Here is a 55,885-nt window from a genome sequence, read left to right on the forward strand (position 1 = left end):
CAGGGGGCTTTTTGGTGTGCCGGCAATCCTGAGCGGACGTCAGCCGGCGAGGTCCGGAGACGACAAGTGGTGTGCGCCCGCCACATGGGGTGCACACCACTTTCGTCGCCTACGGCACGTGGGGCCGCTGGTGAGAAGCCGTACGCGAGAAGCCGTAAGGCCAGGCCCTCAGATCACCGGCCCTCAGACCACCGGCCCTTGTCCGTCACCGGCTCTTGTCCGTCACCGGCCCTCGTCCCGACGGGCGGCCTCCTCCTCGGCCTCCTTCGCCTGGACCTCCGGGTCCAGGCCGGACTGGCCGCTGCCGTCCACGGACGTCAGCCGGTTCGACTCGGGCACCTCCGTCGCGGCGGGCGGTTCGACCAGCCAGTCCGGGTTGGCCTGCTTGTCCCACCACTTCCACGCGGCGATGGCGCCGCCCGCGAGGATGCCCAGCACGGCCAGCGTCTTCACGACGCGGCCGGTCCTGGCCCGCCGCTCGTGCTTGCGGACCAGCCGCTGGATCTCCTGCGGCGAGACCTGACCGCGCAGCGCGGCCAGTGCGGCGGCACCGCGCGCGGTGGCCTCGTCCCGTACGGGTCCGGCCGCGGCCACCGCCTGCTCGATCCTCGGCCGGGAGTAGTCGGCGGCCTGCCGGGCAGCCTTGCGGGTACGGACGGCGGCTTCATGAGCGGCGAGGTCGACCTTCGGCGGCACATGGGTAAGGGCCTGCTCCAGGCGCGGTGCGAGATGCGCGTCGTACTGGAGACGGGCCTGGGCGCGGGCCTGCTCGGTGGCCTGCGTCACCATCGGCGCCAGCCGTACGCGTGCCTCGTGCGCATACAGTGCGGCCCTGTCCTTGGCGGTGTCGGCGTAGGGCGCCACCACTTCCGCGGCGTGCAGCACGCTGTCCTTCGCCGAGCCGGTCGCGGCGCGCACGCTGTCGATGCGGGTCACGGGATCCTCCTCCTCGGTGGCGTACGGTATTTCGACTTTCCACCCTTTTACGGATCATGCCTGCCGGAGCGCTCCGCGGCATGTGCGGTCGGGCATATGGGTGCCGAATTGCTTGATCAATCCCAATAACGGACCAATGTGGTTCAACGGTGGCTTGTCGTCGACAATGCCACGGTTCGTCGCCTCGCGCCCCCGCCACGTACCCACTCAGCCACTTTTCTGCACGAGAAGCGCCCGGTTGCCTGCCGGTGAACGAGTGGCGGGCGACGGATCCCGCAGACCGTGCGAGGATCGGGGGGTCACAGGAAGACAACGGAAGGCAGATCGTGGCTGAGCAGCTTTACGCCACCCTGAAGACCAACAACGGCGACATCGAGGTCCGGCTCCTCCCGAACCACGCGCCGAAGACGGTCAAGAACTTCGTCGAACTCGCCAAGGGCGAGCGTGAGTGGACGAACCCCGAAACCGGCGAGAAGTCCACGGCCAAGCTCTACGACGGCACGGTCTTCCACCGGGTCATCAGCGGCTTCATGATCCAGGGCGGCGACCCGCTGGGCAACGGCACCGGCGGTCCCGGTTACCAGTTCGAGGACGAGTTCCACCCGGACCTCTCCTTCGACAAGCCCTACCTGCTGGCCATGGCCAACGCCGGCCCGGGCACGAACGGCTCGCAGTTCTTCATCACCGTCGCCCCCACGACGTGGCTGAACCGCAAGCACACGATCTTCGGCGAGGTCAACGACGGCGCCAGCCAGAAGGTCATCGACGCCATCGCGACCGCGCAGACGAACCCGCGCACCGACCGCCCCGTGAACGACGTCGTCATCGAGTCGGTCGTCGTGGAGACCCGCGAGGGCTGAGTCCGACACCTCCCGCAGGGAACCAAACGCCCCGCTCGTCCGTAAGGATGAGCGGGGCGGTGTATTAGGCGTGCATCGCGTACGACGACCTAGGGGACCTCATGGACCAGCAGGCCGGCAGCTCGCAGGACGCGCAGAGCCTGCCCGGCTGCTACCGCCACCCGGACCGCGAGACCGGCATCCGCTGCACCCGCTGCGAGCGGCCCATCTGCCCGGAGTGCATGGTCAGCGCCTCGGTCGGCTTCCAGTGCCCCGACTGCGTCCGCGGCGGCTCCGGCACCGGGCACGCCCCCTCCGCCGCCCAGCCCCGCACCATCGCGGGCGGCACCATCGCCGCCGATCCCCGGCTGCTGACCAAGATCCTCATCGGGATCAACCTCGCGGTCTTCATCGCCGTTCAGACCAGCGATCGGCTGTTGAGCGACCTCGTCCTGGTCGGCACCTGGCCGCCGGCCCCCTTCAGCCCCACCCAGGGCGTCGCCGAGGGCGAGTGGTGGCGCCTGGTGACCTCGATGTTCACGCACGAGGCCATCTGGCACATCGCGTTCAACATGCTCAGCCTCTGGTGGCTCGGCGGCCCCCTCGAAGCGGCCCTGGGCCGGGTCCGCTACCTCGCGCTCTACTTCTGCTCCGGCCTCGCCGGCAGTGCTCTCACCTATCTGCTGGCCGGCCCCAGCAGCGCCTCGCTCGGCGCCTCCGGTGCCATCTTCGGCCTCTTCGGAGCCACGGCCGTGCTGATGCGCCGGCTCCAGTACGACATGCGGCCGATCATCGCCCTGCTGGTGATCAACCTCATCTTCACCTTCGGCTGGGGCAACATCGCCTGGCAGGCCCACATCGGCGGCCTCGTGGCCGGCGTCGTCATCGGCTACGCCATGGTCCATGCCCCACGTGATCGCCGGGCCCTGGTGCAGTACGGCACATGTGCGCTGGTCCTGGCCGTGGTGGTGCTGATGACCGTGCTGAGGACGCTCCAGCTCAGCTGAGCCCGGACGTTATCCACGTGAGCGGCCCTGTTGTCCACAGCGTGTGGCGGATCTTGTGCGTACGGTGCGGGAACGGTGACGCCCCCTGTCTTTGACCCGTGTTTCCGCAGGTCAGACAGGGGGCGTACAGGTGTTCGGAGTGGGTTCGGGTGACCGGTGTGGCAGTCATACCGGCGTCAACCCCCGATGGGTTATCCACAGATCGTCGTCTTTTCCCCAGTCGGCTTGTGGAAATTGCTGCAAGGCTGTGGATAACTCAGCGGATAGCCCTGGGCAGAGCTGCGTTCACCGCGAGGTGGCCGACGGTTCGGGCGCTACTTCCACTGGGTGGAGACGCCGAAACCCGCGGCGATGAAGCCGAAGCCCACCACGATGTTCCAGTTGCCCAGCGCCTCGATGGGCAGCGAACCGTCCGTCACGTAGAAGACGACGATCCATGCCAGGCCGAGGATGAACATGGCCAGCATCACGGGGGCGACCCATGAGCGGCTGTTCAGCTTGATGGCGGCCGCCTGCTTCGACGGCGGCGGCGTGTAGTCGGCCTTCTTGCGGATACGTGACTTCGGCACGAGGGTCTCTCCTGTCGATGCGCTGCGTGGCCGCGCAGGGAACTGGTCGGTCTCGGGGAGGCGTACAAGGGGACTCTGCTGGCTCCTCCGGGCGTCCGTTAGCGTAGTGCTTCCGCGGCGCCGAAGGAGATAAGGGTACGTTGAGCAATTCTGCCGACTCTCCCCCCACGGGATCCAGCCCTGCCCGCGGCCGTTTCCGGCCGGTGCGGGTGCTCACCGCGGCGGTCTTCGCTCTCGCCGGGCTGATTTTCTTCACCAGTTTCAACACGGCCAAGGGCACCGATATCCGCACGGACGCTTCCCTGCTGAAGCTTTCGGACCTGATCCATGAGCGAAGCCGCGAGAACGGCGAGCTCGACGACGCGAACGCGTCCCTGCGTGACGACGTGGAGGCGCTCGCCGAGCGTGACGACGGCAGCACAGAGGCGGAGGACGCCAAGCTGGCCGCGCTGGAGCACAGCGCAGGCACCCAGAAGCTGACGGGCGAGGCCATCTCGGTCACTCTCAACGACGCCCCGCCGGACGCCACGGCCAAGCTTCCGGGATATCCCGAGCCGCAGCCCGACTACCTGGTGATCCACCAGCAGGACCTCCAGGCCGTGGTGAACGCGCTGTGGCAGAGCGGTGCCAAGGGCATCAAGGTCATGGACCAGCGGCTGATCTCCACCAGCGCGGTGCGCTGCGTGGGCAACACCCTGATCCTCCAGGGCCGGGTCTACTCACCGCCGTACAAGATCACTGCGGTCGGTGACCCGGAGAAGATGCAGCAGGCGCTCGCCGCCTCGAAGGCGATCCAGAACTACATGGTCTACGTGAATGTCTACGGCCTCGGCTGGAAAGTCACCGAGGACGGGGCGGTGACTCTGCCCGGCTACTCGGGCACAGTGGATCTGCAGTACGCCAAGCCCGTGGAGTGACCTTCCCTGGAGCTGCCGGTGCGCGTCGTCGTGAGGACCGTCAGCGAGCTCTGTATCACCGTCGGCACCGTGGTCGTCCTTTTCGTCGTCTATGTGCTCTTCTGGACGGGCGTGAAGGCCGACAACGTCATGGACGACCAGATCGACCAGCTGCAGGAGCAGTGGGCGCAGAGTGCGGTGCGCCCGCCGGACACGGCTCCCGGCGGCGGCGCGGCGAGTCCGGGGGCGACCGCGAGCCCGCCGGAGCCGGCGCCGTACACGGCGGACAAGCCTTTCGCGATCATGTACATTCCGCGGCTTGGTTTCACGTGGAACAAGCCGGTGCTCGAAGGCACCGCCACCAAGACCCTGAAAAAGGGCCTCGGCCACTACGCGAACACCGCCCAGCTCGGTGAGAAGGGCAACTTCTCGGTCGCCGGTCACCGGCGCACGTACGGCGATCCCTTCAAGGACTTCCCCAGGCTGCGGGCCGGTGACGCGGTGGTGCTGACCGACGGAACGACCTGGTTCACGTATCGGATCGACAAAGGCCCCTACAAAACCCTGCCCTCCGACGTTGAGGTGATTGACCCTGTGCCCCGTAAGTCGGGGTACACGCGTGAAGGCCGCTACCTGACGCTGACCACGTGCGATCCCGAGTGGGGGCACAGTCATCGGCTGATCGTGTGGGCCCACCTGGACTCCACCCAGCCTGTGGAGGCCGGGAAACCGGAAGCGTTGCGCCGTTAGTCTGTTGGCTGTACGGCGTGAGTCTGAGTGCCGTGGTGCGACGGAAGGGACGGCATGTACGGCTGGATCTGGCGGCATCTGCCGGGGAACGCGTGGGTGAAGGCGCTGCTCTCGCTCGCGCTGGCCATGGCCGTCGTCTACGTGTTGTTCAACTACGTCTTCCCGTGGGCCGAGCCGCTCCTGCCCTTCAACGATGTGACGGTGGACAACCAGTGAGCGCGCGCATTCTCGTCGTGGACAACTACGACAGCTTCGTCTTCAACCTGGTGCAGTACCTCTATCAGCTGGGCGCCGAGTGCGAGGTGCTGCGCAACGACGAGGTGTCGACGGCGCACGCCCAGGACGGCTTCGACGGCGTACTGCTCTCGCCGGGCCCCGGAACGCCCGAGGAAGCAGGCGTCTGCGTCGAGATGGTGCGGCACTGCGCCGCCACCGGGGTGCCGGTCTTCGGCGTCTGTCTCGGCATGCAGTCGATGCAGGTGGCCTACGGCGGTGTCGTGGACCGTGCGCCGGAGCTGCTGCACGGCAAGACCTCACTGGTCGAGCACGAGGGCAAGGGCGTCTTCGCCGGCCTGCCCTCGCCCTTCACGGCGACCCGCTACCACTCCCTGGCGGCGGAACCCGCGACGGTCCCGGCCGACCTCAAGGTCACGGCACGCACGCACGACGGCATCATCATGGGCCTGCGCCACCGCGAACTCCCGGTCGAGGGCGTCCAGTTCCACCCCGAGTCGGTGCTGACCGAGCACGGGCACCGGATGCTGGCCAACTGGCTGGTGGAGTGCGGTTACGAAGGCGCGGTGGCGAGGTCGGCGGGGCTCGCCCCGGTGGTGGGCAGGGCCACGGCGTGACCGCCCTGCGCCCTGAGCGCGAGTCCGGCGCCGCCTACGGGGAGTCCGTCGCGGACTCCTACCGCGACGCCGGCGACCAGGGGAACTCGTACGGGCAGCAGCCGTACGAGGGCTCCGGTGCGCTCGGGGAGTGGTACGGCGGGGAGAGCTACGTCACCCCGGCGCAGGCCGCCGAGGCGCAGGGCGCCGCCGGGTACGGCGGTGAGGGTTACGGAACCGGCGGCTACGGCAGCGAGGGCTACGCCGCTCAGGGCTACGGCGGCGAGACGGCGCGCGTGGCACAAGAACCGTACGCGGAGCGGTACGTGCCGCCACCGGACGACGAGACCGTGGCTCTGCGGGTTCCCGACCCGCCACCCTCCCGCGAGCCCATATCACCCTCTCCCGCCTCATCAGCCGCTTCTGCCTCTGTAACCCCGACGGGTGGCCGTGCGGCCCGTAGAAAGGCCGCCAAGCGGCGTCACGGGCGGCATGGCGGAACACACCAGGTGTCGGACGCGGCCGAGACGGACTCGGAGAGCTCCGGCGCTCCGCTCTCCCGCATGGAGGCCCGCCGGCAGGCCCGGGCGCGCAAGCCCGGTCCCGCCACGGTCGCCAGCCGCGCGATCGGTGAGGTGTTCATCACGACCGGCGTACTGATGCTGCTGTTCGTGAGCTACCAGCTGTGGTGGACCAACATCCGGGCGCACGCCCAGGCGGACAAGGAGGCCAGCAGCCTCCAGGAGGACTGGGCCAGCGGCAAACGCAACCCGGGGACCTTCGAACCGGGGCAGGGCTTCGCCCTCCTGCACATCCCGAAGCTGGATGTCGTCGTGCCGATCGCGGAGGGCATCAGCAACAAGAAGGTGCTCGACCGGGGCATGGTCGGCCACTACGGCGAGGGCAAGCTGAAGACGGCGATGCCGGACGCCAAGACCGGCAACTTCGGCCTGGCCGGGCATCGCAACACGCACGGCGAACCGTTCCGCTACATCAACCGGCTCGCCCAGGGCGACGAGATCGTGGTGGAGACACAGGACAAGTACTTCGTGTACAAGATGGCGTCGATCCTGCCGGTGACGTCGCCGAGCAATGTGAGTGTGCTGGAGCCGGTTCCGCCGGGGTCGGGCTTCACCGAGCCGGGCCGCTACATCACACTCACCACGTGCACGCCGGAGTTCACCAGTAAGTACCGGTTGATCGTCTGGGGCAAGATGGTCGAGGAACGGCCGCGCAGCAAGGGCAAGCCGGATGCGCTCGTCAGTTAAGGGCAGTTGACTCCTTCCCCTCCTTCAGGAGGGGAATTCCTGCGGCTCGCGCCGTGGGAATTCCTGCTTCGTCGCCGACTGCCCGCCCGGAGTGCTCCGTTGAGGTCTTACACCGGCTCCACAGGCCGACACCGCCAGCCCGGCGGCCAAGAGGTTCTTCGCTGCGTTCGCGTCCCGGTCGTGGGTCGTGCCACAGCTGTCGCACGTCCAGGTGCGGACGTTGAGCGGCATCTTGTCCTGCACGCTGCCGCAGGTGGAGCAGAGCTTGGACGAAGGGAACCAGCGGTCGACTGCGATCACTTCGCGGCCGTACCAGTGGGCTTTGTACTCCAGCAGGCTCCTGAACTCGCTCCACGCCGCATCGGAGATGGCGCGGGCGAGGTGGCCGTTCTTCAGCAGGTTCCGAACGATGAGGTCCTCGATCACGATCGTTTGGTTTTCACGAACGAGCCGAGTGGTGATCTGATGCAAGTGGTCACGCCTACGATCGGCGATCCGGGCGTGGACCTTGGCGGCCTTCCGGCGTGCTTTCTCCCGGTTGTTGCTGCCTTTGTTCTTGCGAGCATGCTGCCGCTGGGCTTTGGCCAGGCGGTTGCGGTCACGCCGCTCATGCCGGGGATTGGCGATCTTCTCTCCGGTCGACAGGGTCAGCAGGTGGTCGAGCCCGGCATCCACACCGATCGCCGTGCCGGTGGCCGGGAGCGGTTTGACGGACGGATCCTCGCACAGCAGGGACACGTACCAGCGGCCCGCGGCGTCCTGGGACACGGTCACCGTGGACGGCGACGCGCCTTCCGGGAGGGGACGGGACCATACGATGTCCAGCGGTTCCGTCATCTTGGCCAGGGTCAGCTCTCCGTTCCGGAACCGGAACGCGCTGGAGGTGTACTCCGCCGATTTGCGGGACCTCTTCCTCGACTTGAACCGCGGGTACTTGGCCCGCTTGGCGAAGAAGTGGGTGAACGCGGCCTGCAAGTGCCTCAGGCACTGCTGGAGCGGGACGGAGGAGACATCGTTGAGGAATGCGAGTTCCTCAGTGTGCTTCCACGCCGTCAGCATCGCCGACGTCGCGTTGTAGTTGACCCGTTCCTGCCGCAGCGCCCACGCCTCAGTACGTGCCGAGAGCGCCAGATTGTAGACCTTCCGCACGCACCCGAACGTACGCGACAGCTCGGCTGCCTGCGCATCTGTCGGGTAGAAGCGGTACTTGAACGCCCGCTTCACATGAGTGGGCATGGCTCACAAACTATCATGTCAACTTGTGAACGCCTGACGGAATGTCAGTGGTGGACACCGAATCGTCCTGGCGGCGTCTCGGCTCTCCCCGCCCTGTTCTGCAGGAGTACGTTTCCTTCCCGGTCTGAAGGCCGGGGCATCCACGGAGGACCCCGATGAACGTGGCAGCGACTACCGAAGGCGCACCAGAGGAAACCAACGCGCCCCCGGCTCGCCGTCGGGGCATGGGCCGGATCGCGATGGCGGTCAGCGTCTTCGGGGAACTCCTCATCACGGCGGGCCTGGTGCTGGGCCTGTTCGTCGTCTACTCCCTGTGGTGGACGAACGTCATCGCCGACCGGGCGGCGGACAAACAGGCCGACAAGGTCCGTGACATCTGGGCCCACCAGGACGAGGACTCCGGCCGTCCCGCCGAGTTCGACGCCAAGAACGGCATCGGCTTCCTGCACGTGCCCGCGATGACCAAGGGCGAGATCCTGGTCGAGAAGGGCACGACGTCGAAGATCCTCAACGACGGCGTCGCCGGCTACTACACCGACCCCGTCAAGGCGACCCTGCCGACCTCGGACAAGAAGGGGAACTTCTCCCTCGCGGCGCACCGGGACGGCCACGGCGCGAAGTTCCACAACATCCACAAGCTCGAGAAGGGCGACCCGATCGTCTTCGAGACGAAGGACGAGTGGTACGTCTACAAGGTCTACGCCGTCCTTCCGGAGACCTCGAAGTACAACGTGAAGGTCCTTTCCGGGGTCCCGGAGGAATCGGGGAAGAGGAAGGCGGGGCACTACATCACGCTGACGACGTGCACGCCGGTGTACACGAGCCGGTACCGGTATGTGGTGTGGGGGGAACTGGAGCGGGTGGAGAAGGTGGACGAGGAGCGGACGTTGCCGGCGGAGCTGCGCGGCTGATCTCTCCACCTTTACCTCGACCTCGGGCCCAGCGGTGTAAGGGCATGAACACCATTAGTAGTGATCTCTGTCTCGGTCACCAAATCTGGTGGCTCTGTCCCTTTGGCGTGTACATACTAAGCACGATCGTATTTATGTTCGACCGACCGAGATGGGGGATCATTGAGTAGAGCGACCAAGGCGGGCCGTAAGAGAGGCGCCTTGCTGACAGCGATAGCCATGCTGGCGGTGGCCTTCGGGCAGATGCTGGTGACGGCACCGACGGCGAGTGCTTCCTCCTACTGCCCCGCCAGTGACTACGTGGACTCCGCGCAGCCTGCGGCCCGGAACATCGATCTCCCCAGGAAGACCGATGTGACCATCCAGCCGACACTCTGCCTCTACGACGAGACCGGCTTCTACCAGAGTGTGATGGTGCTCCGGTGGTGGGTCACCGGCGGCGGCGCCCACTGCTGCGGCACGAAGTTCAACAACTTCAACATCACGACGTGGGTCCAGAAGAACGACGTCAACAAGTGCAGCGAGACGGGCTACCCGGGAATCAACGGAAGCCGCTCCGGCAGCCTGACCATCACCTGCACGTGGCGCTCGGCCAACACCTCGGGGATGAGTTCGGACGGCAGGATCGTCTATGACGTGGCCGACGACGGGAAAGGCGCGGTGACCTGGCAACTCAACGGAACGGGCCCCAGCACTTGACGAAGGCCGCACTCCAGGGGCTGATCTCAGGAACCTGAGCTCGGCGGCTCAAGACGGGCAGTGAATGTCCCCGGTCACTCTTGGAGTGACCGGGGACATTCACGTGAGATCGAAGCGTCAGTCGTTTGTGCGGGCTGATGTCCCCGTCGCGCCACCGAAGATCTGGCCGTCGCTGTCGCCGCCGCCGTTGTTCCCACCGTTGTTGCCGAAGCCCACGGTGGTCAGCGTGACCTGGGTGTTCGCCGGGTCGTCGACCTGCTTGTTGCCCTTGGGGTCCTGGTCCGTGACGAAGGCAGTGTCGCTCTGGTCACTGCCGTTGGCGAACTGGATGTTGTTGAAGCCGGCCGCCGCCAGAGTCTGCTTGGCTTGGCCCACCGTCTGACCCACGACGCTCGGCACCGGGGTCTTCTGCTGGGCCTGCTTGCCGATCTGGATGGTCACCGTGTCGCCCTTGTCGGCCTGGGTGCCCGCTGCCGGAGAGGTCGAGATGACCTTGCCGACCTGGTTCGGGTCCTGGGTCTCCACCTCGGCGCAGGTGCCGGTCAGGTCGTTGGCCTCCATCTGGGCCTTCGCCTCGTCACACGTCTTGCCGAGGACGTCCGGAACAGTGGACTGCTCCTTCTCCTTGGCGACGGTGAGGGTGATGGTGCTGCCCTTCTCCTGCTCCGTGCCGCCCTCGGGGTCCTGGCTGATGACGACGCCGGGATTGCGGTCGGACTCCTCGGTCTTGCGCTGGACGTCGAAGCCCTTGTCCTCGAGGTCGGACTTGGCCTTCTCGTAGGGCAGGCCCTCCACGTCCGGCACCGACACCTTCGGCGCACCGGTCGACACCACGATGTTGACTGTGGAGCCCTTCTTGACCTTCTTGGATGCCTGCGGATCCTGCTCGCAGATCTTGCCCGCGGGCTGGTTCTCGCACTCCTTCTTTACGACCGTGCCCATCTTGAGTTCGCTGTTGTCGAGCAACCCCCTGGCACTCTCCTCGGTCTCGCCAACGAGACTCGGGACGGGCGCAGTCGAGTTGCTCGGGCTCTCCCCGTCGAACATCCACTTGCCGATGAGGGCCGCGCCGACGAGAACCAGCACGGCCGCGACCGCCAGCAGTATCGTCGAGGTGTTGGACTTCTTCTGGCGGCGCCGGTCCGGGCGGTCGTCGTAGCCGTAGCCACCGTCGTCCGGGTTCATCGGCGGCAGCATCGACGTGGCGCCCGCGTCCGCGGAGCGCAGGGCCGTGGTCGGCTGGTCGTCCGGGTAGCCGCCGTAGCCCACGGAACCCATGGCCGCGGTGGCGGCGACGGGCTGGCCGTCGAGGCACGCCTCGATGTCGGCACGCATCTCGTCGGCCGACTGGTAGCGGTAGTCGGGGTCCTTCGTCAGGGCCTTCAACACGATCGCGTCCATCTCGGGCGTGATCTCGGGGTCGAAGACCGACGGGGCCTGGGCCTCTTCCCGTACGTGCTGGTACGCCACGGCCACCGGGGAGTCGCCCACAAAGGGGGGCCGCACCGTCAGGAGCTCGTACAGCAGACAGCCGGTGGAGTACAGGTCCGACCGCGCGTCGACCTGCTCGCCCTTCGCCTGCTCCGGCGAGAGGTACTGAGCGGTGCCGATCACGGCCGCGGTCTGCGTCATCGTCATGCCGGAGTCGCCCATGGCGCGGGCGATGCCGAAGTCCATCACCTTGACCTGGCCGTTGCGCGTCAGCATGACGTTCGCCGGCTTGATGTCTCGGTGGACGATGCCGCTGCGGTGGGCGTACTCCAGACCCTGGAGGATGCCGATCGTCATCTCCATGGCGCGCTCCGGCAGGAGCTTGCGGCCGGAGTGAAGCAGCTCACGGAGCGTCGAGCCGTCCACGTACTCCATGACGATGTACGGGATCGACACGTTGTCGATGTAGTCCTCACCCGTGTCGTAGACCGCCACGATCGCGGGATGGTTGAGCGAGGCGGCCGACTGGGCCTCCCGGCGGAAGCGGGCCTGGAAGGACGGGTCGCGCGCGAGGTCCGCGCGCAGCGTCTTCACCGCCACGGTGCGGCCGAGCCGGGTGTCATGCGCGAGGTAGACCTCCGCCATGCCACCACGGCCGAGCACCTGGCCCAGCTCGTACCGGCCGCCGAGGCGACGCGGCTCTTCCATAAGCTACCTACCAGCCCTCTCCGTCGGTCCCGACCTCACCCTTGTGGGTGGGGCGGTGTGCCGTCCGGGCATACCGTACCCGGCTCATCTTGTGTGACCTGGCCAAGCCCGTAACCCGATACAGGACCGGTATCGCAACGTGCACCGATGTGAAGGGGACGTGAGCAGGTTCACTTCTTGCTCTTGATGACCGCCTCCATCACGCTCTTGGCGATGGGCGCGGCGAGGCCGCCACCGGAGATGTCGTCGCGGACCGCGTTCTGGTCCTCCACGACGACGGCCACGGCCACCGGGGCGCTGCCGTCGTCGAGCTTGGCGTAGGAGATGAACCACGCGTAGGGGTTCTCGCTGTTGTCCACACCGTGCTGGGCGGTACCGGTCTTGCCGCCCACCTTCGCGCCGCTGATCTGAGCGTTCTTGCCGGTGCCGTCCTCGACGACCGTCTCCATCATCGACTGGAGCTTCTGAGCGTTCTCCGCCGACAGCGGCTTGCTCATCTCCTCCGGGTCGGTCCTCTCGATGGCGTCGAGGTTGTTGGTCTGGAGCTCGTCGACCATGTACGGCTTCATCAGCGTGCCGTTGTTGGCGATGGCCGAGGCGACCATGGCCATCTGGAGCGGCGTCGCGGCGGTGTTGAACTGGCCGATGGAGGACAGGGCCGTCTGCGAGGGGTTCATGTCGTCGGAGAAGACCGACGCGCTGGTGCGGGTCGGGGTGAACTGCTCCTCGGTGAAGCCGAACTTCTTGGCCGTCTCCAGCATCTTGTCGTTGCCGAGGTCGGAGCCGACCTTGCCGAAGACGGTGTTGCAGGAGTACTGCAGGGCGACGCGCAGGGTCGCGTTCTTGCAGGGGATGTTGCCCTCGTTCGGCAGCTTGGTGGTGGTGCCCTCCATGACCCACGGGTCCGGCGAGTCCGTCTTCGCGTCGGCGTCCGTGTACAGCCCGTGCTCCAGAGCCGCGGCCGCGGTGACGACCTTGAAGGTCGAGCCGGGCGGGTAGACCTCACGCAGCGCCCGGTTGAGCATCGGGTCGTCGGGGTTGTTCTTCTTCTGGAGCGCCGTCCACGCCTTGGAGTCGGTCGACGTGGAGTTGCCGGCGAAGGACGAGGGGTCGTACGACGGGAAGGACGCCAGCGCCAGGATCTTGCCGGTGGACGGCTCCAGGGCCACGACCGCGCCCTTGCCGCGGTCCTTCAGACCTTCGTACGCGGCTTTCTGCGCGGCGGCGTTGAGGGTGGTGACCACATTGCCGCCCTCCCTCTCCTTGCCCGTGAGCATGTCGAGGGTGTTGCGGAAGAACAGCCGGTCGTCGTTGCCGGTGAGGATGCCGTCCTCGATGGACTCCAGCTGGTTGGCGCCGAAGGCCTGCGAGGCGTAGCCGGTGACGGGGGCCCACATGGGGCCGTTGGTGTAGGTGCGCTTGAACTTGAAGTCGGTGCCCGAGGTCTCCTTCGAGCCGGTGATGGCCTTGCCGTCGACGATGATGTTGCCGCGCGGGGTGCCGTAGCGCTCGATGGTGACGCGGCGGTTGGCCTTGTCCGTCCTCAGCTCGTCGGCCTGGACGTACTGGATCCAGTTGTCGCGGATGAGCAGAGCCAGGACGAGGAGTCCGCAGAAGATCGCGATCCGGCGTAGGGGCTTGTTCACGGACGGACCACCTGGGTCATCTCGGCGTCGGGGTTGGGCGCGGGGGCGGGCGCGGGTCGGCGTGCGGTGTCGCTGATGCGCAGCAGGATCCCGATCAGCGCCCAGTTGGCGATGACGGAGGAACCGCCGTACGCGACGAAGGGCAGCGTCATACCGGTCAGCGGGATGAGGCCCATGACACCGCCGGCCACGACGAAGACCTGGAGGGCGAAGGCGCCGGACAGGCCGACGGCGAGCAGCTTGCCGAACGGGTCGCGGGCCGCCAGGGCCGTACGCACACCGCGCTCGACGATCAGCCCGTAGAGCAGCAGGATCGCCATGACGCCTGCCAGGCCCAGCTCCTCGCCGAAGGTGGCGAGGATGAAGTCGGAGTTGGCGGCGAAGCCGATGAGGTCGGAGTTGCCCTGGCCGAGACCGGTGCCGAGGGTGCCGCCGGAGCCGAAGGCCCACAGGGCCTGCATGGCCTGCTCGGAGTGGAGGATGCCGTCCTGGACGCCGGCGCGGCTGAGCTGGAACTCGCGCGCCGGGTCGAGCCAGGCCTGCACACGCGTCTGGATGTGCGGCTCGAAGCTCGCCACACCGACGGCACCGACCGCGGACATCAGCAGACCGAAGACGATCCAGCTGGTCCGCTCGGTGGCGACGTACAGCATGATGACGAACATCCCGAAGAACAGCAGGGACGTTCCGAGGTCGGTCTCGAAGACCAGGATGAGGATCGAGATGACCCAGACGACGAGGATCGGACCGAGGTCGCGGCCGCGCGGCAGGTAAAGGCCCATGAAACGGCGGCTGGCCAGGGCCAAGGCGTCTCTTTTGACCATGAGGTAGCCGGCGAAGAACACCGCGAGGACGATCTTCGCGAACTCACCGGGCTGGACCGTGCCCAGGCCGGGGATGTTGATCCAGATCTTGGCGCCGTAGATGTTCGCGCCGAGCCCGGGCACGAGCGGCAGGATCAGCAGGAACAGCGCGCCGGCCATCGAGATGTACGTGTAGCGCTGCAGGACGCGGTGGTCCTTGAGGAAGATCAGCACGGCCACGAGCAGGGCGACGCCGAGCGCCGAGTACAACAGCTGTCGCGGTGCGGCGTCGGCGTAGTTGCTCAGTCGCTTCGACTGGTCCAGGCGCCAGATCGCGACCAGGCCGAGCCCGTTCAGCAGGGTGGCCAGCGGCAGCATCAGCGGGTCCGCGTACGGCGCGAACTTGCGTACGGCGAGGTGGCCGATGCCTGCCAGGAGGCCGAGCCCGAGGCCGTAGCCGAGCAGGCCGGCCGGGACCTCGTCGTTCATCGCCAGGCCCACGTTGGCATAGGCGAAGACCGGGATGACGACCGCGAACGCCAGCAACACCAACTCGGTGTTGCGCCTGCTCGGCGCGCCGATCGCGCCGATCGTGGACGTGTGATGCGTCGGCGAGTGCTGAGTTGAATTAGTACCGCTCATGGATGTGACGGGGCCTCTCGCGGCTTGCCTACTGCGTACCGCAGTTCGAAACGACCTTCTGCTCTTCCTCCGAGAGTGTGGGGCCGGGGCTTGGCGTCGCAGTCGGTGTCGGGGAGGTGGAGGGGGACGAGGACGGGGGCTTGCCCGACGCCGACGGATTCGGCGTCGATGTCGCCTTGGACGTAAGAGAGGTACGGGTGGTTCCCGTGGTACCTCCGGCCTCGCCCTCACCGGTCTTGGCGTTCTGCTCGCTCTGGGCAGCCTGCTGCTCGGCACGCTTCTTGCACGCGGTGGCCTGGAGCTGGAGTTCGTCGATCTTCGCCTGGGCGTCCTTCAGACCGCCCTCGGCGATGGTCGCCTCGACGAGCTTCTGCTGGTAGGGCGGCAGGTACTTGAGTTCGATCTCGGGGTGGTCCTTCTCCACCTTCGAGAGCGAGACCCAGGCCAGGTCCTGGCTGATCCCGCGGTACAGGGCGACGTGTTCCTCGTTCGTGCCGACGTAGTACTGCGTCTGCGTCCAGCGCCAGCCGCCGTACAGCCCGCCGCCGATGACGGCGAGCGCGAGGACCGAGTAGAAGGATCTCTTCAGCCACTTGCGGCCCTTGCGGGGCTTGACGAAGTCGTCGTCGGTGTAGTCCCCGAAGCCGCCCGCCGGGGCGTACCCGGTGGTGTCGCCGGAGCCGGGCGGGCCGAACTCGCCGCCCCCGCCGCCCTGTCCGGGCACCTGGCGGCCGAGCCCGGAGGCGCGTCCCGCCGGCGTCTGCATGATGCCGTTGTCGTGCAGGTGGTGCGGCTGGTTCTCGGCGACCGCGCCGACCACGACCGGGGTGTCGGACAGCTGCCCGGCGAGGGTGTCGCCGGTGTCCAGGTCGAGGACGTCCGCGACGATCACCGTGATGTTGTCGGGGCCGCCACCGCGCAGCGCGAGCTGGATGAGCTCCTGCACGGTCTCCTGCGGGCCCTGGTAGCTGGCGAGGGTGTCCTCCAGGGTCTGGTGGGACACGACGCCGGACAGGCCGTCGGAGCAGATCAAGTACCGGTCGCCGGCGCGGACTTCACGGATCGACAGGTCGGGCTCGACATGGTCGCCGCTGCCCAGCGCGCGCATCAGCAGCGAGCGCTGCGGATGTGTGGTCGCCTCCTCCTCGGTGATGCGGCCCTCGTCGACGAGCCGCTGCACCCAGGTGTGGTCCTGCGTGATCTGGGTGAGGACGCCGTCGCGCAGCAGGTAGGCGCGCGAGTCGCCGACGTGCACGAGGCCGAGGCGCTGCCCGGTCCACAGCAGGGCGGTGAGCGTGGTGCCCATGCCCTCCAGCTGGGGGTCCTCCTCGACCATCGAGCGCAGCTGGTCGTTGGCGCGCTGCACGGCCGTGCCGAGCGAGGTGAGGATGTCGGAGCCGGGGACGTCGTCGTCGAGGGCGACGATGGTGGAGATCGCCTCGGAGGAGGCGACCTCGCCCGCGGCCGCGCCGCCCATGCCGTCGGCGATGGCGAGCAGGCGGGGCCCGGCGTATCCGGAGTCCTCGTTGCCCTCCCGGATCATGCCTTTGTGCGATCCGGCGGCGAAGCGCAGTGACAGACTCATGCGCACCTCGCCCGTCGGCTCCGGGTACATCCGCACGGTGCCCACCCTCCGGTCGGGAGCGCGCCGGGGCCCTTGGTGTGGGCCACCGCTGCGTGCTCGCTCCGCTCGCTCATTGTCGTACTACTTCCGCAGCTCGATGACGGTCTTGCCGATGCGGATCGGCGCGCCCAGCGGAATCGGTGTCGGGGTCGTGAGCCGCGTTCGGTCGAGGTACGTGCCGTTGGTGGAGCCCAGGTCCTCGACGATCCACTGGCCGTCGCGGTCCGGGTAGATCCTGGCATGCCTGCTGGAGGCGTAGTCGTCGTCCAGCACGATCGTGCTGTCGTGCGCCCGGCCCAGGGTGATGGTCTGGCCCTGGAGCGCGACGGTGGTGCCGGTCAGGGTGCCCTCGGACACGACCAGCTTCGAGGGAGCGTTACGGCGCTGCCGGCCGCCGCTCTGCTGGCCGCGCTGCTGCGGGGGTGCCGCTGCCTGCCGGGCAGCCTGCTGCTGCCGTCCGGCCTCTCGCCTGGACCCGCGCTGGGTGACACGCGTACCGAACAGGTCGCTGCGGATGACCTGCACGGCCACGATCACGAACAGCCACAGTACGGCCAGGAAACCCAGCCGCATGACCGTGAGGGTCAGCTCTGACATTGCCCCCGCTTCACCCTTCGGCTTGCCGGTAAATGATGGTGGTGCTGCCCACGACGATCCGCGAGCCGTCGCGGAGCGTAGCGCGGGTGGTGTGCTGCCCGTCCACCACGATGCCGTTGGTGGACCCGAGATCCTGGATCGTCGAGGGCGTTCCGGTCCGGATCTCGCAGTGCCGGCGCGAGACGCCGGGGTCGTCGATCCGCACGTCGGCGTCGGTGCTGCGGCCCAGCACGAGCGTGGCGCGGGAGATCTGATGGCGGGTGCCGTTGATCTCGATCCAGTAGCGGGTGCGGCCGCCTGCCGCGGGTGCGGCGGGAGGACGCTGGCCGCCCGCGGGCTGCGGGTAGCCGTAGCCGCCGGGGCGTCCGCCGGGCGGCGGCGACGGCGGCATGGGCGGGGCGCCGGCGGGCGCGGCGGGCTGCGGGTAGCCGTAGCCGCCCTGGGCGCCGCCGGGCCGCCCGGCCGGGGCGGCGGCCTGCGGGCCCTGCTGATCGGTGGAGCCGGCGAGCGTTCGGCTGCGCACGCGGTACAGGCCGGTGTCGAGATCGTCGGCCTTCTCCAGGTGGACCTTGATCGGGCCCATGAAGGTGTAGCGCTGCTGCTTGGCGTAGTCGCGGACCATGCCGGCGAGCTCGTCGCCGAGCTGGCCCGAGTAGGGGCTCAGCCGCTCGAAGTCCGGCGTGCTCAGCTCCACGATGAAGTCATTGGGTACGACGGTCCGGTCGCGGTTCCAGATCGTCGCGTTGTTGTCGCACTCGCGCTGGAGCGCGCCGGCGATCTCCACGGGCTGGACCTCGGACTTGAACACCTTGGCGAAGGTGCCGTTGACCAGACCTTCGAGACGCTGCTCGAACTTCTTCAGGACTCCCATGGGGCACCTCCTCCGTAGCCTGCTTCGTCCTGCATCCCGCCGGGCGGGCACTGCCTTACCTGGTACTGCTTACTGATCGTATCCACGCGCCGGTCAATCGGCTGGTTCCCCCTGTCGGCCCGGTCGACGGGTGTCGACGCCCTCGAAGTTCCCTGCGGAGCTCCCCTTCGAACTCCTCGAAGGCACAGTCTTGCCATGGATCGTAGAGGCGGCCGCAGACCAGTGTCCCGCACCTGACTGTGGACCCCGACCGGCTTCTGGGGAGATGCCCAGGACCGGTACGAGGTTGATACGTGAACAGGTACTCCCTGATACGGAGCGCGGGGCCCGCCGGATCGGTCGGAGTGCGGGGGCGGTCGCCGACTGCGCTGGTGGGCGCCCGCACGGGCCCGGCGCGGTCCTGGCACGGGCCTGGCACGGGCCTGGCCGGGCGGCTGCCTGCGGATAAGGGATGTGAACCGACCCTGGCCGCCGTGCTAATGTTCTGGGTGTCGGAAGGCGCCGGACCGCAAGGAAAAGCCCCGAGGACACACTCAATGCGCGGGTGGCGGAATAGGCAGACGCGCTGGATTCAGGTTCCAGTGCCCGCAAGGGCGTGGGGGTTCAACTCCCCCCTCGCGCACTCTCGAAGAGGCGGCATCGTAAACACGATGCCGCCTCTTCTGTTGTGTTCGCCACGTTGTGCTGTCCACCACCCTCGCGACAGGGCGTCTTGGCGCCGTGACCTGTGATGAAGCTCTCAGGTCACGGCACGGGCCGAGTGCCGGGCCGGTGGCTCAGCCCGCCGCGACGACCGTGGCGAGCGTCACGGCCGCGGGCAGGGCCTGGACGAAGAGGATGCGGCGGTTGGCGGTGGCCGCGCCGTAGACGCCGGCGACGACGATGCAGGACAGGAAGAAGATCTGGACCTGGCGACCGGTCGGGTCGTCGGCGATCAGCCCCCAGACCAGGCCCGCGGCCAGGAAGCCGTTGTAGAGGCCCTGGTTCGCGGCCAGCGGTGCGGTGGCGCGGGCCAGCTCGGCATCGAAGCCGGAGAGGCTGCGGCCCGGGCCGCGCTGCCACAGGAACATCTCCAGCACCAGGATGTAGGCGTGCAGCAGCGCCATGAGCGCGACGAGGACGACTGAGATCGCATGCATGCGGTGATTGTGCCGGGGGGTTCGGGCGTGGGCGGGGGCGGGGCCGAAAGGGGCCGGGACCTGTGCGGGGCGGCGGTGGCTCCGGGGTAGGCCCGGCGCCGTAGGGGAACGGGGGAGGCGTCGACGCCGATCGGCCGCTACGCGTGCGTGGAGCCCCGCTGTGGCGTTGCGGGGCTCCACGCGTGTGTGCGGCAGTCCGAGCTGCTGGTGCGGCCGTCCGAGCGGCCGATGCGCTCGGGTGGGCCGGCCGGTCGGCGTCAGACCGCGAGCTTCTGGGCCGGCTGCTCGGCTTTGTTACGCCGCGAGCTTCTGTGCCAGCTGCTTGGCCTTCGTGGCGGCCTCGTCGAGGGCGCGCTCACGGGAGGCCTCGAAGAGGGGGACCAGCTCGGCCATCGCGGGGTTGGCCGGGGCCATCGTCAGCTCCGGGACGATGAAGTCGAGGTCGGCGCCGAGGAAGTCGGCCAGGATCGCCGACAGGTAGTTCTGCACGTACTCGTAGCCCTCGCGCGGGGTGCCCGGACCGTACGCGCCGCCGCGGCTGGCGACGACGGTGACCGGAGTGCCCTTGATCGACTGGGCGTCGCCCGCGGTGCGGCCCATCAGCACCACGTTGTCCAGGTAGGCCTTCAGGGTCGACGGGATCGTCAGGTTGTACATCGGGGCGCCGATCAGCACGGCGTCCGCGCTCTCCAGCTCCTCGATCAGCTTCACGCGCTCGGCGAAGGCGGCTGCCTGCTCCGGGGTGTGCGTCGCCGGATCGGAGAAGCCGGCGGTGTGGGAGTGGGCGTCGATGTGCGGCACCGGCTGCGCGGCGAGGTCGCGGTGGATCACCGTGCCCTCGGGGTGCTGCTCCTGCCAGATGCGCCGGAAGGCGTCGGTGACGGCGCGGGAGGAGGAGGCGTCGGTCGAGAAGACCGAGGAGTCGATGTGCAGGAGCGTGGCCATGGGGGTCTCCAGGGAGGACGGGAGCGGGCAGGGGCCATCCGTGTACCGGGACGCACCTGTCCGCAGGAACTAAAAGTTCGTACTCGACTATGGATAACACAGTCGCTTACTTTTTTTCATCCCCGTACTGCAAGGCAGTACCCTGAAGGGCATGGCGGGTGAGCAGAGTCACGACGTGGCGCAGTGCAAGCGGGTCGACGAGGGGATCAACCGCGTCTTCCAGCTGCTCGGAAAGCGCTGGACCGGCCCGATCGTGTCCGTCCTGACCGCGGGCCCCGCCTACTTCGTCGCCCTGCGCCGGGCGATCCCCGGCATCAGCGAGCGCATGCTCTCCGACCGGCTCACCGAGCTCGCCGCGGCGGGGCTGGTGGTGCGTGAGGTCTACGAGGGGCCGCCGTTGCGGGTGGTGTACCGGCTGACGGAGTCGGGGGCGGCACTGGAGCCCGCGCTGGCCGAGCTGGGCGGGTGGGCGAAGAAGTACCTGGGGGACGGGGAGCGGCCGGGGGGCTGCTGAAGGTCGTTGCCGGGGCGGGCGGGCCGGGCGCTGCCCTGACTGCGCACAGTCGGCGCCGCCGAGCGGGTTTTCCACATCCGCGGAGTTGTCCACAGGGTCTGACGCGCTCCGGCCACCGGTTGTAACGTCGGCACGAGTTGATGTTCGTGTGTGAGCGGGGGAGGCGGTCGGTATGACCGAGGTCGGTGCCGAGGCTGTGGCGGCGGAGGCGGCGGAGGCGGCTGTGGCGGCGTCGGAGTCCGGGGAGCGCACGGCATCGGCGGCGCGACGGCTGCCGCGCGTGCAGGGGTTCGCCGAGTGGCCCGGCGGTGGATCGCCGAAGGAGGAGGGCAAGGCGCTGCGCAAGCGGGTACCGCGCGCCGAGCACGCGGTGTTCGACCTGGACGCCTCCCGCCCCGGCGCCGTGGCCGCCGTCGAGGAGTCCAACCTCGGCCGGCTCACCGAGCTCACCCCGATAAGGGTCGGCAGGATGGCGGCGACGCCCTTCGCGTTCCTGCGCGGCTCGGCCGGGCTCATGGCCTACGACCTCGCCCGCACGCCCATGACCCGGATCCGCGCCCAGATCTGCGGCGACGCGCACGCGGCGAATTTCGGCCTGTACGCCGACGCACGCGGCGGCCTGGTCATCGATCTGAACGACTTCGACGAGACGCTGTACGGCCCCTGGGAATGGGACCTCAAGCGGCTCGCCACCTCGCTCGTGCTCGCGGGCCGGGAGGCGGGCGCCGACGAGGACAAGTGCCGCAAGGCCGCGCACGACACCGTCGGTTCCTACCGGCGCACCATGCGGCTGCTGGCCAAGCTCCCGGTGCTGGACGCGTGGAACGCGATCGCGGACGAGGAACTGGTCTCCCACACCGACGCCCATGACCTGCTCGGCACGCTGGAGCGGGTCGCGGAGAAGGCGCGGGCCAACACCAGCGGGCGCTTCGCCGCGAAGTCGACGGCGCCTACCGAGGACGGTGGTCGCGCCTTCGTCGACGCTCCGCCGGTGCTGCGCCGGGTGCCGGACGAGGAGGCGGCCGTGGTGGCCGCGTCGCTGGAGAGCTACGTCACGACTCTCTCCGAGGACCGCCACCCCCTGCTGTCCCGGCACGCGGTGCACGACGTGGCGTTCCGCGTGGTCGGCACCGGCAGCGTGGGCACCCGCTCCTACGTGGTCCTGCTGCTGGACCACCGTGGCGAGCCGCTGGTCCTCCAGGTGAAGGAGGCCCGCCCCTCCGCCCTCGTCCCGCATCTGGTGACGGCCGGCTTCGAGGCGCCCGGCGCGGACCACGAGGGGCGGCGCGTGGTCCTCGGCCAGAAGCGCATGCAGGTCGTCAGCGACATCCTGCTCGGCTGGACGACGGTCGACGGACTCCCCTTCCAGGTCCGCCAGTTCCGCAACCGAAAGGGCAGCGTCGACCCGGCCGCGCTGGCCGCCGACCAGATAGACGACTACGCCCGCATGACCGGCGCCCTCCTGGCCCGCGCCCACTCGCACAGCGCCGACCCCCGTCTGATCGCGGGCTACTGCGGGAAGAACGAGGAACTGGACGCAGCCATCGCCGAGTTCGCCGTCACCTACGCCGACCGCACGGAGGCGGACCACGCCGAACTCGTGACGGCGGTGCGGGACGGGCGTATCGCGGCGGAGATGGGCGTGTGACGGACGCCTTGCGACGCGGGACCGACGCCGTCCGGCGTATGTCCGGGGCAGCCGGCGTATGTCCGGGGCAGCAGGAGTTCCGGTCGGGGTGTGGTCGATCCATGGTGACGGCACCGCGACGCCGCACGGGCTCGCCGCGCTCGCGGAGGACGTCGCCCGGCTCGCGACCGAGGCTTCCCGGCGTACGGCGTGCGCCACGTGCCTATGACGGAGACAGCCCGGCCCGTGACGGAGGCACCCCGGCCCGTGACGGACGCCTCCCGGCCCGTGACGGAGGCAGACCGGCCCATGACGGAGGCAGACCGGCCCGTGACGGACGCCTTCCCCGGAGGCAACGGCCGGCCGACGGGTCCGTGCCGCCGGCCCGGCGTCCGTGGTGATGCCGGTGTTCGAAGGGCCGGGCCCGGTGTGGCCTACGCTGGGCGGGTGATGACGCCGGAAGCTGAGCAGTCCCAGGCCGAGCCCGCTGGTGAGGGGGCGCCGTACGGTGCCGAGGTGCCCGTCGGCGGAGCCGAGCCGGGTGGTGAGGCGCGGGTGACGGCCGCCGAGGCGGCGGAAACAGCCGGGGAATCGGCCGGAGAAGCCGCAGAGACGGCAGAAACCCCCACTCAGCCGGCCGCAGAAGCCGTGGAGTCGGCCGGAGAAGCCGTGGAGTCGGCTGAGGAAGCCGTGCGGGCGGTGGAGGAACCGGCCGAGCGGCCCGAGGCGCGGCTGGAGCGGGCCGTGCGGGCCGCCGAGCAGGCGCTGATCGAGTACGAGATCGCGGTGGAGACCTTCCGGGTCGAGGTCGACAACTTCTCCCGGCTGCACCACCAGAAGCTCGGCCCGATGTACACCCGCCTCGACGAGCTGGACGCCCGGATCGCCGAGGCCGTCGCCGCCCGTACCGGTGACCCCGAGGACATCCGCAAGGCCGACGAGGCCCGTGCCCGGGTGATGCCGATGCCCGGCGTCGAGGAGTTGTTCCACGGCTGGATGGACGGCGACGGGCTGTTCCCGGAGGCCGCGGCGATGCTCACGGATCAGCCGGTACAGCCCCCGCAGCGGGTGCGCCCGAGCGACGAGGCCCGCAAGCTCTACCGCGAGCTGGCCCGCAAGGCCCACCCCGACCTCGCGCAGGAGGAGACCGAGCGGGCCAGGCGCGAGGAGTTCATCACCCGGGTCAACGCCGCCTACGCCCGTGGCGACGAGACGCTGCTGCGGGAGCTGGCCGTGGAGTGGGCCGCGGGGCCCGCGCCCGCGGAGCAGGGCCCGACTCCCAGCGAGGAGCTCTACGCCCGCCTCGAATGGCTGGCCCAGCGCAAGGAGATGCTGACGCTGGTCGCGAAGGACCTGGAGGAGAGCGCGATCGGCGCGATGCTCCGGCTCGCCCCGGACGACCCGGACCGTCTTCTCGACGAGATCGCCGATCAGCTGCTGGCCCAGGTCGCGGCACGGGAAGCGGAGCTGGCGGCATTGCTCGGCTAGCCACCGACCGACCGGCACCCGTCAGGTAGCGTCGGAGTCATGAATTTCGGATCTGCCGTGCCCACCGTCGAGGTCACCGATCTCAAGGACGACGACTTCCTTCTGGACGTCCGTGAGGACGACGAATGGCAGGCGGGCCATGCCGATGGCGCACTGCACATTCCCATCAGCGAGTTCGTGGCCCGCTACGGCGAGCTGACCGAGGCCGCCCCGCAGGACGGCCGCGTCAACGTGATCTGCCGCTCCGGCGGCCGCTCGGCGCAGGTAGCGATGTACCTGGTCCAGCAGGGCATCGACGCCGTGAACGTCGACGGCGGCATGCAGGTGTGGGCGGCGGCCGGACGCCCCGTCGTGAACGACGAGGGCCGGCCCGGGTTCGTGCTGTAGGAGAGCTGACTTCCGCGGCGCAGGGCGCCCGGTGCCCGTCCGTCAGCCCAGCGGATGCGCCGCCAGCAGGTCCCCCAGCGCTTCCTCGTGTGCCGCTGCCGGGCCGAGTGCCAGTTCCAGGTGCTTGGCCCAGGCGTGGTACCGGTGCAGCGGGTAGTCGACGTCGGCGCCGAAGCCGCCGTGCAGATGCTGCGCGGTCTGCACGATCCGGCGTACGCCCTCCGAGGCCCAGATCTTGGCGACGGCCACGTCCCCGGAGGCGGGCAGTGCCCCCGGTGCCCCCGAGGTGATCCGCCAAGCGGCCTGCCACAGGGTGGCCTCCATCGCGCGCAGGTCGATGAAGCGGTCGGCGGACTGCACCGCGACGGCCTGGAACGTGGCGATGGGATGCCCGAACTGCTCCCGCTTGCTCGCGTACTCGGACGTCATCCCCAGCACCCGCTCCCCCAGCCCGAGCGCCAGCGCACACGTCCCCGTGGCCAGCAGCTCGCGCAGCCACTCCCACGCGCCCTCGGTGTCGATGACGTCCCGCGCCGTCAGCCGCACCGACTCCAGCCGCAGCTCCCCCAGCCGCTCCCCGCTGGTCGAGAACTGTTCGGCGAGCGAGACCCCCTCCGCATCGCGTGGCACCAGCGCGAGGACGGTCAGATCCGCGTCCGTACGGGCCGGCACGGCGGCGAGATCGGCGTCGTACGCCCAGGCCACCGCGGTCTGCACCCCGTCCAGCACCCACCCGGAGCCGTCCCGTCGGGCGGTCGTGGCGAGCTCGGCCGGGTCGTGGCCGGTGCGGCCGTGCGCGGCGACCGTCAGCACGAGCTCGCCGCGCCCGGCGCGGGTCAGCAGGTCGGCCTTCAGTTCCGGGCCGCCGTACGCCTGGACGGCGGCCGCCGCGGCGCTGCTCTCCAGCAGGGGCACCCGGGCCAGCACCTTCGCCGATTCGCGCAGCACCTGGCACAGCGCGACGGCGTCGAGGCCCGCGCCGCCGTACTCCTCGGTGAGGAGCAGGCTCAGCAGGTCCGCGTCGGCGAGCCGGTCCCACAGGGGGCGGTCGAAGGTGTCGGCGACGGCGCCCGGGGTGAGCGCGGGAGAGGGCACCGCGTCCGGCGCGACCCCGGCGAACACTCCGCGCGCCGCCTCGGCCGCCGCCTGCTGCTCCTCGGTGAAGGTGAAGTCCACGGTCCCTGCCCTTCCACACCCACGGCGATCTGACGGTGCGTCAAGATAGAACAGGTTCTAGAAGAAGGGAATGGTCCTGTCGGCGCCCCCGTAAGGTGTGGGCAACGACGGCCCGGCAGGGGCTGTGCCCGGCGGGTCGGCCTGAGTACCGTTCCCGTGCGAGCGCTGAGGCAGGACGGACCGGAATCGGGAATCGGGGCAGGATGGACGCGTACGACGCAGGCTCGGCCGCCCGGCACGGGCCGGACCGGGAGCCGCCCCCCGTGCCGCAGCCCGCCTCGCCCGCCGAGCCGTCGCTCGCCGTCCCGCCGCCCGCGTCCGAACCCGAGGCCCGCACCGGTGTGGCCGCCCTCTCGTTGCGGTACCAGATCGTCGCCGCGCTCGCCGTCGCGGTGGTCGCGATCGTCGTCTGTGTCCACACGGGGATGGTCTTTCTGCACGTCGCGCCGCCGAACACGGTCACCAAGAAGCACGGTCGGGCGATCGACGACTGGATATATCCGGAGTTCGAGCAGAACTGGAAGCTGTTCGCCCCCAACCCGCTTCAGCAGAACATCGCGGTGCAGGTCAGGGCCGAAGTCGGCACGGCAGGCGACGGCACGCGCACGACCGGCTGGTACGACCTGTCCGCTCAGGACGGCGAGGCCATCGACGGCAATCTGCTGCCCAGCCACACCCAGCAGAACGAGCTGCGCCGGGCCTGGGACTTCTTCGTCGCCACGCACGACACCGAGAACCGGCCGGTGGGTCTGCGGGGCGCTCTGTCCGAGACGTATCTGCGGCGCATAGTGGAGCTGCGGCTCGACCGCGCGGACGCGGCCGGCGAGCGCGGTGTCGTCGAGCGCGTCCAGGTCCGCTCGCGCACCACCAATGTGCCCCCGCCGAAGTGGAGCGAGGAGCAGATCTCGGACAAGCCGAGCTACCGGGTGCTGCCCTGGTGGTCGGTGCCGAAGGACCGGGCCGCCGCCGACGCCGCCGGGACCGGCACGGGAGGCACGCGGTGAACCGCTTCGCCCTCGTGGTCTCCTCCGCCATCGCCCGCGTGACGGAGTCCGCCCTCGGCCCGTATCAGACGGCCGTGATCCGCATCGGATTCAGCGCGACCTGGCTGCTGTTCCTGCTGCGGGAGTTCCCGCACCGGCAGGAGCTGTACGGCCCCGAAGGGCCCTGGGACTTCGACCTCGCCCAGCAGCTGATCGGGACGAACGGCTCCTTCACCGCGCTGATGTGGTTCGGCGGCGGTTTCTGGTTCGAGACGCTGTACGTCTTCGCCGTCCTGACCGCCGTGCTGCTGCTGGCCGGCTGGCGCACCCGGGCGATGTCCGTGCTGTTCATGGTGGGCGTGCTCTCGCTCCAGAACCGGTCCATCTTCATGGGCGACGGCGGCGACAACGTCCTGCATCTGATGTGCGTCTACCTCGTCTTCACACGCTGCGGTCAGGTCTGGTCGCTGGACGAGCGCCGGGCACGGCGCGCGCGGGAGGCACACGCGCGCGGTGAGCGCGTGGCGCCGGACCGGGTGGGTCCGGCCCTGTGGAGCGTGTTCGGGCTGGTGCTGGTGGCGGTGACCGCGGCGGGCCGGCTCGACGGCGACCTGACCGTGCCGTTGATCCTGTGGATCAGCTGGTCGGCCGCGGCCGTGTGGTGGATCGTGGGCCGCCGGGCGCGGACCGCCGAGCCCCGCATCCTGCTGGACGTCATCGGCAACGTCGTGCACAACGGTGCCCTGCTGGTAATCATGGCCGAGGCATGTCTGATCTACGCCACCGCCGGCTGGTACAAGATCCAGGGTTCGCGCTGGCAGGACGGCACCGCCGTCTACTACCCGCTGCACCTCGACTACTTCTCGCCCTGGCCCGCGCTCGCCGACGTGCTGTCGTCCAGCGGCACCATGGTCATGCTGATCACCTACGGCACGGTCCTCGTGCAGGTCGCCTTCCCGTTCACGCTGTTCAACCGGCGGGTCAAGAACGTCCTGCTCGCGGCGATGATCACCGAGCACGCCGTGATCGCGGTCGTGCTCGGCCTGCCGTTCTTCTCCCTGGCGATGATCGCGGCGGACGCGGTCTTCCTGCCGACGTCGTTCCTGCGCCGGCTCGGCGGCCTGGCCGCACGAGCGCGTGGCCGGCTGACCGGCCCGGCGCGGCGCGGCGACGACCCGGTGAAGCCCCCCGCCCCGCGCAGCCCCCCGGAGAACCCCGCGCACGCGCACGTAGGCTCTTCGGCATGACCCTGACCTCCTGGAACCGGCTCGCCGAGACCTCCGTCCTGCTCGACGGCTTCCATGCCCTCAAGCACGCCGTGCGCTTCGGTGCCGAGGTCCCGGTCGCGGTCGTCGTGGACCGGGAGGCCACGCTGGCGCTCGCCGACGAACTGGCGCCGGACGTACGGGACGCGCTGGACGCGCTCCTGACCGAGGTCCCGGAGTCGACGTACACGTCCCTGGTGCCGCGCCCGCACCCCACGGCGGTGGCCGCCCTGGCGGTACGACCGTCACGCGCCGCCCATCTCGACCAGCTGGCGCACACCCCGCGCACCGCCCCGGTCGTGGTCCTCGACAACCCCCGCAACCTCGGCAACGCGGGCGCCGTGATCCGTCTGGCCGCCGGTTTCGGCGCGACCGGCGTGGTCACCACCGGCACCCTCGACCCCTGGCACCCCACGGTCGTACGCGGCGGCGCGGGCCTGCACTTCGCGACGGTCGTGGAGCGGCTGACGGTGCCCGAGCTGCCCCCCGGCCCGCTGTTCGCCCTCGACCCCGAGGGCGACGACATCCGGGGCGTGAAGCTCCCGGACGACGCCGTCCTCGCCTTCGGATCGGAGCGCAGCGGCCTGTCGGCCGAACTGCGGGCGCGCACCGACCACCTGCTCTCCCTGCCGATGCGCCCCCAGGTCTCCAGCTACAACCTGGCGACGAGCGTGGCGATGACCTTGTACCACTGGAGCGCCGGTTCGCCGAGCGCCCCTTGAGGGGCGCGGGGAACTGCGCGACAAGCCACACATGACCGGCAGCCGCGCGATTCCCGCCTCCGTCGAACTCCTACTCCTAGGCTTCCCGGCGCACCTCGACAACCCGGAACCGGTTGGCCACGAAGGCCCCATCGCACAGCGCCGCGTTCGCCGCCGGGTTGCCGCCCGACCCGTGGAAGTCCGAGAAGGCCGCCGTCTGGTTCACGTACACACCACCCGTGAGGTTCAGCGACAGCTGGGCCGCCTCCTCCAGGCACACCTCCTGGATCGCGCCCTCGACCTCGTCGTCGGTGGTGTACGCGCCGACGGTCATCGCCCCCTTCTCGCGCACCGTGCGCCGCAGCAGTTCCACCGCGTCGGCGGACGAGTCCACCGCCACGGCGAACGACACCGGCCCGAAGCACTCGCTCATGTACGCGGCCTCGTCGTCCGGCTTGGCGCCGTCCAGCTTCACGATCACCGGCGTGCGCACGACCGCGTCCGGGAACTCGGGGTTGGCGATCTCCCGTGAGGCGAGGGCGACTTCGCCGAGCCCGGCAGCCGCCTCCAGGCGGGCCTTGACGTCGGGGTTGACGATCGCGCCGAGCAGCGCGTTCGCGCGGGCGTCGTCGCCGAGGAGGCCGTCGACCGCGCGGGCGAGGTCGGCGACGACCTCGTCGTAGGTCTTGGGGCCCTCTTCGGTGCGGATGCCGTCGCGCGGCACCAGGAGGTTCTGCGGGGTGGTGCACATCTGGCCGCTGTACAGGGACAGCGAGAAGGCCAGGTTGGAGAGCATCCCCTTGTAGTCGTCGGTGGAGTCGACGATGACCGTGTTGACGCCGGCCTTCTCCGTGTAGACCTGCGCCTGGCGGGCGTTGGCCTCCAGCCAGTCGCCGAACACGGTCGAGCCGGTGTAGTCGATGATCCGGATCTCGGGGCGGGTCGCCAGGATCTTGGCGATGCCCTCGCCGGGCCGCTCGGCGGCCAGCGCGACCAGGTTGGCGTCGAAGCCCGCCTCGGCGAGGACCTCGCGCGCGACCTGCACGGTGAGCGCGAGCGGCAGCACCGCGCGCGGGTGCGGCTTGACCAGGACCGGGTTGCCGGTGGCGAGGGAGGCGAACAGGCCCGGGTAGCCGTTCCAGGTCGGGAAGGTGTTGCAGCCGATGAGCAGGGCGGTGCCGCGCGGGACCGGCGTGAACTGCTTGGTCAGCGCGAGCGGGTCGCGCTTGCCCTGCGGCTTGGTCCACTCCGCGGTGTCGGGGGTGCGGACCTGCTCGACATAGGCGTACGCCACCGCCTCCAGGCCGCGGTCCTGTGCGTGCGGGCCGCCCGCCTGGAACGCCATCATGAAGGCCTGGCCGGAGGTGTGCATGACCGCGTGCGCGAATTCGTGCGTCCGGTCGCTGATCCGCTTGAGGATCTCCAGGCACACCACCGCGCGCATCTCCGCGCCCGCGTCGCGCCACGCGCGCCGGCCGGCCTGCATGGCGGGCAGCAGCGTGTCGATGTCGGCGTGCGGGTATTCGACGCCCAGCTCGATGCCGTACGGGGACGTCTCGCCGCCGACCCAGTCGTCGGTGCCGGGCTGGCCGAGGTCGAGGCGGTTGCCCAAGAGGGCGTCGAAGGCCGCCTTGCCCGCCGCCGCGTCCAGGCTGCCGTTCTCGCCGTAGGCCTTGGGGTGCTCGGGGTGCGGTGACCAGTACGCCCGTGTACGGATTGCTTCCAGCGCCTGGTCGAGGGTGGGCCGGTGCTTGGCGATCAGCTCGTGGGCGGTCAGTTCGGCGGCCATGCGGGACCAACTCCTCGATTCCAGAGCTCTCCGTCGAGCTCATGACCTGGGCAGAAACATGGGCAAGGACATGGGCAGGAACAGCCAGACAGAGTTAGAGTAACCGAACGATCGGTCGGTTCAAGGGGGTCCGCCGCATCTGTGGAAAACCCCGTGCGGGAGGATCGCGCACATGACAGCTCTCGACCTCAGCAGCCCCGTGGCCGTCGTCGGCACCGGCACCATGGGCCAGGGCATCGCCCAGGTCGCGTTGGTCGCCGGCCATCCGGTACGGCTGTACGACGCCGCTCCCGGGCGGGCGCGGGCGGCGGCGGACGCGATCGGCGCCCGCCTGGACCGGCTCGTCGCCAAGGACCGTCTGACCGGCGCCGACCGTGACGCGGCCCGTGCCCGGCTGCTGCCCGCCGAGTCCCTCGCCGAGCTCGCGGACTGCGCCCTGGTCGTCGAGGCCGTCCTGGAGCGACTCGACGTCAAACAGGAGCTGCTGCGGGAGCTGGAGGGCGTCGTCGACGAGGACTGCCTGCTCGCCACCAACACCTCCTCCCTGTCGGTCACGGCCATCGGCGGAGCCCTCGCCAATCCGGGCCGCTTCGTCGGCCTGCACTTCTTCAACCCCGCGCCGCTGCTGCCGCTGGTCGAGGTCGTCTCCGGGTTCGCCACCGACGTCACGTCGGCCACGCGCGCGTACGAGACGGCACGCGCCTGGGGCAAGACGCCGGTGGCCTGCGCCGACACCCCCGGCTTCATCGTCAACCGCATCGCCCGGCCCTTCTACGCCGAGGCCTTCGCGGTCTACGAGGCGCAAGGAGCCGATCCGGCCACCATCGACGCGGTGCTGCGCGAGTGCGGCGGCTTCAGGATGGGCGCCTTCGAGCTCACCGACCTGATCGGGCAGGACGTCAACGAATCCGTCACGCACTCCGTGTGGCAGGCCTTCTTCCACGACGTGCGCTTCACCCCCTCGCTCGCCCAGCGGCGCCTGGTCGAGTCGGGCCGGCTGGGCCGCAAGAGCGGGCACGGCTGGTACGACTACGCGCAGGACGCCGAGCGGGACGAGCCGCACACCGCGGAGAAGCGGCAGCAGCCCGCCTACGTCGTCGCCGAGGGCGACCTGGGCCCCGCCTCAGAGCTCCTGTCGCTGATCCGCGAGGCGGGCATCCCGGTGCGCGAGGAGGAAGAGGACCACGGCACGCGTCTGGTGCTGCCGAGCGGCGGTCAGCTCGCGCTCGCCGACGGCCAGACGTCGGTGGAGTTCCGGGACGTCGTCTACTTCGACCTCGCCGTCGACTACCGCCGCGCCACCCGGATCGCGCTGTCCGCCTCACAGGACACCGCGCCGCAGACCCTCACCGAGGCCATCGGCCTGTTCCAGGCACTCGGCAAGGACGTCAGCGTGATCGGTGACGTCCCCGGCATGATCGTCGCCCGCACGGTGGCCCGGATCGTCGACCTGGCGCACGACGCCGTCGCCAAGGGCGTGGCGACCGTGGAGGACATCGACACCGCGATGCGGCTGGGCGTGAACTACCCCATGGGGCCCTTCGAATGGAGCCGCCGCCTGGGCCGCGGCTGGGCCTACGACCTGCTGGACGAGCTGCACGTGCGCGAGCCCTCCGGCCGCTACGCGCCGTCCCTCGCGCTCTACCGCCACGCGTACGCCTCCGACAAGCGGGAGGGCAGCACCTCATGACCACCGCCAAGCGCGACACGTACACCCCGGAGACGCTGCTCTCGGTCGCCGTGCAGGTCTTCAACGAACGCGGCTACGACGGCACCTCCATGGAGCACCTGTCCAGGGCGGCCGGCATCTCCAAGTCGTCGATCTACCACCACGTCACGGGCAAGGAGGAGCTGCTGCGCCGCGCCGTCAGCCGCGCCCTGGACGGGCTCTTCGGCATCCTCGGCGAGGAGCACGCACGCGTGGGGCACGCCGCGGACCGCCTGGAGTACGTCGTCCGGCGCATGGTCGAGGTGCTGATAGCCGAGCTGCCGTACGTGACGCTGCTGCTGCGGGTGCGCGGCAACACCGACACCGAGCGCTGGGCCCTGGAACGGCGCCGCGACTTCGACCACCAGGTGGCCGCGCTGCTGAAGGCCGCCGCCGCCGAGGGCGAGGTCCGCGGCGACGTCGAGGTCCGCCTGGCCACCCGGCTCGTCTTCGGCATGGTCAACTCCATCGTGGAGTGGTACCGCCCGGACGGCCGCGGGATGAACGAGCGCGAGGTGGCGGAGACGGTGGTGCGGCTGGTGTTCGGGGGACTGCGCAAGGCAGCCTGAGGGCCGCCCGCGGCGCTTCGGGCCCTCGGGCCTGAGCACGCGCCCGGACGGCACGTGCGGGCGCTCACCCCTGCGGCTCCAGGTCCTCCTCCTCGAAGACCAGCAGGGTGCGGGAGCTGAGGACCTCGGGGATGCCCTGCAGGCGGGTGAGGACCAGTTCGCGCAAGGAGCGGTTGTCCGGGGTGTGCACCAGGAGCAGGACGTCGAAGTCGCCGCCCACCAGCGCGATGTGCGAGGCGCCGGGCAACTGGCGGAGTTGTTCGCGCACCGTGCGCCAGGAGTTCTGGACGATCTTCAGAGTGATGTACGCGGATGTGCCCTGGCCTGCGCGTTCATGGTTCACGCGGGCGCCGAAACCGCGGATGACGCCGTCCTCGATGAGGCGGTTGATGCGGGCGTAGGCGTTGGCGCGCGAGACATGGACCCGCTCGGCCACCGAGCGTATGGACGCGCGGCCGTCCGCCTGGAGCATCTGGAGGATGTCCTGATCTATGGCGTCGAGCGGCCGGGCGGGCGGCAGAGGGATCCCGTCGTCCGAGCCTTCGGCCATTTGTTCAGGCGCCATGTCCCCCCACCTTCCTTCCGTGGACGTACTGCGTTCATTGGAGGTTGTGGAGAACCGTTTGTCCACAGCCTCGGGGGGCCTGTAGCCAAAATGTGCCGACGACCGAACAATCGGTAGGTGAGGCGCATCACCGGAGCTGCGCCTCCCGTAGCCACTCCCACGAGGAGGTGCCGTCATGACGGTCATGGAGCAGCGAGGCGCGTATCGGCCATCGCCGCCGCCCGCCTGGCAGCCCCGTATGGACCCCGCGCCGCTGCTGCCCGACGCAGAGCCCTACCGCGTCCTCGGGACGGAGGCGGCCGCGAAGGCCGACCCGGACCTGCTGCGCCGGCTCTACGCCGAGTTGGTCCGGGGCCGCAGGTACAACGTGCAGGCGACCGCGCTCACCAAGCAGGGCCGCCTCGCCGTCTACCCGTCCAGCACCGGCCAGGAGGCCTGCGAGGTCGCCGCCGCACTGGCCCTGCAAGAGCGCGACTGGCTCTTCCCGAGCTACCGCGACACCCTCGCGGCCGTCGCACGTGGCGTGGACCCCGTCGAGGCCCTGACCCTGCTGCGTGGCGACTGGCACACCGGCTACGACCCGCACGAGCACCGCGTGGCCCCCCTGTGCACGCCGCTCGCCACCCAGCTCCCGCACGCCGTCGGCCTCGCCCACGCCGCCCGCCTCAAGGGCGACGACGTGGTCGCGCTCGCCCTGGTCGGCGACGGCGGCACCAGCGAGGGCGACTTCCACGAGGCGCTGAACTTCGCCGCCGTGTGGCAGGCGCCGGTCGTCTTCCTGGTCCAGAACAACGGCTTCGCCATCTCCGTGCCGCTCGCCAAGCAGACCGCGGCCCCGTCGCTGGCCCACAAGGCCGTCGGCTACGGCATGCCCGGCCGCCTGGTCGACGGCAACGACGCGGCCGCCGTGCACGAGGTGCTCGCCGACGCCGTACGGCAGGCCCGCGAGGGCGGCGGTCCCACCCTGATCGAGGCGATCACCTACCGCATCGACGCCCACACCAACGCCGACGACGCGACCCGCTACCGCGGCGACTCCGAGGTGGAGACCTGGCGCGGGCACGACCCGATCGCGCTCCTGGAGCACGAGCTGACCGAGCGGGGGCTGCTCGACGACGCCGGCAAGCAGGCCGCCCGCGACGCCGCCGAGACCATGGCCGCCGACCTGCGCGAACGCATGAACCAGGACCCCGCGCTCGACCCGATGGACCTGTTCGACCACGTCTACGCCGAGCCCACCGGGCAACTGCGCGAACAGCGCGCCCAGTTGCAGGCGGAGCTGCACGCCGAGTCCGAAGGGTCGCACCGATGACCACCGTCGCCGTCAAGCCGGCCACCATGGCGCAGGCCCTCACGCGCGCGCTGCGCGACGCCATGGCCGCCGACCCGTCCGTGCACGTCATGGGCGAGGACGTCGGCACCCTCGGTGGCGTCTTCCGCGTCACCGACGGACTCGCCAAGGAGTTCGGCGAGGACCGCTGCACCGACACCCCGCTGGCCGAGGCGGGCATCCTCGGCACCGCCGTCGGCATGGCCATGTACGGGCTGCGCCCGGTCGTGGAGATGCAGTTCGACGCCTTCGCCTACCCGGCGTTCGAGCAGCTGATCTCGCACGTCGCGCGCATGCGCAACCGCACCCGCGGCAGGATGCCGCTGCCGATCACCATCCGTGTCCCCTACGGCGGCGGCATCGGCGGCGTCGAGCACCACAGCGACTCCTCCGAGGCGTACTACATGGCGACTCCGGGGCTCCATGTCGTCACGCCCGCGACCGTCGCCGACGCCTACGGCCTGCTGCGCGCCTCCATCGCCTCCGACGACCCGGTCGTCTTCCTGGAGCCCAAGCGTCTGTACTGGTCGAAGGACTCCTGGAACCCTCAGGACCCGCAGACCGTTGAACCGATCGGCCGTGCGGTGGTGCGGCGCTCCGGCCGGAGCGCCACGCTCATCACGTACGGTCCGTCCGTGCCCGTCTGCCTCGAAGCCGCCGAGGCGGCCCGGGAGGAGGGCTGGGACCTGGAGGTCGTCGACCTGCGCTCGCTGGTGCCGTTCGACGACGACACGGTCACCGCCTCCGTACGGCGGACCGGACGGGCGGTCGTCGTGCACGAGTCGGGCGGGTTCGGCGGACCGGGAGGGGAGATCGCGGCCCGGATCACGGAGCGCTGCTTCCACCACCTGGAGGCGCCGGTGCTGCGTGTGGCCGGGTTCGACATCCCCTATCCGCCGCCGATGGTGGAGCGTCACCACCTGCCCGGCGTGGACCGGATCCTGGACGCCGTGGGGCGTCTGCAGTGGGAGGCCGAGAGCTGATGGCACAGGTGCTCGAGTTCAAGCTCCCCGACCTCGGGGAGGGGCTCACCGAGGCGGAGATCGTGCGCTGGCTGGTCCAGGTCGGCGACGTCGTCGCGATCGACCAGCCGGTCGTCGAGGTCGAGACGGCCAAGGCGATGGTCGAGGTCCCCTGCCCCTACGGCGGCGTCGTCACGGCCCGCTTCGGCGAGGAGGGCACCGAACTGCCCGTCGGGGCGCCGCTGATCACGGTGGCCGTCGGCGCGCCGACCACCGACGGCGAGGGCGAGGGCTCCGGGAACGTCCTGGTGGGCTACGGCACCTCGGAGGCACCCGCGCGCCGCAGAAGGGTGCGGCCGGGGGAGCCGGTGCCCGCCAACGGGGACGCCGTCGCCAAGGACGTGGCGGAGGGACCCGTACCGGTCATCTCCCCGCTGGTGCGCCGCCTCGCCCGCCAGAACGGCCTCGACCTGCGGGAGCTGCACGGCTCGGGGCCGGACGGGCTGATTCTGCGGGCCGACGTCGAGTACGCGCTGCGGGCCGCCCAGGCGCACGGGCGGACCGTGCAGGCGGTGGCCGAGCCGCGGACCCATGTGACGCCCCAGGCCCCGGCGCCCGCCGCCGCCCCGGCCGCGCCCGCCCCCGTCCGCTCCTCCGCCCCCGCCGGCGGCATCCGCACCCCCCTCAAGGGCGTCCGCGGTGCCGTCGCCGACAAGCTCTCCCGCAGCCGCCGGGAGATCCCGGACGCGACCTGCTGGGTGGACGCCGACGCGACGGAGCTCATGCGGGCACGGAGCGCGATGAACGCCGCCGGGGGACCGAAGATCTCCCTCCTCGCCCTGCTGGCCCGCATCTGCACCGCGGCCCTGGCCCGCTTCCCCGAGCTCAACTCCACCGTCGACACGGAGGCCAGGGAGGTCGTCCAGCTCGACCAGGTGCACCTCGGGTTCGCCGCGCAGACCGAACGGGGACTCGTCGTACCGGTGGTGCGGGACGCGCACGCGCGGGACGCGGAGTCGCTGACCGCTGAGTTCGCCCGGCTGACCGAGGCGGCCCGCACGGGCACCCTCACCCCGGCGGAACTCACCGGCGGGACCTTCACGTTGAACAACTACGGCGTGTTCGGCGTCGACGGCTCCACGCCGATCATCAACCACCCCGAGGCCGCCATGCTCGGCGTCGGCCGCATCATCCCCAAACCGTGGGTGCACGAGGGCGAACTGGCCGTGCGCCGGCTCGTCGAGCTCTCGCTCACCTTCGACCACCGGGTCTGCGACGGCGGCACGGCGGGCGGCTTCCTGCGGTACGTGGCGGACTGCGTCGAACAGCCGGCGGTGCTGCTGCGCACCCTGTGACCCAACCGTCGCGGCCGGCTGCTTCCGCCACGTTCCCTGTGATCGCCGAGGCACGCATACTCGGGGGATGACCGCGTACGAACCGACGGGCGCGCAGGGCGCCGCCGCTGCCGGACAGGCCGTCGCGCACGACGCCGTCGTCCTCGCCGGCGGTGCCGCGCGCCGGCTCGGCGGCGTGGACAAACCCGCCGTCAGCGTCGGCGGGCGCCCGCTGCTCGACCGGGTGCTCGCCGCCTGCGCCGACGCGCGCACCACCGTCGTCGTCGCCGACCCCCGGCCCACCGCGCGGCCGGTGACCTGGGCGCGCGAGGACCCGCCCGGCGGCGGCCCGCTGGCCGCGCTCGACGCCGGCATCCGGCACACCACGGCCGAGTCGGTCCTCGTGCTGTCGGCCGATCTGCCGTTCCTCGACGAGGACACCGTCCGGCGGCTGCTGGCCGCCCTGCGCACCGGCGGCGCCGACGGCGCGCTGCTCACCGACGCCGGCGGCCGCGACCAGCCCCTCGTCGCCGCGTACCGCGCGTCCGCGCTGCGCCGCGAGCTGGCCGCGCTCGCCCGGCAGCACGACGGCCTCACGGGCCTCCCCCTGCGCCGGCTGACCGGCGCGCTCGATCTCACCCGCGTCCCCGACCCCGTCGCGTCCTTCGACTGCGACACCTGGGACGACATCGCCACCGCCAGGGCACGCATCAGGGAGCATGGGCACGTGTTGGATGAATGGATTTCCGCAGTCAAGGACGAACTCGGCATCGACCTCGACGTCGACATCAAGGTGCTGCTGGACCTCGCCCGCGACGCCGCCCACGGCGTGGCAAGGCCCGCCGCCCCGCTGACCACCTTCCTCGTCGGGTACGCGGCGGCACAGGCCAAGGGCGGCGAAGGCGGCCCCGAGGCGGTCGCCGAGGCCGCCCGCAAGGCCGCCGCACTCGCCCTGCGCTGGGCCGAGGAGGCCGCCGCGGCCGAGTCCGCCGCCCCCGACGCCGCCCCCGAGACCCGCCCGGACGCCGGATGACCGCCCGCGGCATCCGCACGGACGGGGACGCCGAGGACCTCGACGTCGAGGAGGTGCTTGCCCTCGTGAACGAAGACAACGGTCACCGCGCGTCCGGCGACCATGCGCCCGCACCCGCGCCGCAGCCCCGGGGCGCGCGCAAGCCGGACCGGGACGGCCCCGACCGCCCGCACGGCGACAACCCCGACCGCCACCACCGGGCCACCCCCTGGCCCGAGGCCCGCGAGCTCGCCGCCCACGCCGCTCTCAAAGCCACCCGGGCCACCCGCCGCGCCCCCGTCTCCGTCCCCCTCGACGCCGCCCTCGGCCTCACCCTGGCCGCCCCGCTCACCGCCCTGACCGACCTGCCCTCCTTCGACACCTCGGCCATGGACGGCTGGGCGGTCGCGGGCCCCGGCCCCTGGGCCGTACGGGAAGAGGGCGTACTGGCCGGGCACGCCGAGCCCGAAACGCTCACCGACGGCGAGGCCGTCCGGATCGCGACCGGTGCCCGCATCCCCCTGGACACCACCGCCGTCCTGCGCAGCGAGCACGGCCGCACCGACACCAAGGGCCAGCTGCACGCCACCCGGGAGATCCAGCACGGCCAGGACATCCGCCCGCGCGGCCAGGAGTGCCGAGGCGGCGACCAACTCCTCCCCGTGGGCACCCTGGTGACGCCGGCCGTGCTCGGACTGGCGGCCGCCGCCGGATACGACACCGTCACCGCCGTACCCCGACCCCGCGTCGAAGTCCTCGTCCTCGGCGACGAGTTGCTCACCGAAGGACTGCCGCACGACGGGCTCATCCGTGATGCCCTCGGCCCGATGCTGCCGCCCTGGCTGCGCGCGCTCGGCGCCGAGGTCACCGCCGTGCGCCGGCTCGGCGACGACGCCAAGGCCCTGCACAAGGCCCTCACCAAGTCCGGCGCCGACCTCATCGTCACCACCGGCGGCACCGCTGCCGGCCCCGTCGACCATGTCCACCCCACGCTGGAGCGCATCGGCGCCGAACTTCTGGTGGACGGCGTCAAGGTGCGGCCCGGCCACCCCATGCTGCTGGCCCGCACCAAGGAGGACCAGCACCTCGTCGGCCTGCCCGGCAACCCGCTCGCCGCCGTCTCCGGCCTGCTCACGCTCGCCGAGCCCCTGCTGCGCACCCTCGGCGCCCGTCCGGCCCCGGAGCCGTACACGATGCCCCTGAAGGACGCGGCGCACGGGCACCCGTACGACACCCGGCTCATCCCCGTCGTGCTGCGCGGTGACCATGCCGTGCCGCTGCACTACCAGGGCCCGGCCATGCTGCGGGGCATGGCGGCGGCCGATGCCGTCGCCGTCGTACCGCCGGGCGGTGCACGCGCCGGTCAGGAGGCCGAACTGCTCGATCTGCCCTGGGCGACCGCCGGTATCGAGGTGTGTTTCACGTGAAACTTCCGGGCCAGGACGCGATCGCCCGCCGAGCGGACGAGAGGGTCGCCACCTATCGGGTCAGGCTGCCGAAGAAGATAGTGGAGCATCCGTTCCGCCAGGTCGCGAAGCGGGTGCTGCTGGCCCTGTCGCTGCTCGTGGCGGCCGCCCTGATCGTCTACGCCGACCACGACGGCTACAACGACAGCTCGGACGGGTCCGTCGATCTCCTCGACGCCTTCTACTACGCCACCGTCAGCCTCTCCACCACCGGATACGGCGACATCACCCCGGTCAGCGACGGCGCCCGGCTGACCAATATCTTCGTCATCACGCCGATGCGTGTGCTGTTCCTGATCATCCTGGTCGGCACCACGCTCGAGGTCCTCACCGAACGGACCCGGGAGGAATGGCGTCTGACCCGCTGGAGGTCCACCTTGCGTGACCACACCGTCGTCGTCGGCTTCGGCACGAAGGGACGTTCGGCGATCCAGACCGTCTGTGCCACGGGTCTGAGGCGGGACCAGGTCATCGTGGTCGATTCGAGTTCCAAGGTGATCGACGCGGCCGTCGCCGACGGGTACGCGGGGGTCACCGGCGACGCGACACGCAGCGACGTCCTGAAGCGGGCCGAGGTGCACAAGGCCCGGAAGATCATCATCGCGACCCAGCGGGACGATACGGCCGTACTGGTGACGCTGACGGCCCGGCAGCTCAACCGGGGCGCGAAGATCGTGGCCGCGGTCCGCGAGGAGGAGAACGCGCCGCTGCTGAAGCAGTCCGGTGCCGACGCGGTCATCACCAGCGCCAGCGCGGCCGGGCGGCTGCTGGGTCTGTCCGTGCTCAGCCCCGCGGCCGGCATGGTGCTCGAAGACCTCATCCACCAGGGCAGCGGGCTCGACATCATCGAACGGCCCGTCATAAAGGCCGAGGTGGGCAAGACTCCCCGGCAGATCGAGGACCTGGTGGTCAGTGTCATCCGCGGGCACCGGGTGCTCGGCTACGACGATTCGGCCGTCGGGACACTGGAGTTGACCGACCGGCTCATCACCATCGTGCGGGCGTCGCCGGCCATCCAGGTGACACCTGACGACCGGCGACTGCCCCCGGGGATGAAGCCCATCTGACCGGTGCACCGCCCTACTTGCGGTTGTACAGCCGCATCGTGATCGGCCCGAAGACCAGCACGAACAGGGCCGCCCAGCCCACCGACCAGGCGATCTCGTCGGCCGGCCAGTCGCCGGCCATCAACCCGCGCACGGCCGAGGCCAGATGCGTGATCGGGCTGTTGTTCACGAACGCCTGCAGCCAGCCCGGCATGGTCCTCGGGTCGACGAAGACGTTGGACAGGAAGGTCAGCGGGAAGATCACCATCATGCTGACGCCCATCACCGACTTCTCGGAGCGCAGCATCAGCCCGAACATCGTCCAGATCCACGAGAACGCGAACGAGAAGGCCACAAGGAGCGCGATCCCGGCGAGCACTCCGGCCACGCCGCCGTCCGGGCGGTAGCCCAGGATGATGCCGACGGTGAGCATCACGACGGAGGCGATGGTGTAGCGCAGGGCGTCGCCCAGCAGATAGCCGACCATCGTCGACGGCCGCCAGATCGGCAGCGAACGGAACCGGTCGAAGACGCCCTTCTCGATGTCGGTGTTCACCGAGACACCCGTGTACATCGTGATCATCACGACCGACATCACCAGGATGCCCGGCAGCAGGAACTGGATGTACTCCTTCGGGGACCCGGCCAGGGCGCCCCCGAACAGGTACGTGTACATCAGCACCATCATGATCGGGAACGCGGTGACGTCGAAGAGCTGCTCGGGCACATGCTTGATCTTCAGGATCGCCCGCCAGCCGAAGGTCAAGGAGGCCGAGAAGGCGCTGGGCCGCGGCGGGCGCTCCTTGGCGACGAGCAGCGCCGCGAGCGACTCGGTGCTGACGGGGGCGAGGTCCTTGCTCTCGGTCTGCGTCACGGTGCTCATGCCGTCACCTCGTTCTTGTCGGCGTCCGTCTTGTGGGTGTCGTGTCCGGTGAGGGCGAGGAACACCTCGTCCAGGCTGGGCTGGCCCAGCGAGAAGTTGTCGACGGTGATGCCGGTGCGGGCGAGTTCGGCGAGCGCGCGGCCCGCCTGTTCCGCCGCGCCCCGGCCGTTGGCGCTGCCGGAACCGACGCGGGCGGTGAGCGCCACAGGGTCGGGTTCCAGCTGCACGTCCGCGTCCAGGGCCAGCCGCAGCACCCGCTCGGCCTGAGGCCGCTGCTCCGGGTCACGCAGCCGCAGATGGACGGAGCCGGCTCCCACGGACGCCTTCAGCTCGCCCTTGGTCCCCTCCGCGATCACCCTGCCCCGGTCGATGACGGCGATCCGGGACGCCAGCTGGTCGGCCTCGTCGAGGTACTGCGTGGTCAGCAGCACGGTGGTGCCCTGGGCGACGACCGCGCGCACGATGTCCCACACCTGGTTGCGGCTGCGCGGGTCGAGGCCGGTCGTCGGCTCGTCGAGGAAGAGCAGGTCGGGGGTGTTCAGGATGGAGGCGGCGATGTCGATACGGCGGCGCATGCCGCCCGAGTAGTTCTTGACCTGCTTCCCGGCCGCGTCGGTCAGCCCGAAGGCCTCAAGGAGCTGCCCGGCGCGTTCCCGCGCGGCGGGCTTGCCGTGGCCGAGGAGGCGGGCCAGCAGGACCAGGTTCTCGGTGCCGGTGAGGTCCTCGTCCACGGAGGCGTACTGCCCCGTGAGGCTCACCCGCCCGCGCACCGCGTCGGCCTCGCGGACGACATCGTGTCCGAAGACGTGAGCCTCTCCGCCGTCGGGCCGCAGCAGGGTGGCGAGCATCTTCACCGTGGTGGTCTTCCCGGCGCCGTTCGGGCCGAGGACGCCGTAGACCGTGCCGGCCGGAACCGCGAGGTCCACGCCGTCGACGGCCCGTGTCTCACCGAATGTCTTCACCAGGCCCGCGGTCTCGATCGCGAGACCGGACGTCGTCTGCGTGCTCATGCTTTCGGGTTCCTTCCGGATGGTCCTTCCGCGTTCTTGGGCTACGCATGGGGAGACCTTTACGGTCGCGCAAACTCATCGGTGGCGCACCGGGATTTTCGAAGGACTCGTCGGCGACCGGGCGGGGACGGCCGCGCCGGGCCGAGGAGTAGCGTCCGTCCCATGCATGCGATCACGATTCCCGAACCTGGTGGGCCCGAGGCGTTGGTGTGGGACGAGGTCCCCGATCCGGTGGCCGGTGAGGGCGAGGTGCTGGTCGAAGTGGTGGCCGGGGCCGTCAACCGCGCCGACATCCTGCAACGGCAGGGCTTCTACAACCCGCCGCCCGGCACCTCCCCCTACCCCGGCCTGGAGTGCTCCGGCCGGATCGCCGAGGTCGGCCCCGGCGTCTCCGGCTGGGCGGTCGGCGACGAGGTGTGCGCGCTGCTGGCGGGCGGCGGTTACGCCGAGAAGGTCGCCGTCCCGGCCGGTCAGCTGCTGCCGCTGCCCAAGGGCGTGAGTCTCACCCGGGCCGCCGCGCTGCCCGAGGTGGTCTGCACGGTGTGGTCCAACGTCTTCATGGTCGCCCACCTCCGCCCCGGCGAGACGCTGCTCGTGCACGGCGGCTCCAGCGGCATCGGCACCATGGCGATCCAGCTCGCCAAGGCCGTCGGAGCGAAGGTCGCGGTCACGGCGGGCAGCCGGGAGAAACTGGACCGGTGCGCCGAGCTGGGCGCGGACATCCTGGTCAACTACCGGGAGCAGGACTTCGTCGAGGAGATCAAGAAGGCCACCGACGGGGCCGGGGCCGACGTCATCCTCGACAACATGGGCGCCAAGTACCTCGACCGCAACGTCCAGGCCCTCGCCGTCAACGGCCGGCTGGCCATCATCGGCATGCAGGGCGGGATCAAGGGCGAGCTCAACATCGGTGCGCTGCTGGGCAAGCGCGGCGCCATCAGCGCGACCTCGCTGCGGGCCCGCCCGCTCGCCGAGAAGGCGGCGATCGTCGCGGCCGTACGCGAACACGTCTGGCCCCTTCTGGACGCCGGCCATGTGCGCCCGGTCGTCGACCGCGAGCTGCCGATGCGCGAGGCGGCGCAGGCCCACCGGGTGGTGGAGGAGAGCGGTCATGTGGGGAAGGTGCTGCTGGTCGCGCCGTAGGACAGCCGCACCGACGGCGGGCGGCACTCGCTAGCCGCGCCGCAGCCGCAGGCCGACGAAGGCGAGGCCCAGGCCCAGGCCGATGAGGACGAGCCCGGCGCCCAGGGGCAGTACTTCGAGCACGGGCTCGGCGGGGCCGGTGGCGTGCGGGGCAGGGGGTCGCGCGTGACGGGTCGGTGTGGCGGAGGGCGCGGTGTCCCGGGTCGGGGCGTCGGCGGCGTTCGAGCTCTCGGGCTCGGTGCCGTCGTCGTCCTCCGCCGCACGCTCCGCCTCCGGCGACCGGGAGCCCTCGCGGTCATCGGCCCTCTTGTCGCGGTCACGTTTGTCCCGCGCCGCCTCCTGCTCCTCCAGCGGCCCCTTCTCCCGACCGGGCCGCTGCCGCCCCTCTCCCGCCCGGCTGCCTGCCCGGGACGGCTTGTCGGAGGGGTCGGGCGAGGACGCGGAGGGCCCGTGGGCGGTGGGCGTGGACGATTCCCGGGGTGGCTTCCCCGGCTGCTCGGACCCTTCGACGTCGTCCGGCGTCTCCTCCGCGGTCTCCTCGGACGTACCGCCGGGTGACGGCGCGGTGGCCGAGGGCTTCCCGTCCTGGGGCGAACGTACGGAGGGCGGCTCGGCCCCGCTCCCGCCCGCGGAGCCCGGCGCCGCCCCGGAGGACGCCCTGGGCGACCCCGCCGGCCACGAGGGCGACCCGGGTGACCCGGACGGCACGGATGACCCGGTCGCGGACGGCATCGCCCCGTGCGGCTCGTCGAGCCCGTACGACACCCCGGCCCCCGGCAGCCCGACGGCCAGCCCCGCCACCAGTACGGTCAGCGTCCCCGCGGGCCACGACAGGGCGCGCGACCGGCTCGACGCCGCTCGCGCACGCCCCCGCACCACCCCCAGCCATGAAGTCATGGAACAACCCTCACAGCACCTGACGAACCCGGCATTCCGGACTCCGCCACCCGACCCAATCCGGCGCACGGCCGACACTGATGTGACCCGCCTCACCGTGCCGCCGGCCCTTACGAAACTGCGGGGACGTAAACGGTGGATCACCCCACACCGGGGGCACCACGATGATGAGCTGTACGGGTGCGAGAGAATGACGGCATGGAGATGCCGAGGAACGAACGGTCGCCCGAGAACCCCCAGATCCTGGTCGTGGGCCAGGACGGGATGGCGCTCACCGGCGGTAACGGAGACGAGGACTCCCGCGAGATCCCGGTGACGGAGCAGGTCGAACAGCCGGCGAAGGTCATGCGGATCGGCAGCATGATCAAGCAGCTGCTCGAAGAGGTCCGCGTCGCCCCTCTCGACGAGGCCAGCCGGGTCCGGCTGAAGGAGATCCACGCCAGTTCGGTGAAGGAACTGGAGGACGGCCTGGCCCCGGAACTCGTGGAGGAGCTGGAGCGGCTCTCCCTGCCCTTCACGGACGAAGGGACGCCGTCCGACGCGGAACTGCGCATCGCGCAGGCCCAGTTGGTCGGCTGGCTGGAGGGCCTCTTCCACGGAATCCAGACCACGCTCTTCGCCCAGCAGATGGCCGCGCGCGCCCAGCTGGAGCAGATGCGCCGCGCCCTTCCGCCGGGAGTCGGCGGCCACGAGGACGGCGAACAGCACCCGGGCGGCCGCTCGGGCGGGCCGTACCTGTAACCATCTGCCCACGATCAGCGAAGGGCCCGGCAGCGCAGGCTGCCGGGCCCTTTCACATCGCTGAGGTCACTCCGGGTTGCCGGTCGACACCTGGAACGTGATCTTCGGGGCGTCGTCCGGGTCGAAGTCGGTGCGGGCCTTCGGCGACTGGCGCATGACGGTGCCCTGGCCGTACGTGTTCTCGTCCACGTCGACCTTCTCCCATTCCCACCCGGCGGCCTTGACGCACTCCAGGACCGACGGCCAGTACTTGAACGTGAAGTCGGGCAGCTGGACCTTGTCCGGATCGAGGTACGACTCCGAAGGCTCCGTGCAGTCGGACGTCTCCACCGTCTTCGTGCTGTCGCCCTCGCGATACCCCGCCTCCTTCGTCACCGAGGACGTCGCCGTCGCGTCGCCGCCCCCGCCGCCGTCCTCATTGCCGCCGCCGTTCATCGCCAGCGCGGCGATCAGGCCGACCACCGCGACGATGGACACGACGACCGAGCCGATGATGACGGGCCGGTTGTTCTTGCCGCCGCCCGAAGTGGTCTGCGTCTGGGGCGAGATGGAGTACGGCGGCGGCGTCGCGAGGCCGGGCTGGGAGTACGCCGCCGGCGCGGGCGTCTGGAAGCCCGGCTGCTGCTGCGGGTAGCCGTACGCCGGCGAGGGCGCCGACGGCGGCGGCGTGCCGTACGGATTCGGCGGCGGGGCCGGCTGGTACGGCGTCTGGACGGGGCCCCCGGGCGGCGGTGTCTGGCCGACCGGCGGGAACACCGAGGCGCCGACGCCCTGGCCGCTCTGCGTGTGCGCGCCCGGCACGATGCTCGGCGGCGCCGCCTGGAAGGACGCGGCCACGCGCAGGCACTCGTCGCGCATGGCCTCGGCGCTCGGGAAGCGTTCGTTCGGGTTCTTCTTCAGCGCGCGGGCCACCAGCGCGTCCACGGCCGGCGGCAGCGCGCGGTTGATGGAGGACGGAGCCACCGGCTCCTCCTGCACATGCGCGTACGCGATCGCCAGCGGCGAGTCCGCGTCGAACGGCAGGCGCCCGGTGACGAGTTGGAACAGCATGATGCCGACCGAGTACAGGTCGGAGCGGGCGTCCACGGCCCGGCCGAGCGCCTGCTCCGGCGAGAGGTACTGCGGGGTGCCGACCACCATGCCGGTCTGCGTCATCGACGTCACACCGGACTGCATGGCGCGCGCGATGCCGAAGTCCATGACCTTGACCACGCCACGCTTGTTCAGCATCACGTTGCCCGGCTTGATGTCCCGGTGGACCAGCCCCATCTCGTGGCTGATCTCCAGGGCGGCCAGCACATCGGCGGTGATCTTCAGCGCCTTGTCGGCGGGCACGGCGCCCAACTGCCGTACGTCCTCGTCGAAGACCGAGCTGAGCGGGCGGCCCTCGATGTACTCCATGACGATGTAAGGGGTCGTCATGCCGTCGACGGTGTCCTCGCCCGTGTCGAAGACCGAGACGATATTGGTGTGCGTGAGCTTGGCCACTGCCTGGGCCTCGCGGCGGAAGCGCTCGCGGAACGCCTGCTCGCGGCCGAGCTCGGTGTGCAGGGTCTTGACCGCGACCTGCCGGTCGAGCACGGAGTCGTACGCGAGATGTACGGCGGCCATGCCGCCCTGGCCGAGCAGGTCGCGCAGCTGATACCGGCCGCCGGCCAGCGCCCGCCCCGCGCCTGCGCCCTGTGCGCCGTCCTGGCTCATGTTCTGCGTCCCCCGTGCCCCTTGGGCGCCTGCGACCCCGTGGACCGGGTGGTCCCGAGTGATCCAATGTGCTATTCCCGGCCAAGTCTGCCCCACGGCACGGACAGGTCAAGCGCGGTGCCCGTTCCGTGACCGTACGCGAAGGGAGCGTCGCGGAAGCGTTACAGGGGCCCTACGGTCGGTGCACGGAATTTGCACGAGGAGACGGGGTACCGGTTTCATGGCCGGTCCGCCTTCGTCCGGCCCGGGCCACGGTCTCGGACCGGCGGCTTGCGCGGAGGCTGTAGCGTGGCCGACGGAGACCGTAACAACACCGCGCGCACCGCGGGCAGAAACGACGGCGAGGACTGATGGAGCAGCAGCAGCGCGCTCAGGGCCCGTCCGACCCCGAGGCGGCTGGCGGCGGTATGTCAGACGCGCCGGAAATGTGGGGTAATGGCGGACTTGTCGGGGACGGTCGTTATCGGCTGACCCGCAGACTCGGCCGGGGCGGCATGGCCGAGGTGTTCGCGGCCGAGGACGTGCGTCTCGGGCGCACCGTGGCGGTCAAGCTGCTGCGTTCCGACCTCGCCGAGGACCCGGTGTCCAAGGCCCGCTTCACGCGCGAGGCCCAGTCGGTGGCCGGTCTCAACCACCACGCGATCGTCGCCGTGTACGACTCCGGTGAGGATGTCGTGGGCTCGCACAGCGTGCCGTACATCGTGATGGAGATCGTCGAGGGCCGCACGATCCGCGACCTCCTCCTCAACGCCGAGGCACCCGGTCCCGAGCAGGCGCTGATCATCGTCTCCGGCGTCCTGGAGGCCCTCGCCTATTCGCACCAGCACGGCATCGTGCACCGCGACATCAAGCCCGCCAACGTCATCATCACCAACAACGGCGCCGTGAAGGTGATGGACTTCGGCATCGCGCGTGCCCTGCACGGCGCGCAGTCGACGATGACGCAGACCGGCATGGTCATGGGCACCCCGCAGTACCTCTCCCCGGAGCAGGCGCTCGGCAAGGCGGTCGACCACCGCTCCGACCTGTACGCGACCGGCTGCCTTCTCTACGAACTCCTCGCGCTGCGGCCCCCGTTCACCGGCGAGACCCCGCTGTCGGTGGTCTACCAGCACGTCCAGGACATTCCGACCCCGCCGTCCGAGGTCTCCGACGCCACGCCGCCCGAGCTCGACGGCCTGGTCATGCGCTCGCTCGCCAAGGAGCCGGACGACCGGTTCCAGACGGCCGAGGAGATGCGCGGCCTCGTCCAGTACGGCCTGCAGATGCTGTACGACCAGGGCGGCCACACCGGCACCTGGAACACCGGCCCGGTGGCCGTGCACGACGGCCGGCACACCCCGTCGGCGGGCTTCGCCAACACGGCCGTCATGGGGCACCCGGGCACCCCTGCCTCCGGCACGACGCAGATCCCGCAGCCGATCCTGCCGGGCGGCTACGGCGCCGGTGACGACGGCGGCTTCGAGGGGCACGGCAACCGGGGCAGCGGCCGCGGCAAGCTGTGGATCCTCGCCGTTCTCGCGGTGATCGCCATCGCGGCCGGTGTGGCGCTGGCGCTGAACAACGGCAACGGCGGCGGTGGTGGCGGCACCAAGGAGACGCCGACCACGTCGCAGACCACCGACGAGAACAAGGCGACCGACGAGCCGACCGACGAGCCGACCGACGAGCCGACGGAGGAGGTCACCGACGACGGCTCCGGCACGGGCTCCGACCCGGACTACACGCCGACCGAGGAGCCGACGCAGGAGCCCACCCAGGAGCCCACCCAGGAGCCGACGCAGGACCCGACCACGGCCGAGCCCACGGAGGAGCCCACCGAGGAGCCGACCGAGGAGCCGACGGAGGAGCCCACCGAGGAGCCGACGCTGCCGACCACCCCGCCGGCCACGGGCTGACGGTGGGCCGACGGCGGATCGGCACCGATACCTCCACGCGCGCGTGCGGCCCGGAAACGGGCTCCACGCGCGCGTGCCGTTTCAGGACGCCCGTGGCGCGCCCTGCTCAGTGCGCGAAGGCGTCCCGGACCGCGTCGTACTCCCGCGTCCACCACACTGCCAGGGCCGAGACCGCCGGGAACTGCGCGTCCGCGCGGGTGTCGCCGCGCTCGTAGTGCCGGCGCAGCATCCAGAAGTCGTTCAGCCGCTCCCACCACAGGCGGTGCACCGCCGCCGCGAGCTCCTCGGCGGTGGCGCCGGCCGCATGCCGGTACGCGCGCGTGCAGGCAGCCGCCTTCGCGAGGTCGAGCGCTCCGGTGGGCCGTACGAAGAAGATCGCGGCGGCGCGGACGGCCTCCTCCGCGCGGGGCTGCACGCCGAGCCGGTCCCAGTCGACGATCGCGGCCGGTGCGTCGCCCCGGTGGAGCTGGTTGAAGGGGTGGACGACGCCGTGCACCCAGCTGACCGAGGCCCCGCGCGGGGGACGCCGCCGGGCGTGCCGTTCCAGGAGTTCGCGGCGTTCCAGGAGACGGTGGCGGGTGAGTTCGTCGAAGCGGCCGGCAGGGCGGTTGGCGCGCCGATGCCAGGGCAACGGCGGATCCTGTGAGCTGGGCGTTGTCGCGGCCAGTCATGGACAGTCGCGGTCGGTCACTTCCGGTCGCCGGGCCGATCGGCGGCGCTCTCGCAATTCTTGATCGTTTTTCACCGAGCCGGATTACCGGACATTTCCTTCTTCGCCCGTGAGGGCGATGTCACACCACTGTGGTGATCCGTCCCTCGGCGACTCTTCCCGTGACCTGGCTCACCGATATAACGTGCCGTTGTTCCGGCCCCCTGCAAGGCTGTGACCAGGAGTTGTTCCCGACTTTGGCGATTTACTTGGAAATCCAAGCAAAATCGCAGGTCAGGAGGGGTTTCACAGAAATGTGGAGCACTGGGTAACGTGCCTTTTGCAGGGCGCTCGCCGGGGCACCTGTCACGCCTGTTCCCGAACGAGCCGCACCCACCCTGTGCGTCCGTAGGGCTTCAGGTGAGCCGCACTGGCACCCGGCGAACCCGGGTAGCCGGACCGACGGAGGAGCACACGTGACCGTGGAGAGCACTGCCGCGCGAAAGCCGCGACGCAGCGCCGGTACCAAGAGCACGGCCGGCAAGACCACAACCGCAAGGAAAACGACGAGTACGGACCCCGAACTCGTTCAGTTGCTGACGCCCGAGGGCAAGCGCGTCAAGAACGCCGAGTACGACAAGTACGTCGCCGGCATCACCCCCGACGAGCTCCGCGGCCTCTACCGCGACATGGTGCTCACCCGACGCTTCGACGCCGAGGCCACCTCCCTGCAGCGCCAGGGCGAGCTGGGTCTGTGGGCGTCGCTGCTCGGTCAGGAGGCCGCCCAGATCGGCTCCGGCCGGGCCACCCGCGAGGACGACTACGTCTTCCCGACCTACCGCGAGCACGGCGTCGCCTGGTGCCGCGGGGTCGACCCGACCAACCTGCTCGGCATGTTCCGCGGCGTGAACAACGGCGGCTGGGACCCGAACAGCAACAACTTCCAGCTGTACACGATCGTCATCGGCTCCCAGACGCTGCACGCCACCGGCTACGCCATGGGCATCGCCAAGGACGGCGCGGACAGCGCGGTCATCGCCTACTTCGGCGACGGCGCCTCCAGCCAGGGCGACGTGGCCGAGTCCTTCACCTTCTCCGCGGTCTACAACGCGCCCGTGGTGTTCTTCTGCCAGAACAACCAGTGGGCGATCTCCGAGCCGACCGAGAAGCAGACCCGCGTGCCGCTCTACCAGCGTGCACAGGGCTACGGCTTCCCGGGCGTCCGGGTCGACGGCAACGACGTCCTGGCGTGCCTGGCCGTGACGAAGTGGGCGCTGGAGCGCGCCCGCGCCGGCGAGGGACCCACGCTGGTCGAGGCGTACACCTACCGCATGGGCGCCCACACCACCTCCGACGACCCCACCCGCTACCGGGGCGACGAGGAGCGCCAGGCCTGGGAGGCGAAGGACCCGATCCTGCGCCTTCGCCGCTACCTCGAGGCCTCAAACCACGCGGACGAGGGATTCTTCGCGGAACTGGAGACCGAGAGCGAGGCGTTGGGCAAACGAGTGCGCGAGGCGGTCCGTGCCATGCCGGACCCGGACCACTTCGCCATCTTCGAGAACGTGTACGCGGACGGGCATGCGCTCGTCGACGAGGAGCGCGCCCAGTTCGCCGCCTACCAGGCGTCGTTCGCGGACGTAGAGGGGGCCTGACATGGCGGAGAAGATGGCTCTGGCCAAAGCGATCAACGAGTCGCTGCGCCGCGCCCTGGACTCGGACCCCAAGGTCCTCGTCATGGGCGAGGACGTCGGCAAGCTCGGCGGCGTCTTCCGTGTGACGGACGGCCTGCAGAAGGACTTCGGCGACAGCCGCGTCATCGACACCCCGCTCGCCGAGTCGGGCATCGTGGGCACGGCCATCGGCCTCGCCCTGCGCGGCTACCGCCCCGTGGTGGAGATCCAGTTCGACGGCTTCGTCTTCCCGGCCTACGACCAGATCGTCACCCAGCTCGCGAAGATGCACGCCCGCTCGCTGGGCAAGGTCAAGCTGCCGGTCGTCGTCCGCATCCCCTACGGCGGCGGCATCGGCGCGGTCGAGCACCACAGCGAGTCCCCCGAGGCGCTCTTCGCGCACGTGGCGGGGCTGAAGATCGTCAGCCCGTCAAACGCCTCGGACGCGTTCTGGATGATGCAGCAGGCCATCGAGTGCGACGACCCGGTGATCTTCTTTGAGCCCAAGCGGCGCTACTGGGACAAGGGCGAGGTCACGTGGTCCACTGGCGGCTCCGCCGCGGGCGAGGCCATCCCGGGCCCGCTGCACAAGGCGCGCGTCGTCCGCGAGGGCACCGACCTCACCCTGGCCGCGTACGGCCCGATGGTGAAGCTGTGCCAGGAGGTCGCCGCCGCGGCCGCCGAGGAGGGCCGCAGCCTGGAGGTCCTGGACCTGCGCTCGGTCTCCCCGCTGGACTTCGACTCCATCCAGGCGTCCGTGGAGAAGACCCGCCGTCTGGTCGTGGTCCATGAGGCCCCGGTGTTCTTCGGTTCGGGCGCGGAGATCGCCGCCCGGATCACGGAGCGCTGCTTCTACCATCTGGAGGCCCCGGTGCTGCGGGTGGGCGGTTACCACGCCCCGTATCCGCCGGCGCGTCTGGAGGAGGAGTACCTGCCGGGTCTGGACCGGGTGCTCGACGCCGTCGACCGTGCCCTGGCGTACTGAGGAGAGGGTCGTGACGACGATGACTGAAGCGTCCGTGCGCGAGTTCAAGATGCCCGACGTGGGCGAGGGACTCACCGAGGCGGAGATCCTCAAGTGGTACGTCCAGCCGGGCGACACGGTCACCGACGGCCAGGTGGTGTGCGAGGTCGAGACGGCCAAGGCGGCCGTGGAACTGCCCATCCCGTACGACGGGGTGGTCCGTGAGCTGCGCTTCCCCGAGGGCACGACGGTGGACGTCGGTACGGCGATCATCGCCGTGGACGTCGCCGGCGGAGCGGCGCCCGCCGCCGCTGCGCCCGCCGACGTGCCGGAGGCCCCGGCGCAGGCCGCGGAGGAGGAGACCGAGCCGCAGGGCCGCCAGCCGGTGCTGGTCGGCTACGGCGTGGCCCAGACCTCGACGAAGCGCCGCCCCCGCAAGGGAGCGGACGTTCCGCGTCAGGAGCCCGCGGCGCAGGCCCTGCAGGCCGAGCTGAACGGCCACGGGCCGGCCGCCGCCGCGGAGGTGGCCCCGCCGCGGCCGCTGGCCAAGCCCCCGGTGCGCAAGCTGGCGAAGGACCTGGGCGTCGACCTGGCCACGGTGACGCCCACCGGCCCCGACGGCATCATCACCCGCGAGGACGTCCATGCGGCGGTGGCCGCCCCGGCCGCCGAGCCGGTGCCGCAGGCCGCCCCCGCGGCCCCGGCCGCCGCGCCCGTGGCCGCCCCGGCGGCGCCGGTCACCTACGACACGGCGCGCGAGACCCGGATCCCGGTCAAGGGCGTCCGCAAGGCGACCGCGGCGGCGATGGTCGGCTCGGCGTTCACGGCCCCGCACGTCACGGAGTTCGTGACGGTGGACGTGACACGCACGATGAAGCTGGTCGAGGAGCTGAAGACGGACAAGGAGTTCGCGGGCCTGCGCGTGAACCCCCTGCTGCTGATCTCCAAGGCCCTGCTGGTCGCGATCAAGCGCAACCCGGACGTCAACGCGTCCTGGGACGAGGCGGGCCAGGAGATCGTGCAGAAGCACTACGTCAACCTGGGCATCGCTGCGGCGACCCCCCGTGGCCTGATCGTCCCGAACGTCAAGGACGCCCACGCCAAGACGCTTCCGCAACTGGCGCAGGCGCTCGGCGAGCTGGTGGCCACGGCGCGGGAGGGAAAGACGACCCCCGCCGCGATGCAGGGCGGCACCGTCACCATCACCAACGTCGGCGTCTTCGGCGTCGACACCGGCACCCCGATCCTGAACCCCGGCGAGTCCGCGATCCTCGCGGTCGGCGCGATCAAGCTCCAGCCGTGGGTCCACAAGGGCAAGGTCAAGCCCCGTCAGGTCACCACCCTGGCGCTGAGCTTCGACCACCGTCTGGTCGACGGCGAGCTGGGCTCCAAGGTGCTGGCCGACGTGGCGGCGATCCTGGAGCAGCCGAAGCGGCTGATCACCTGGGCGTGACTCACCTCGGGTGACGAAAGGGGCGGCCACCGTCGGGTGGCCGTCCCTTCGCGGGTGACGCGGGGATCAGATACGGGCGTAGCCGTAGGTGATCAGCTTCTTCACGTCGGCCGTGCGGTTGGCCTCCGAGGAGGAGGTCAGCACGGCACCCATCACCTGCTCGCCGTTGAGCGTGGCGGCGAAGACGAGGCAGTACTTGGCCTGGGTGCCGGAGCCGGTCTTGATGCCGAGCGTGCCGTTCCAGCCGAGCAGGGCGTTGGTGTTCTTCCAGGCCGCCATGGTCCGGGTGGCACCGGTCTTGGTGATCGTCTTGGCCGTGTAGGACTTCGTCTTCACGACGGACTTGAACGTGGTGCTCTTCATCGCGCTGCGGGCGAGCTTCGTCAGGTCGCGCGGCGTCGAGTAGTTCGACCCATTGCTTATGCCGTCGAACGAGTCGAAGTGCGTGTTGGTCATGCCCAGGCTCTTGGCCATGGTGTTCATCTTGCCGATGAAGTTGGCCGTGCGGGCCTTGACCGTGGTGCCGGTGCCGAACTTGTCGGCGAGCGACATGGCGGCGTCACAGCCGGACGGCAGCATCATCCCGTAGAGCAGCTGACGCACGGTGACCTTGTCGCCGACGATCAGCCGGGCGGAAGAGGCGCCCTTGGAGACGATGTAGTCGCTGACCTCCTTGCGGATGGTGACCTTCGTGTCCAGGTTCAGGTTCGTCTGCGAGAGCACGACCTTGGCGGTCATGATCTTCGTCGTCGACGCGGTGAGCCTCTTCGTGTCCGCGGACTTGGTGAAGAGGGTCTTGCCGGTGGCGCCGTTCATCAGGTACCCGCCCTTGGCGGTGATGCTCGGCGCCGTCACGGCCTGCGCGGGAGCCGCGGTGAGGGCTCCGGTGGCGAGCACGGCACCGGTCGTCACTGCGACGGCCGCGGCTCTGCGGATACGGCGCCCGTTGGTGGCGATTATCAACTGAAATACCCCGATTGCGTCGAATACCCCGAAGGCGCGGCCGAATTGGAGGGGAAAGAAAGGGGGGCCGCGCGTGTGTGACACGTAATTAGCACAGAAGGTTGTGCAGCGGCTGGCGCCGATGTCGCTTCTTTGCCGGAGGATTCCGGAGCGGTCCGCATGATGGACCGACGCCGACATGCGTACGTGTTGTATCTATGCTGTGGGCATGCCTTCCGCCCCGCCCGCACCCCTCAAGCAGCCCCCCGCCGCCGACCGCGTCTACACCCACGTCAAACAGGGTGTCCTGGACCGCCGTTACGAAGGCGGCACGCTGCTCACCGAGGGCGAGCTGGCCGAGGCCGTCGGCGTGTCGCGCACCCCGGTGCGTGAGGCGCTGCTGCGCCTTGAGGTCGAGGGGCTGATCAAGCTCTATCCGAAAAAGGGGGCCCTGGTCCTGCCGGTCTCCGCACAGGAGATCAAGGACGTCGTCGAGACGCGGATCCTGGTCGAGGAGCACGCGGCCCGCAAGGCCGTCCCCGCGCCGCCCGGCCTCATCGAGCGCCTGGAGGAACTGCTCGCCCGGCAGAAGGAACAGGCGGCCGCGGGCGACCTCGCCGCGGCCGCCGTCACCGACCGCTGCTTCCACGCCGAGATCGTCCGCAGCGGCGGCAACGAGATCCTGTCCCGGCTCTACGACCAGCTGCGCGACCGCCAACTGCGCATGGGCGTCGCGGTCATGTACTCCCACCCCGACCGGATCGCCAAGACCCTCGTCGAGCACGAGGAGATCCTCCAGGCGCTGCGCTCGGGGGACACCGAGGCCGCGGTCGGGCTGGTCCACCGGCACATCGACTGGTTCTCGCACCTCGCGCGGGGTGAGGAGCGATGAGGTCCGCCGTCCTGCCGGGCGATCCTCCGGGCGGCCGCCGCGCCGTCGCCGTCTGGGGCATAGGCGTCTCGGTCTACTTCGTCGCCGTCATCTTCCGTACGTCCCTGGGGGTCGCCGGCCTCGACGCCGTGGACCGCTTCGAGGTCAACGCCTCCGCCCTGTCGACCTTCTCGATCCTGCAGTTGCTCGTGTACGCGGGCATGCAGATACCCGTCGGCCTGCTCGTCGACCGGCTCGGCACCAAGAAGGTGCTGGCCATCGGCACGGTGCTGTTCACCGCGGGCCAACTCGGCTTCGCCTTCTCCCCGTCGTACGGCACGGCCCTCGCCTCGCGCGCGCTGCTGGGCTGCGGCGACGCGATGACGTTCATCAGCGTGCTGCGGCTGGGCACCCGCTGGTTCCCGGCCCGGCGCGGTCCGCTGATCGCCCAGCTCGCCGGACTCGCGGGCATGGCCGGCAACCTCGTCTCCACGCTGGTGCTGGCACGGCTGCTGCACGGGGTCGGCTGGACGGCGGCGTTCGCGGGCAGCGCGGGCGCGGGCGCCGTGGTGCTCGTGCTGACCCTGCTGTTCCTGAAGGACCACCCCGAAGGACACGAGCCGGAACCCCTGCCGCACCAGGGCTCGGCGTACGTACGGCGTCAGATCGCCGCGTCCTGGCGGGAGCCGGGCACCCGTCTCGGGCTGTGGGTGCACTTCACGACGCAGTTCCCGGCGATGGTCTTCCTGCTGCTGTGGGGAATGCCGTTCCTGGTGGAGGCGCAGGGACTG

At 70.4% G+C, this 55,885-nt stretch carries 51 protein-coding genes, 1 tRNA gene and 1 pseudogene (1 of these 53 running past the window's edge); 33 read left to right on the forward strand and 20 right to left on the reverse strand.

Going from position 1 to position 55,885, the window contains the following annotated elements:
• Positions 1-222: 222 nt before the first annotated feature.
• The gene (locus AC3ETA_RS28305; protein ID WP_432195721.1) at positions 223-936 is read right to left on the reverse strand and encodes a DUF5324 family protein; all 714 of its coding nucleotides are present in this window, start codon (positions 934-936) and stop codon (positions 223-225) included.
• A gap of 326 nt (positions 937-1,262) precedes the next feature.
• Between AC3ETA_RS28305 and AC3ETA_RS28310 the strand changes: the two genes are divergently transcribed.
• Positions 1,263-1,796: a peptidylprolyl isomerase gene (locus tag AC3ETA_RS28310; RefSeq protein ID WP_381448887.1), complete on the forward strand. Its 534-nt coding sequence runs from the start codon at positions 1,263-1,265 to the stop codon at positions 1,794-1,796.
• Positions 1,797-1,897: 101 nt separating this feature from the next.
• Positions 1,898-2,782 (forward strand): rhomboid family intramembrane serine protease, encoded by an 885-nt coding sequence (locus tag AC3ETA_RS28315; RefSeq protein ID WP_432195722.1) that lies wholly within the window; start codon positions 1,898-1,900, stop codon positions 2,780-2,782.
• A 314-nt stretch (positions 2,783-3,096) separates the two neighbouring features.
• Here the strand turns inward: AC3ETA_RS28315 and crgA are convergent, their stop codons facing one another.
• Positions 3,097-3,351: a cell division protein CrgA gene (crgA, locus tag AC3ETA_RS28320; RefSeq protein ID WP_432195723.1), complete on the reverse strand. Its 255-nt coding sequence runs from the start codon at positions 3,349-3,351 to the stop codon at positions 3,097-3,099.
• 140 nt (positions 3,352-3,491) lie between these two features.
• Here crgA and AC3ETA_RS28325 point away from each other — a divergent pair, with 140 nt between their 5' ends.
• The 5 genes from AC3ETA_RS28325 to AC3ETA_RS28345 are packed head-to-tail and all read left to right on the forward strand — an operon-like array spanning position 3,492 to position 7,095.
• Positions 3,492-4,268 (forward strand): DUF881 domain-containing protein, encoded by a 777-nt coding sequence (locus AC3ETA_RS28325; protein WP_432195724.1) that lies wholly within the window; start codon positions 3,492-3,494, stop codon positions 4,266-4,268.
• Between the two features lie 18 nt (positions 4,269-4,286).
• Entirely contained in the window at positions 4,287-4,997 is a 711-nt protein-coding gene (locus AC3ETA_RS28330; protein WP_432195725.1) for a class E sortase, read from the forward strand.
• A 54-nt stretch (positions 4,998-5,051) separates the two neighbouring features.
• On the forward strand, positions 5,052-5,213 hold the full coding sequence (locus tag AC3ETA_RS28335; protein WP_030945481.1) for a hypothetical protein: 162 nt from the start codon (positions 5,052-5,054) through the stop codon (positions 5,211-5,213).
• On the forward strand, positions 5,210-5,848 hold the full coding sequence (locus AC3ETA_RS28340) for an aminodeoxychorismate/anthranilate synthase component II (protein WP_432195726.1): 639 nt from the start codon (positions 5,210-5,212) through the stop codon (positions 5,846-5,848). Before AC3ETA_RS28335 ends, AC3ETA_RS28340 begins: the two co-directional genes overlap by 4 nt.
• On the forward strand, positions 5,845-7,095 hold the full coding sequence (locus AC3ETA_RS28345; protein ID WP_432195727.1) for a class E sortase: 1,251 nt from the start codon (positions 5,845-5,847) through the stop codon (positions 7,093-7,095). The genes AC3ETA_RS28340 and AC3ETA_RS28345 overlap by 4 nt, the downstream gene beginning before the upstream one ends.
• Before the next feature lie 24 nt (positions 7,096-7,119).
• Here the strand turns inward: AC3ETA_RS28345 and AC3ETA_RS28350 are convergent, their stop codons facing one another.
• The gene (locus AC3ETA_RS28350) at positions 7,120-8,331 is read right to left on the reverse strand and encodes an RNA-guided endonuclease InsQ/TnpB family protein (RefSeq protein ID WP_432195728.1); all 1,212 of its coding nucleotides are present in this window, start codon (positions 8,329-8,331) and stop codon (positions 7,120-7,122) included.
• Positions 8,332-8,486: 155 nt separating this feature from the next.
• On the opposite strand from AC3ETA_RS28350, the gene AC3ETA_RS28355 reads away from it, so the two are divergent.
• Entirely contained in the window at positions 8,487-9,242 is a 756-nt protein-coding gene (locus AC3ETA_RS28355; RefSeq protein WP_432195729.1) for a class E sortase, read from the forward strand.
• Positions 9,243-9,443: 201 nt separating this feature from the next.
• A complete protein-coding gene (locus AC3ETA_RS28360; protein WP_432195730.1) occupies positions 9,444-9,941 on the forward strand; it encodes a hypothetical protein in 498 nt (165 codons plus the stop codon).
• Positions 9,942-10,058: 117 nt separating this feature from the next.
• Here AC3ETA_RS28360 and pknB read toward each other — a convergent pair whose 3' ends face one another.
• The 6 genes from pknB to AC3ETA_RS28390 all read right to left on the reverse strand — a co-directional run bounded on the left by pknB (position 10,059) and on the right by AC3ETA_RS28390 (position 18,263).
• Positions 10,059-12,080, reverse strand: a complete 2,022-nt coding sequence (pknB, locus tag AC3ETA_RS28365; RefSeq protein ID WP_432195731.1) for a Stk1 family PASTA domain-containing Ser/Thr kinase — start codon at positions 12,078-12,080, stop codon at positions 10,059-10,061.
• A gap of 170 nt (positions 12,081-12,250) precedes the next feature.
• Positions 12,251-13,726: a peptidoglycan D,D-transpeptidase FtsI family protein gene (locus tag AC3ETA_RS28370; RefSeq protein WP_432195732.1), complete on the reverse strand. Its 1,476-nt coding sequence runs from the start codon at positions 13,724-13,726 to the stop codon at positions 12,251-12,253.
• Positions 13,723-15,171 (reverse strand): FtsW/RodA/SpoVE family cell cycle protein, encoded by a 1,449-nt coding sequence (locus AC3ETA_RS28375; RefSeq protein ID WP_432195733.1) that lies wholly within the window; start codon positions 15,169-15,171, stop codon positions 13,723-13,725. Before AC3ETA_RS28375 ends, AC3ETA_RS28370 begins: the two co-directional genes overlap by 4 nt.
• 28 nt (positions 15,172-15,199) lie before the next feature.
• On the reverse strand, positions 15,200-16,786 hold the full coding sequence (locus tag AC3ETA_RS28380) for a Stp1/IreP family PP2C-type Ser/Thr phosphatase (RefSeq protein WP_432195777.1): 1,587 nt from the start codon (positions 16,784-16,786) through the stop codon (positions 15,200-15,202).
• Between the two features lie 90 nt (positions 16,787-16,876).
• A complete protein-coding gene (locus AC3ETA_RS28385; RefSeq protein ID WP_404098183.1) occupies positions 16,877-17,392 on the reverse strand; it encodes an FHA domain-containing protein FhaB/FipA in 516 nt (171 codons plus the stop codon).
• A gap of 10 nt (positions 17,393-17,402) precedes the next feature.
• Complete coding sequence (locus AC3ETA_RS28390) at positions 17,403-18,263, reverse strand: FHA domain-containing protein (RefSeq protein WP_432195734.1); 861 nt, start codon at positions 18,261-18,263, stop codon at positions 17,403-17,405.
• Between the two features lie 538 nt (positions 18,264-18,801).
• Here AC3ETA_RS28390 and AC3ETA_RS28395 point away from each other — a divergent pair.
• Positions 18,802-18,885, forward strand: a tRNA-Leu gene (locus AC3ETA_RS28395).
• 154 nt (positions 18,886-19,039) lie between these two features.
• Here the strand turns inward: AC3ETA_RS28395 and AC3ETA_RS28400 are convergent.
• Both AC3ETA_RS28400 and AC3ETA_RS28405 read right to left on the reverse strand, forming a co-directional pair.
• Positions 19,040-19,402, reverse strand: a complete 363-nt coding sequence (locus AC3ETA_RS28400; protein WP_432195735.1) for a DUF1304 domain-containing protein — start codon at positions 19,400-19,402, stop codon at positions 19,040-19,042.
• 294 nt (positions 19,403-19,696) lie between these two features.
• Positions 19,697-20,347 carry an FMN-dependent NADH-azoreductase gene (locus AC3ETA_RS28405; RefSeq protein WP_432195736.1) on the reverse strand — a complete coding sequence of 217 codons (651 nt, stop codon included), beginning with the start codon at positions 20,345-20,347 and terminating at the stop codon, positions 19,697-19,699.
• A 151-nt stretch (positions 20,348-20,498) separates the two neighbouring features.
• On the opposite strand from AC3ETA_RS28405, the gene AC3ETA_RS28410 reads away from it, so the two are divergent.
• The 4 genes from AC3ETA_RS28410 (at position 20,499) to AC3ETA_RS28425 (ending at position 24,363) form a co-directional block, all read left to right on the forward strand.
• Positions 20,499-20,861 carry a winged helix-turn-helix transcriptional regulator gene (locus AC3ETA_RS28410; RefSeq protein ID WP_432195737.1) on the forward strand — a complete coding sequence of 121 codons (363 nt, stop codon included), beginning with the start codon at positions 20,499-20,501 and terminating at the stop codon, positions 20,859-20,861.
• A 172-nt stretch (positions 20,862-21,033) separates the two neighbouring features.
• Positions 21,034-22,509 carry a DUF2252 domain-containing protein gene (locus AC3ETA_RS28415; protein WP_432195738.1) on the forward strand — a complete coding sequence of 492 codons (1,476 nt, stop codon included), beginning with the start codon at positions 21,034-21,036 and terminating at the stop codon, positions 22,507-22,509.
• A gap of 426 nt (positions 22,510-22,935) precedes the next feature.
• A complete protein-coding gene (locus tag AC3ETA_RS28420) occupies positions 22,936-23,976 on the forward strand; it encodes a hypothetical protein (protein WP_432195739.1) in 1,041 nt (346 codons plus the stop codon).
• 57 nt (positions 23,977-24,033) lie between these two features.
• A complete protein-coding gene (locus AC3ETA_RS28425; protein ID WP_432195778.1) occupies positions 24,034-24,363 on the forward strand; it encodes a rhodanese-like domain-containing protein in 330 nt (109 codons plus the stop codon).
• A 42-nt stretch (positions 24,364-24,405) separates the two neighbouring features.
• Here AC3ETA_RS28425 and AC3ETA_RS28430 read toward each other — a convergent pair whose 3' ends face one another.
• Positions 24,406-25,539, reverse strand: coding sequence for an acyl-CoA dehydrogenase family protein (locus AC3ETA_RS28430; RefSeq protein WP_432195740.1), 1,134 nt, complete (start codon positions 25,537-25,539; stop codon positions 24,406-24,408).
• A gap of 203 nt (positions 25,540-25,742) precedes the next feature.
• On the opposite strand from AC3ETA_RS28430, the gene AC3ETA_RS28435 reads away from it, so the two are divergent.
• Genes AC3ETA_RS28435 through AC3ETA_RS28445 form a run of 3 tightly spaced genes read left to right on the forward strand, consistent with a single transcriptional unit; the run spans position 25,743 to position 28,509 of the window.
• A complete protein-coding gene (locus AC3ETA_RS28435; protein ID WP_432195741.1) occupies positions 25,743-26,543 on the forward strand; it encodes a DUF5819 family protein in 801 nt (266 codons plus the stop codon).
• Positions 26,540-27,769, forward strand: coding sequence for an HTTM domain-containing protein (locus AC3ETA_RS28440; protein WP_432195742.1), 1,230 nt, complete (start codon positions 26,540-26,542; stop codon positions 27,767-27,769). Before AC3ETA_RS28435 ends, AC3ETA_RS28440 begins: the two co-directional genes overlap by 4 nt.
• Positions 27,766-28,509, forward strand: a complete 744-nt coding sequence (locus tag AC3ETA_RS28445; RefSeq protein ID WP_432195743.1) for a TrmH family RNA methyltransferase — start codon at positions 27,766-27,768, stop codon at positions 28,507-28,509. The genes AC3ETA_RS28440 and AC3ETA_RS28445 overlap by 4 nt, the downstream gene beginning before the upstream one ends.
• 76 nt (positions 28,510-28,585) lie before the next feature.
• Here the strand turns inward: AC3ETA_RS28445 and paaN are convergent, their stop codons facing one another.
• Positions 28,586-30,277: a phenylacetic acid degradation protein PaaN gene (gene paaN / locus AC3ETA_RS28450; RefSeq protein WP_432195744.1), complete on the reverse strand. Its 1,692-nt coding sequence runs from the start codon at positions 30,275-30,277 to the stop codon at positions 28,586-28,588.
• A 172-nt stretch (positions 30,278-30,449) separates the two neighbouring features.
• Here paaN and AC3ETA_RS28455 point away from each other — a divergent pair, with 172 nt between their 5' ends.
• Entirely contained in the window at positions 30,450-31,967 is a 1,518-nt protein-coding gene (locus tag AC3ETA_RS28455; RefSeq protein WP_432195745.1) for a 3-hydroxyacyl-CoA dehydrogenase, read from the forward strand.
• Positions 31,964-32,554, forward strand: a complete 591-nt coding sequence (locus AC3ETA_RS28460; protein ID WP_432195746.1) for a TetR/AcrR family transcriptional regulator — start codon at positions 31,964-31,966, stop codon at positions 32,552-32,554. Before AC3ETA_RS28455 ends, AC3ETA_RS28460 begins: the two co-directional genes overlap by 4 nt.
• 64 nt (positions 32,555-32,618) lie before the next feature.
• Here AC3ETA_RS28460 and AC3ETA_RS28465 read toward each other — a convergent pair whose 3' ends face one another.
• Positions 32,619-33,119 (reverse strand): Lrp/AsnC family transcriptional regulator, encoded by a 501-nt coding sequence (locus tag AC3ETA_RS28465; protein WP_432195747.1) that lies wholly within the window; start codon positions 33,117-33,119, stop codon positions 32,619-32,621.
• A 175-nt stretch (positions 33,120-33,294) separates the two neighbouring features.
• Here AC3ETA_RS28465 and pdhA (AC3ETA_RS28470) point away from each other — a divergent pair, with 175 nt between their 5' ends.
• From pdhA (AC3ETA_RS28470) to AC3ETA_RS28495, 6 genes are all read left to right on the forward strand, one after another.
• Positions 33,295-34,431 (forward strand): pyruvate dehydrogenase (acetyl-transferring) E1 component subunit alpha, encoded by a 1,137-nt coding sequence (gene pdhA / locus AC3ETA_RS28470; protein WP_432195748.1) that lies wholly within the window; start codon positions 33,295-33,297, stop codon positions 34,429-34,431.
• The gene (locus AC3ETA_RS28475; protein WP_432195749.1) at positions 34,428-35,432 is read left to right on the forward strand and encodes an alpha-ketoacid dehydrogenase subunit beta; all 1,005 of its coding nucleotides are present in this window, start codon (positions 34,428-34,430) and stop codon (positions 35,430-35,432) included. The genes pdhA (AC3ETA_RS28470) and AC3ETA_RS28475 overlap by 4 nt, the downstream gene beginning before the upstream one ends.
• Positions 35,432-36,766: a dihydrolipoamide acetyltransferase family protein gene (locus AC3ETA_RS28480; RefSeq protein ID WP_432195750.1), complete on the forward strand. Its 1,335-nt coding sequence runs from the start codon at positions 35,432-35,434 to the stop codon at positions 36,764-36,766. The genes AC3ETA_RS28475 and AC3ETA_RS28480 overlap by 1 nt, the downstream gene beginning before the upstream one ends.
• A gap of 67 nt (positions 36,767-36,833) precedes the next feature.
• Entirely contained in the window at positions 36,834-37,778 is a 945-nt protein-coding gene (locus AC3ETA_RS28485; RefSeq protein ID WP_432195751.1) for an NTP transferase domain-containing protein, read from the forward strand.
• Positions 37,775-39,184 (forward strand): molybdopterin molybdotransferase MoeA, encoded by a 1,410-nt coding sequence (locus AC3ETA_RS28490; RefSeq protein WP_432195752.1) that lies wholly within the window; start codon positions 37,775-37,777, stop codon positions 39,182-39,184. Before AC3ETA_RS28485 ends, AC3ETA_RS28490 begins: the two co-directional genes overlap by 4 nt.
• Entirely contained in the window at positions 39,172-40,290 is a 1,119-nt protein-coding gene (locus AC3ETA_RS28495; protein ID WP_432195753.1) for a potassium channel family protein, read from the forward strand. Before AC3ETA_RS28490 ends, AC3ETA_RS28495 begins: the two co-directional genes overlap by 13 nt.
• A 13-nt stretch (positions 40,291-40,303) precedes the next feature.
• Here AC3ETA_RS28495 and AC3ETA_RS28500 read toward each other — a convergent pair whose 3' ends face one another.
• Complete coding sequence (locus AC3ETA_RS28500; protein WP_432195754.1) at positions 40,304-41,152, reverse strand: ABC transporter permease; 849 nt, start codon at positions 41,150-41,152, stop codon at positions 40,304-40,306.
• Entirely contained in the window at positions 41,149-42,162 is a 1,014-nt protein-coding gene (locus tag AC3ETA_RS28505; protein WP_432195755.1) for an ATP-binding cassette domain-containing protein, read from the reverse strand. The genes AC3ETA_RS28500 and AC3ETA_RS28505 overlap by 4 nt, the downstream gene beginning before the upstream one ends.
• 162 nt (positions 42,163-42,324) lie before the next feature.
• Between AC3ETA_RS28505 and AC3ETA_RS28510 the strand changes: the two genes are divergently transcribed.
• Positions 42,325-43,305: an NAD(P)H-quinone oxidoreductase gene (locus tag AC3ETA_RS28510; protein ID WP_432195756.1), complete on the forward strand. Its 981-nt coding sequence runs from the start codon at positions 42,325-42,327 to the stop codon at positions 43,303-43,305.
• 30 nt (positions 43,306-43,335) lie between these two features.
• Here AC3ETA_RS28510 and AC3ETA_RS28515 read toward each other — a convergent pair whose 3' ends face one another.
• Entirely contained in the window at positions 43,336-44,202 is an 867-nt protein-coding gene (locus AC3ETA_RS28515; RefSeq protein ID WP_432195757.1) for a hypothetical protein, read from the reverse strand.
• 198 nt (positions 44,203-44,400) lie between these two features.
• Here AC3ETA_RS28515 and AC3ETA_RS28520 point away from each other — a divergent pair, with 198 nt between their 5' ends.
• Complete coding sequence (locus AC3ETA_RS28520; RefSeq protein ID WP_030961390.1) at positions 44,401-44,943, forward strand: bacterial proteasome activator family protein; 543 nt, start codon at positions 44,401-44,403, stop codon at positions 44,941-44,943.
• 66 nt (positions 44,944-45,009) lie between these two features.
• Here the strand turns inward: AC3ETA_RS28520 and AC3ETA_RS28525 are convergent, their stop codons facing one another.
• On the reverse strand, positions 45,010-46,644 hold the full coding sequence (locus AC3ETA_RS28525; RefSeq protein ID WP_432195758.1) for a Stk1 family PASTA domain-containing Ser/Thr kinase: 1,635 nt from the start codon (positions 46,642-46,644) through the stop codon (positions 45,010-45,012).
• Between the two features lie 350 nt (positions 46,645-46,994).
• On the opposite strand from AC3ETA_RS28525, the gene AC3ETA_RS28530 reads away from it, so the two are divergent.
• A complete protein-coding gene (locus tag AC3ETA_RS28530) occupies positions 46,995-48,542 on the forward strand; it encodes a protein kinase domain-containing protein (protein ID WP_432195759.1) in 1,548 nt (515 codons plus the stop codon).
• A gap of 106 nt (positions 48,543-48,648) precedes the next feature.
• Here the strand turns inward: AC3ETA_RS28530 and AC3ETA_RS28535 are convergent.
• Positions 48,649-49,164: pseudogene (locus AC3ETA_RS28535) on the reverse strand (phosphotransferase); the annotation flags it as partial.
• 503 nt (positions 49,165-49,667) lie between these two features.
• Here AC3ETA_RS28535 and pdhA (AC3ETA_RS28540) point away from each other — a divergent pair.
• From pdhA (AC3ETA_RS28540) to AC3ETA_RS28550, 3 genes are read left to right on the forward strand one after another with little or no spacing between them, the layout of a single operon-like run.
• Positions 49,668-50,846, forward strand: coding sequence for a pyruvate dehydrogenase (acetyl-transferring) E1 component subunit alpha (pdhA, locus tag AC3ETA_RS28540; protein WP_432195760.1), 1,179 nt, complete (start codon positions 49,668-49,670; stop codon positions 50,844-50,846).
• Position 50,847: 1 nt separating this feature from the next.
• Positions 50,848-51,849, forward strand: a complete 1,002-nt coding sequence (locus tag AC3ETA_RS28545; RefSeq protein WP_432195761.1) for an alpha-ketoacid dehydrogenase subunit beta — start codon at positions 50,848-50,850, stop codon at positions 51,847-51,849.
• A gap of 10 nt (positions 51,850-51,859) precedes the next feature.
• A complete protein-coding gene (locus AC3ETA_RS28550; RefSeq protein ID WP_432195762.1) occupies positions 51,860-53,281 on the forward strand; it encodes a dihydrolipoamide acetyltransferase family protein in 1,422 nt (473 codons plus the stop codon).
• A 66-nt stretch (positions 53,282-53,347) separates the two neighbouring features.
• Here the strand turns inward: AC3ETA_RS28550 and AC3ETA_RS28555 are convergent, their stop codons facing one another.
• On the reverse strand, positions 53,348-54,244 hold the full coding sequence (locus AC3ETA_RS28555) for a D-alanyl-D-alanine carboxypeptidase family protein (protein WP_432195763.1): 897 nt from the start codon (positions 54,242-54,244) through the stop codon (positions 53,348-53,350).
• 208 nt (positions 54,245-54,452) lie between these two features.
• Here AC3ETA_RS28555 and AC3ETA_RS28560 point away from each other — a divergent pair, with 208 nt between their 5' ends.
• Both AC3ETA_RS28560 and AC3ETA_RS28565 read left to right on the forward strand, forming a co-directional pair.
• On the forward strand, positions 54,453-55,115 hold the full coding sequence (locus AC3ETA_RS28560) for a GntR family transcriptional regulator (protein ID WP_030953275.1): 663 nt from the start codon (positions 54,453-54,455) through the stop codon (positions 55,113-55,115).
• On the forward strand, positions 55,112-55,885 hold the 5' portion of the coding sequence (locus AC3ETA_RS28565) for an MFS transporter (protein WP_432195764.1). 522 nt of this gene lie beyond the right edge of the window; the window shows 774 of its 1,296 coding nt (coding positions 1-774); it begins with the start codon at positions 55,112-55,114; the stop codon falls past the right edge of the window. The genes AC3ETA_RS28560 and AC3ETA_RS28565 overlap by 4 nt, the downstream gene beginning before the upstream one ends.

The organism is Streptomyces sp. bgisy027, from assembly GCF_057710365.1.

Bases quoted from the DNA above. Each gene is read 5' to 3' on its own strand.
- AC3ETA_RS28315 (WP_432195722.1), top strand. From the start codon at position 1,898: ATGGACCAGCAGGCCGGCAGCTCGCAGGACGCGCAGAGCCTGCCCGGC.
- AC3ETA_RS28335 (WP_030945481.1), top strand. From the start codon at position 5,052: ATGTACGGCTGGATCTGGCGGCATCTGCCGGGGAACGCGTGGGTGAAG.
- AC3ETA_RS28350 (WP_432195728.1), bottom strand. From the start codon at position 8,331: ATGCCCACTCATGTGAAGCGGGCGTTCAAGTACCGCTTCTACCCGACA.
- AC3ETA_RS28355 (WP_432195729.1), top strand. From the start codon at position 8,487: ATGAACGTGGCAGCGACTACCGAAGGCGCACCAGAGGAAACCAACGCG.
- pknB (WP_432195731.1), bottom strand. From the start codon at position 12,080: ATGGAAGAGCCGCGTCGCCTCGGCGGCCGGTACGAGCTGGGCCAGGTG.
- AC3ETA_RS28375 (WP_432195733.1), bottom strand. From the start codon at position 15,171: ATGAGCGGTACTAATTCAACTCAGCACTCGCCGACGCATCACACGTCC.
- AC3ETA_RS28380 (WP_432195777.1), bottom strand. From the start codon at position 16,786: ATGTACCCGGAGCCGACGGGCGAGGTGCGCATGAGTCTGTCACTGCGC.
- AC3ETA_RS28385 (WP_404098183.1), bottom strand. From the start codon at position 17,392: ATGTCAGAGCTGACCCTCACGGTCATGCGGCTGGGTTTCCTGGCCGTA.
- AC3ETA_RS28390 (WP_432195734.1), bottom strand. From the start codon at position 18,263: ATGGGAGTCCTGAAGAAGTTCGAGCAGCGTCTCGAAGGTCTGGTCAAC.
- AC3ETA_RS28400 (WP_432195735.1), bottom strand. From the start codon at position 19,402: ATGCATGCGATCTCAGTCGTCCTCGTCGCGCTCATGGCGCTGCTGCAC.
- AC3ETA_RS28405 (WP_432195736.1), bottom strand. From the start codon at position 20,347: ATGGCCACGCTCCTGCACATCGACTCCTCGGTCTTCTCGACCGACGCC.
- AC3ETA_RS28410 (WP_432195737.1), top strand. From the start codon at position 20,499: ATGGCGGGTGAGCAGAGTCACGACGTGGCGCAGTGCAAGCGGGTCGAC.
- AC3ETA_RS28415 (WP_432195738.1), top strand. From the start codon at position 21,034: ATGACCGAGGTCGGTGCCGAGGCTGTGGCGGCGGAGGCGGCGGAGGCG.
- AC3ETA_RS28435 (WP_432195741.1), top strand. From the start codon at position 25,743: ATGGACGCGTACGACGCAGGCTCGGCCGCCCGGCACGGGCCGGACCGG.
- AC3ETA_RS28445 (WP_432195743.1), top strand. From the start codon at position 27,766: ATGACCCTGACCTCCTGGAACCGGCTCGCCGAGACCTCCGTCCTGCTC.
- paaN (WP_432195744.1), bottom strand. From the start codon at position 30,277: ATGGCCGCCGAACTGACCGCCCACGAGCTGATCGCCAAGCACCGGCCC.
- AC3ETA_RS28455 (WP_432195745.1), top strand. From the start codon at position 30,450: ATGACAGCTCTCGACCTCAGCAGCCCCGTGGCCGTCGTCGGCACCGGC.
- AC3ETA_RS28460 (WP_432195746.1), top strand. From the start codon at position 31,964: ATGACCACCGCCAAGCGCGACACGTACACCCCGGAGACGCTGCTCTCG.
- AC3ETA_RS28465 (WP_432195747.1), bottom strand. From the start codon at position 33,119: ATGGCGCCTGAACAAATGGCCGAAGGCTCGGACGACGGGATCCCTCTG.
- pdhA (WP_432195748.1), top strand. From the start codon at position 33,295: ATGACGGTCATGGAGCAGCGAGGCGCGTATCGGCCATCGCCGCCGCCC.
- AC3ETA_RS28475 (WP_432195749.1), top strand. From the start codon at position 34,428: ATGACCACCGTCGCCGTCAAGCCGGCCACCATGGCGCAGGCCCTCACG.
- AC3ETA_RS28480 (WP_432195750.1), top strand. From the start codon at position 35,432: ATGGCACAGGTGCTCGAGTTCAAGCTCCCCGACCTCGGGGAGGGGCTC.
- AC3ETA_RS28485 (WP_432195751.1), top strand. From the start codon at position 36,834: ATGACCGCGTACGAACCGACGGGCGCGCAGGGCGCCGCCGCTGCCGGA.
- AC3ETA_RS28490 (WP_432195752.1), top strand. From the start codon at position 37,775: ATGACCGCCCGCGGCATCCGCACGGACGGGGACGCCGAGGACCTCGAC.
- AC3ETA_RS28500 (WP_432195754.1), bottom strand. From the start codon at position 41,152: ATGAGCACCGTGACGCAGACCGAGAGCAAGGACCTCGCCCCCGTCAGC.
- AC3ETA_RS28505 (WP_432195755.1), bottom strand. From the start codon at position 42,162: ATGAGCACGCAGACGACGTCCGGTCTCGCGATCGAGACCGCGGGCCTG.
- AC3ETA_RS28510 (WP_432195756.1), top strand. From the start codon at position 42,325: ATGCATGCGATCACGATTCCCGAACCTGGTGGGCCCGAGGCGTTGGTG.
- AC3ETA_RS28515 (WP_432195757.1), bottom strand. From the start codon at position 44,202: ATGACTTCATGGCTGGGGGTGGTGCGGGGGCGTGCGCGAGCGGCGTCG.
- AC3ETA_RS28520 (WP_030961390.1), top strand. From the start codon at position 44,401: ATGGAGATGCCGAGGAACGAACGGTCGCCCGAGAACCCCCAGATCCTG.
- AC3ETA_RS28525 (WP_432195758.1), bottom strand. From the start codon at position 46,644: ATGAGCCAGGACGGCGCACAGGGCGCAGGCGCGGGGCGGGCGCTGGCC.
- AC3ETA_RS28530 (WP_432195759.1), top strand. From the start codon at position 46,995: ATGGAGCAGCAGCAGCGCGCTCAGGGCCCGTCCGACCCCGAGGCGGCT.
- AC3ETA_RS28545 (WP_432195761.1), top strand. From the start codon at position 50,848: ATGGCGGAGAAGATGGCTCTGGCCAAAGCGATCAACGAGTCGCTGCGC.
- AC3ETA_RS28560 (WP_030953275.1), top strand. From the start codon at position 54,453: ATGCCTTCCGCCCCGCCCGCACCCCTCAAGCAGCCCCCCGCCGCCGAC.